We start from the raw sequence: 54,913 nt of genomic DNA, 5'->3' as shown, positions 1-54,913 counted from the left end.
TCGGCGAGGGCTTCGAGTTCGGCCACGTCGGCCACCTCCGGCGGACCCCAGAGACCGCCCCAGAGGCCGGTCGAGGGGCGGCGCTGGAGGAGCACGGCATTGGCGTCGTTGACGAACAGCGGCATCAGGGTGCTGCGCTGCGGCAGAGTCTTGCGTGGCTTGGCGGCGGGAAAGTCGGTTTCCTGGCCCAGCAGGTGGGCACGGCAGCCGGGCTTGACCGGGCACAGCAGACAGCTGGGTTTGCTGCGGGTACAGAGGGTGGCACCCAGGTCCATCATCGCCTGGGTGTAGTGGCCGACCCGCTCGTGGGGCATCAGTCGGTCGGCCACCTCCCACAGACGGCGGGCCACGGCGGGTTCGCCCGGATAGCCGGGAGTGGCGGTATAGCGGGCCAGGACGCGTTTGACGTTGCCATCGAGGATGGGCGCCCGGATGCCCATGCTCAGGCTGGCGATGGCGCCAGCGGTGGAGCGGCCGATGCCGGGCAATTCGGCTAGGGCCTCGACGCTGCGCGGGAACTCGCCGCCATGGCGCTCGACCACGGTCTTGGCGGCCTTGTGCAGGTTGCGCGCGCGGCTGTAGTAGCCGAGGCCGGTCCAGAGGTGCAGCACCTCGTCTTCCGGCGCCGCGGCCAGGGCCTCGACAGTGGGCAGCGCCTGCATGAAGCGGTCGAAGTAGCCCAGCACGGTGGCGACCTGGGTCTGCTGGAGCATGATCTCCGAGACCCAGACGCGATAGGGCGTCACGCCCTGTTGCCAGGGCAGGTCCTTGCGGCCGTGCAGGTCGTACCAGGCCAGCACGGCGGTACCAAAGGCGTCGTCAGTCATCGGCGTTGCAGCAGCCCTCGGATGGCGTTCTGGATGTCGGGGCTGATTTTATCACCGAGCTTCTCTTCGATTTTTTCGTTCAGACGATTGCCAGCGGCACGGGCGATGATCTGGCCCATGGCCTCGCGATCCAGGCGGCAGGCCTTGGCGCCCAGTTCCAGGGGGCCGCGGCACTGCAGCGGCCACTCGATATCCGCATAGCGCTCGCCGACCCGGCAGCCGGGATCGGCGGCGGCATTGGTGTCGCCCTGCACGGTGATGCCCAGGCGGTAGTCGAGGCCGAGGGTGCGCAGGTCGATGTCGCCCGCGCCCTTTACCGCCAGGCCCGGCACGCTGACGCTGAGGTCCTGGTTGCGGGCCACGCCGTTGACGATGTTGAGGCTGCCGCTCAACTGGCGGAACGGGGTGTTCTGGCCGCCATGGGGCAGCTCCAGCGGCTTGCGATTGAGCAGGGCGATGCCCTGGCACAGCTGGCTTTCGACGTTGGCGTCGATCAGTTGGCCATTGCGTAGGGCGAAGCGCGCGGTGCCGCCCAGGTTGTCGATCAGGGTGCGTTGGCTGGCGCCCGAGCTGCGCAGATCGGCGTCCAGGTCCAGCAGGCCTTCCACCGGCGGCTTCTGGCCCTGGGCCTGGAGGATGCGCTCCACCGGTACGCCCTTGATGCGTTCACGAGCGGTCAGTTGCGGCTGGACGCCGCGCACGTCGAGGGCGCCATTGGCTTCGAAGCGACCGCCGAACAGCTCGCCTTCCAGGGCGCTGAGTTGCAGTTGGCCATCGGCGGCCTTGGCCTTGAGGCTGGCGCCTTCGAAGGGCAGGCGATTGAGGGTCAGGTGTTGCAGGCTCAGGTCGACATCGGCGTCCAGGCTGCGCAGGCGCTCCACCGGCAACAGGGTTTCCTGGCTCCAGGCGTGCTGGGTCGGCGCCTCGGGCAGCGGCGAGTTGCCCTGGGTGGCGATGGCATCGACCTGGGCGACCTCTTCCTGGCGCGCGCCATTGGCCTGGCGCGCCGCGGCGGCCTTGGCCGGCAGATAGCGATCCAGGTCCAGGGCGTCGCCGCTGACCTGGATACGCAGGGCGCGGCGGGCGATGTCGGCGACGGCGACGGCGACGCGGCCCTTGAGGGTGCTGTCGTCGAGCTGGAAGTTGAAGTCGTCCAGCGCCAGGGCGTTGCGGCTGGCTTGCACCTGGGCATTCATCTCGAAGCGCTGCAGGGTCTTGGCATCGGCCATGGCCGGCAATTCGACGCCGATACTGTCGAGGAAGGCGCGCAGGTCCAGGCGGGCGATGGAGACGCGCCCGGCCAGCTGCGGATCGGTTTCCAGACCGGTGAGCTTGAGGTCGCCCAGGGCCTTGAGGTCATTGGCAGTGAGCTTGAGGCTGGTCCATTCCGCGGTCTGGGCGCGGCGGTCGACGGCCAACTGGCCGCTGGCGGAATAGTTGACCACCTTGCCGTTGAAGGGCTCGCCACTGGCGTCGCCGGTCAGCTGGAGATTGTCCAGGGCGTATTGCTGGCTGGCCGGATCGAAGCGCAATTCACCGTTGAGCAGTACCGTGGCGTTGACCGGCGGCTGGGTGGTACTGGCGGTGCCGGCCAGCTTGATGGGAATGGGCGTGCCGGCGTAGATGGCACCGGTCTCCAGATCGATGCCCTCGAAGGCATAGCGGGCGCCGCTGCGGGCGTCGCTGTATTCGACGCGGGAATTGCGCACGGTCAGGCTCTCGACGTTGAGCTTGAGCGGCTGGCGCCTCGCGGTCGGCTCGCCAGACGTGGACGCGTCGGCGGGGGTGTCGGCCGGCGCGGCGCCAGCGCCCGCCTTGGGTGCGGGGCGGCCGATTTCGGCCCAGTTGGTACGGCCCTGCTCATCGCGGCTGGCGGTGAGATCCAGGCCGTCGATCTTGATGTCGCTCATCTCCAGATCACGGCGCAGCAGCAGCGGCAGCAGGCGGACCGAGAGGATCAGCCGCTGCACCTGGGCCAGCTGGCGGTCGGGGGTGGCGGCGCTGGCCAGGGTGGCGTCGTGCAATTCGACGCCCAGCCAGGGAAACAGACTCCAGCCGATGTCGCCCTTGAGTTGCAGGTCGACGTTGGCCTTGTCGCGCGCCAGCTGGCGGAGCTCGTCCTTGTAGTCGTTGGGATCGACCAGATGGGTGAGGGCGAAGCCTGCGGCGACCAGCAGGAGCAGCAGGCCGACGAGGACGATACCCAGCACTTTGGCGAAAGCTTTCATGACGAGGAAATTCCTGTTCCGGCGGGCGATGGCGCGACTGGCCAGTATAGGGGCTTGGGCTGGCCGCGATGACATCGAGGTGTCGGCCCTGTGACAGCGGTGGTACTCGCCCGTTTCGTCGGCGGTCTTGCACCGCCCGTACCCTGGTAAATGAGCAGGGGTGGCAGTACGCCAGGGTGCGCTTTAATGTCGCGCACCTCTGGTCGGTTGGCGCCGTTTCTTTGACTCGTTTACGGGGAAGCGTGCAGGGAATGTCTACCGGCCTGGACGCTATACACTAGAAAAGGGCTGAACCCATGAGCACTACTCTCACCGCTGGCGGCGCCGCTTCGGCACGTCCGGCTTTCCTGTCCAAGGAGCGCATCGTCGCCCGGCCCGGTTTCAACCGCTGGCTGGTCCCGCCGGCCGCTCTGGCCATCCACCTGTGCATCGGCATGGCCTATGGCTTCTCGGTCTTCTGGCTGCCGCTGTCCAAGGCGATCGGCATCACCGCCGCCGTGGCCTGCCCGGTCGAGATGGGCTTCTTCGAACAGATCTTCAGTGCCACCTGTGACTGGAAGATCTCTCAGCTCGGCTGGATCTACACCCTGTTCTTCATCTTCCTCGGCTGCTCGGCCGCCCTGTTCGGTGGCTGGCTGGAGCACGCCGGTCCGCGCAAGGCCGGCGTCGTCTCGGCGCTGTGCTGGTGCGGTGGTCTGCTGATCTCCGCCCTGGGCATCTATACCCACCAGATCTGGATGCTGTGGCTGGGTTCGGGCGTGATCGGTGGTATCGGTCTGGGCCTGGGCTACATCTCGCCGGTGTCGACCCTGATCAAGTGGTTCCCGGACAAGCGCGGCATGGCGACCGGCATGGCCATCATGGGCTTTGGTGGCGGCGCCATGGTGGGTGCACCCCTGGCCGATGCCCTGATGCGGCACTTCGCGTCGGCCACCGAAATCGGTGTCTGGCAGACCTTCCTGGTCATGGCGGTGATCTACTTCGTGTTCATGATGAGCGGCGCCCTGGGCTACCGCGTGCCGCCGACCGGCTGGAAGCCCGCCGGTTGGACGCCGTCCACCAAGAAGGCCGGCAGCAACATGATCACCAATCGCCACGTCCACGTGAGCAAGATCTGGGGCATCCCGCAATTCTGGCTGGTCTGGGCCGTGCTCTGCCTGAACGTGACCGCCGGCATCGGCATCATCGGCATGGCTTCGCCGCTCCTGCAGGAAGTCTTCGGTGGTCGTCTGCTGGGCAACGGCCTGGCCTACGGTGAACTCAGCGCCGATCAGCTCAAGCAGATCGCCGCCATCGCCGCCGGCTTCACCGGTCTGCTGAGCCTGTTCAACATCGGCGGGCGTTTCTTCTGGGCATCCTTCTCCGATTACATCGGTCGCAAGATGACCTACTTCGTCTTCTTCACCCTGGGCTTCGTGCTCTATGCCATCGTGCCCTGGACCGGTCACCTGGGCAGCGTGGCGCTGTTCGTCTTCGCCTTCTGCCTGATCCTGTCCATGTACGGCGGTGGTTTCGCCACCGTGCCGGCCTACCTCGCCGACTTGTTCGGTACCCAGATGGTCGGCGCCATTCACGGTCGCCTGCTCACCGCCTGGGCCGCCGCCGGCGTCTTCGGTCCGGTGCTGGTCAACTACCTGCGCGAGTACCAGCTGAGCATGGGCATCCCCCGTGCCCAGGTGTACGACATCACCCTGTACATCCTGGCCGGTCTGCTGGTGCTGGGCTTCCTCTGCAACCTGATGGTGCGCCCGGTGGCCGACAAGCACTTCATGACCGAGGCCGAACTCGCCGTCGAGCGCGCCAATGGCCACGACAGCAATGCTGGCAGCGCCCAGGTGCTGGAGTGGAGCGCCGATCCCAAGACCAAGCCGCTGGCCATCGCCGCCTGGCTGGCCGTGGGCATCCCGCTGGCCTGGGGTATCTGGATCACCCTGCAAAAGACCGCCGCGCTGTTCAGCTGAGTCACAGCCGAATCGAGCGGTAACGGGGCGTCCCCACGCGGGCGCCCCTGGCGGTGGGACGCCTCGTCCCGCCGCGCTTTCGATCCAGTCCTCGCGCCCCTATAATATCGGCCCTTTCGCCCACCGATTTTCGCGGAGCAGGCTATGGCCGAACGCAAGGCAACCGTCGAGCGCAACACCCTGGAAACCCAGGTCAAGGTATCCCTGGATCTGGACGGCACGGGCGCGGCGCGCTTCGACACCGGGGTCCCCTTCCTCGAGCACATGCTCGACCAGATCGCCCGCCATGGGCTGATCGACCTCGATATCCACTGCCGCGGCGACCTGCACATCGACGACCACCACACGGTGGAAGACATCGGCATCACCCTCGGCCAGGCCTTCGCCAAGGCCGTCGGCGACAAGAAGGGCATCCAGCGCTATGGCCATGCCTATGTGCCCCTGGACGAGGCCCTGTCACGCGTTGTCATCGACTTCTCCGGCCGGCCCGGCCTGCACTGGAACGTGCCCTTCACCCGCGCCACCGTGGGCCGCATGGACGTCGATCTGTTCCTCGAATTCTTCCAGGGCTTCACCAATCACGCTCAGGTGACCCTGCACGTCGACAACCTGCGCGGGGTCAACAGCCACCACCAGATCGAGACGGTGTTCAAGGCCTTTGGCCGCGCCCTGCGCATGGCCCTCGCCGAAGATCCGCGCATGGCCGGTGTCATGCCCTCCACCAAGGGGTGCCTGTGATGCAGACAGTAGCCGTCATCGACTATGGCATGGGCAACCTGCACTCCGTGGCCAAGGCCCTGGAGCACGCCGGTAGCCACCAGGTGCTGGTGACCGGCGATCCCGCGGTGATCCGCGAGGCGGACCGCATCGTCCTGCCCGGCGTCGGCGCCATCCGCGACTGCATGGCCGAGATTCGCCGCCAGGGCATCGATGAGCTGGTCCGCGAAGTCAGCCAGGATCGTCCCTTCCTCGGCGTCTGCGTCGGCATGCAGGCGCTGATGCAGCGCAGCGAAGAGAACGGCGGGGTGGACTGCATCGGCCTGTTCCCCGGCGCCGTGCGGCGTTTCCCGGGCGGCATGCAGGAAGAGGGCGAGACCCTCAAGGTGCCGCACATGGGCTGGAACGAGGTCAGCCACGTGCTCGACCATCCGCTCTGGCACGGCATCCCCGATCGCGCCCGCTTCTATTTCGTGCACAGCTTCTATGTCGAGGCCGGCAATCCGCGCCAGGTGGTCGGGCGCGGCCATTACGGCCTGGACTTCGCCGCGGCGCTGGCCGACGGCTCGCGCTTCGCCACCCAGTTCCACCCCGAGAAGAGCGCCGACTGCGGTCTGCAACTCTATGCCAACTTCCTCGCCTGGGACGGCCGCTGGTAATGGCGCGCAAGCCGCCCGCGCCGCTGGTGACGCTCGAACCCGAGCAGAGCCAGCGCCTGGTCACGGCCTTGCAGACCCTGCTGGACGATCGCTTCGAGGTCCGCCTGGGGCGGTTCGAAGTCGAGGAGCTGCTGGATTTCTTCGCCCGCGAGTGCGGGCCGCTGTACTACAACAAGGCGGTTGCCGACGTGCAGGTCCTACTCAAGGAGCGCGTCGACAGCCTGGAAAGCGACATCTGGGCGTTGGAAAAGCCCTAGATCGCCCTCACCCCCGAGCCAAGGTATTGCCATGCTGATCATCCCCGCCATCGACCTCAAGGACGGCGCCTGCGTCCGCCTGCGCCAGGGGCGCATGGAAGACTCCACCGTGTTCTCCGACGATCCCGTGGCCATGGCCGCCCAGTGGGTCGACGGCGGCTGCCGTCGGCTGCACCTGGTGGATCTCAACGGCGCTTTCGAAGGCCAGCCGGTCAATGGCGAAGTGGTCACCGCCATCGCCAAGCGCTATCCCGGCCTGCCGATCCAGATCGGCGGCGGCATCCGCTCGCTGGAGACCATCGAGCACTATGTGCGTGCCGGCGTCAGCTACGTGATCATCGGCACCAAGGCGGTCAAGCAGCCGGAGTTCGTCGGTGAAGCCTGCCGCGCCTTCCCGGGCAAGGTCATCGTCGGCCTGGACGCCAAGGACGGCTTCGTCGCCACCGACGGCTGGGCCGAGGTCAGCGAACTGCAGGTCACCGACCTGGCCCGCCGCTTCGAGGCCGACGGTGTCAGCGCCATCGTCTACACCGACATCGCCCGCGACGGCATGATGCAGGGCTGCAACGTCCCGGCCACCCGCGCCCTGGCCGAAGCCACCAGCATCCCGGTGATCGCCTCCGGCGGCATCCACAACCTGGGTGACATCCAGAAGCTGCTCGACGCCCGCAGCCCGGGCATCATCGGCGCCATCACCGGCCGGGCGATCTACGAGGGCACCCTCGACGTCGCCGAGGCCCAGGCGCTGTGCGACAACTTCAAGGTCTGAGGGCCGTGGCAATGATCGAATGCTCTTCGCTCGATGAGGTTCGCGCCGCGATCGACGAACTCGATCAGCAGATCGTCCAGTTACTGGCAGCGCGCGGCGCCTGTGTACGGCAGGCGGCACGCTTCAAGAAGGACGATGCTGCGGTGCGTGCGCCACAGCGAGTCGAGCAGGTCATCGCCAAGGTCAAGGCGCTGGCCGTCGAGGCTGAAGCGTCACCGGTAGTAGTCGAGCGGGTCTATCGGGCGATGATCGCCGCATTCATCGACGCTGAGTTGGCGGAACACGCCACCCTGCAGCAACGTACCTGACTTCGTCTTCTGGAGAGAAACATGGCGCTGGCCAAACGCATCATCCCCTGCCTGGACGTGGACAACGGCCGCGTGGTCAAGGGCGTCAAGTTCGAGAACATCCGCGATGCCGGTGATCCGGTGGAGATCGCCCGCCGCTACAACGAGCAGGGCGCCGACGAGATCACCTTTCTCGACATCACCGCCAGCCACCAGGGCCGCGATACCACCCTGCACACCGTGGAGCGCATGGCCAGCCAGGTGTTCATCCCGCTGACCGTGGGCGGCGGCGTGCGCACCGTGCAGGACATCCGCAACCTGCTCAACGCCGGTGCCGACAAGGTCTCGATCAACACCGCGGCGGTCTTCACCCCCGAGTTCGTCGGCGAAGCCGCGGCGCGCTTCGGTTCCCAGTGCATCGTGGTGGCCATCGACGCCAAGCGCGTCAGCGGCCCCGACGAAACCCCGCGCTGGGAGATCTTCACCCATGGCGGGCGCAAGCCCACCGGTCTCGACGCCGTGGCCTGGGCGCAGAAGATGGAAGGCCTGGGCGCCGGCGAGATCCTGCTCACCAGCATGGACCAGGACGGCATGAAGAACGGCTTCGACCTGGGCGTGACCCGCGCCGTCAGCGAGGCGGTGGGCATCCCGGTGATCGCCTCCGGTGGCGTCGGCAATCTGCAGCACCTGGCCGACGGCATCCTCGAAGGCAAGGCTTCTGCGGTGCTGGCCGCGAGCATCTTCCATTTCGGCGAATGCACCATTCCCGAGGCTAAACGGTACCTGGCCGAAAAAGGGATTGTGATACGCTCCACAAAATCTTAAGCACCGGCGGTGCCGGCAGGGAGAGGGGCGTGCGTAAGGGAGTCTGGGCCTGCTTGGCCGGTTTGCTGCTGGTATCCACCGCGGTCAGGGCGGAGCTTCCGGCGGGTTATCAGCTGACACTGCTGACGGAAAACTTCCCGCCCTACAACTTCTCCGTCGATGGCAAGAATTTCGCTCGCGAAGGCGACCTCAAGGGCATCGCCGTCGACATGGTCCGCGAGATGTGCACGCGGGCCGGCATCTCCTACAACCTCACCCTGAGATTTCCCTGGGAGCGGATCTACGGCATGGCCCTGGATCAGCCCGACCATGGCGTCTTCGTCACCGCCCGGCTGCCGGAGCGCGAGGCCCTGTTCAAGTGGGTCGGTCCCATCGGCCCGGACGATTGGGTCCTGCTCGGTCGCGCCGACAGCCACCTGCAACTGCGCAGCCTGGACGATGTCCGCAAGCAGCAGCTCAGGATCGGCGCCTACAAGGGCGACGCCATCGCCGAGAGTCTCGTTCAGCAGGGCTTCCAGCCGGATCTTGCGCTGCGTGATCAGGAAAACGTGCAGCGCCTGGTCAAAGGACAGATCGATGTCTGGGCCACCGGTGATCCCGCCGGCCGCTATCTGGCCCGCCAGGAAGACGTGACCGGACTCAAGATGCTGCTGCGCTTCAACAGCGGCGAGCTGTTCCTGGCGCTGAACAAGCAGACCCCCGACGAGGTGGTACAGAAGCTGCAGAAGGCCCTCGACGAGATGCGCCAGAGCGGCGCGGTTCAGACCATCTTCAATCGTTATCTGTGATCCCGGCGGGCCGAGCGATCGGCGCGGACGGTCGCCTGAGGAGAGAGCTATGCGCAAGTCCTGGTTGGCCATCGCCGCCGTACTGTTGAGTTGCACCCTCAGCTTGGGGACAGCCCGGGCGGAATTGCCAGCGGGCTATCGCGTGGTACTGCTGACCGAGAACTTCCCGCCCTTCAACATGGCGGTGGACGACAAGAACTTCGCGCGTGACGATGCCATCGACGGCATCAGCGCCGATCTGGTGCGCGAGATGTTCAAGCGCGCCGGGATCGACTACAACCTCTCGCTGCGCTTTCCCTGGGATCGCATCTACAACCTGACCCTGGAAAGCCCCAACTACGCGCTGTTCTCCGTGTCGCGCACCGAGTCCAGGCTGCCGCTGTTCAAGTGGGTCGGGCCGCTGGGCAAGACCCGCAAGGTGTTCATGGCGCTGGCCGGCAGCACCCTCAAGGTGCCAGACCTGGCCACGGCAGCCCGGCTGCGCGTCGGTGCCTACAAGAATTCCGCCGTGAGCCTGATGATTCAGGAAAAGGGCATCGTCCCCATCGATGCCCTGCGTGATCAGGAGAACATCGCCAAGTTGCAGAAGGGCGAGATCGACGTCTGGGCCACCACCGACGTGGTCGCCCGTTACCTGGCCAAGCAGCAGGGCGTCAGCAACCTGCAGACCCTGCTCAGCTTCCAGGAATCCGACCTCTACCTGGCCCTGAACAAGGACACCCCCGACGAGGTGGTGACCCGCCTGCAGCAGGCCCTGGATGCCATGCGCCGCGAAGGTCTGGTCGACAGCATCACCAACAACTATCTCTAGTGCGGCGCTGCGTGGCGGGCGCCTGGCGAGTTGCGCTGGAGGTAAGCATTCGCTAGCGCACTGTCTGCACGCGAGCTGCCAGGGGTTCCGCATTGGCCCGGCAGCTGGACGGGGCCGCGAAGCCTTGACGACCGCGGTGAGGCCAGCCGCAGTGAGCGCTGAACGTTGTAAAGGGATACTCAACGAAACCTCGGAAATGCGGCCTTGTGTCGCCAGGGAGTTGCAATGCAAAAGCTGTGGTTGCGTCTTGCAGGGGTACTGCTGGGTTGCACGCTGGGCTTGACCCAGGCCCGTGCCGAGCTGCCGGATTACTATCAGATCGTGCTCCTGACCGAAAATTATCCTCCCTTCAACATGTCGGTCGATGACAAGAACTTCGCCCGCGATGACGCCATCGACGGTATCGCCACCGATGTCGTCCGCGAGATGTTCAGGCGTGCGGGCATCAAGTACAGCCTTTCGCTGCGCTTCCCCTGGGACCGCATCTATCGGCTGACCCAGGAGACGCCCAACTACGGACTTTTCTCCGTCGCCTACACCGAGGCGCGCAAGGATCAGTTCAAATGGGTGGGGCCCTTTGGCCGTTCGAGCTGGACCCTGCAGGCGTTGCCTGGCAGCAAGCTGGACGTCAAGACGCTCAAGGACGCCGCCCGCTATCGCATCGGTACCTATCGCAACGATGTGATCAGCAAGACGCTGACCGCCCAGGGCATTCCGGTCATCGATGCCCTGCGTGATCAGGAGAACGTCGACAAACTGGTGAAAGGCCAGATCGATATCTGGGCCACCGCCGATCCAGTCGGTCGCTATCTCGCCAAGCAGCAGGGGGTGACCGGCTTGCAGACGCTGCTTCGCTTCAACGAGGTGGATCAGTATCTGGCGCTGAACAAGGACACGCCTGACGAAGTGGTGACACGCCTCAAGGCGGCCCTGGAGCAGATGCGCAAGGAAGGGGTAATCGACAGCATCACCAACAACTACCTCTGATGCCTGGAGGCCACCGGCCGGTCGCTAGCGATAGCGACCGTCGCGGCCGTGCCCGGCCATGGCCTGATTGGCCCGCAGGGCGATCATCTGTGGCAGGTCGATCACCTCCACGCCCTGGGCCTTGAGCAGCGGCAACTGCTGGGCCAGCACCGCCAGAGTCGCCGGGTGCGGATGGCCGATCAGCACGGCGCTGCCCTGGCGCTTGGCCAGACGCACGCCTTCGGCCAGTTGCGCGGCCACGGCTGCCGGAGTCGCCTCGTTGTCCAGGAAGACATCGCGCGAGACGCTGGCCAGGCCGATCTTCTGGGCCTCCGCGGCGGCCACGGTGGCAGCGCTGGTGCGGCTGTCGAGAAACAGCAGGTGGCGCTCCTGCAGGACCTGCATCAACTCGGCCATGGCCGGTCGGTCGGCGGTCATGCGACTGCCTTCGTGGTTGTTCACCCCATCCGCCTCGGGAACCCGTGCCAGCGCTCGATCGAGGCGTTGCAGGCGCTCGGCGGAAGACATTTCCGGATGCCAGGCATAGGGGCCGCCGGCCGGGTCCATGGGCAGGTGCAGCAACACGGTGCGCCCGGCGCGATGGGCCTGGGCGGCCAGCTCCGCGGCGTAGCGGGTCTCGGGGATGATGGCCAGGACCACCGGCGCGGGTAGCGCCAGGACCTGGCGATCCCGCGCCGGATTCTGGCCGAGATCGTCGATGACGATGGTCAGCTGCGCGGTGGCGGCCTGGGCCAGACCGCTGGCCAGGGCGAGCACCCCGGCCAGTAGCCAACGTCCCATCCTCACGGGGTATGGGTGACGTTGAGCCCCTTGAGCAGCGACAGCGCCTGGGAGAGCTGGAAGTCGTCATCCTGCGGCCGCGGACTCTGGTTGGGCGCCTTGCTGCCGGTGGGCCGATCGGCGCCGCCGTTGCCATTGCCCAGGTGACCGGCCAGATCCGCTTCGCGGAAGTATTCGTCGCCACCGCTCTGCGGGGTGACCTTGGCCGGCGCCACGGCGATGTCCGGGGTGATGCCCTGGGCCTGGATGGAGCGACCGTTCGGCGTGTAGTAGAGCGCCGTGGTGAGCTTGAGCGCCCGGTCGTTGTTGAGCGGCAGCACCGTCTGTACCGAGCCCTTGCCGAAGCTGTCGGTACCCATGAGGATGCCGCGCTTGGAATCCTGCAGGGCGCCAGCGACGATTTCCGCGGCCGAGGCACTGCCGCCGTTGATCAGCACCACCAGCGGTACCTTCTCGCTGGGATCGGCGGCATCGGCCGAGAAGCGCAGTTCGGAATTGGGCAGGCGACCCTTGGTGTAGACGATCAGGCCATGGGTCATGAAGGCATCGGCCACCTCGACCGCCGACTGCAGCACCCCACCCGGGTTGTTGCGCAGGTCGAGGATCAGGCCCTTGAGCTTGCCCTTGTTTTCCTGGCGCAGCTTGGCGAGCGCCTTGACCGTCTCTTCGCCGGTGTTGACCTGGAACTGCGAGATGCGCAGCAGGCCATAGCCGGATTCGAGCACCTGGCTCTTGACGCTGTTGACCTTGATCACCGCCCGCGCCAGCTTGACGTCGAACGGCTGGCCACCACCGCGGACGATGGTCAGCACGATGGGGCTGCCCGGCTTGCCGCGCATCTTGTCGACCGCTTCGTTGATGGCCTGGCCCTTGGTTGGCTGGCCGTCGATCTTGACGATCAGGTCGCCTGGTTGCAGGCGCGCCTTGGCCGCCGGGGTGTCGTCGATGGGCGAGACCACCTTGATGAAGCCGTTTTCCTGGCCGACTTCCAGGCCCAGGCCGCCGAATTCACCGCTGGTGGTTTCCTGCAGCTCGGCAAAGTCCTTGGGTTCCAGGTAGGCCGAATGCGGATCCAGGTTGCTGAGCATGCCCTTGATGGCGTTTTCCAGCAGGACCTTGTCCGACACCGGCTCCACATAGGCCGCCTTGATGCGGTCGAACACCTCGGCAAAGGTGCGCAGCTCGTCCAAGGGCAGCGGAGCGCTGGCCGGGGCCGCGGGCGCGGCGACCGATGCGACCGGCGTCACCGCAGCCGGGGTGCTCTGCGGCGATTGCGCCTGGACGACTCCAACGCCGCTGAACAGCAGGGCGAGGACCAGGACGGTGGGACGAAAGCGATGCGGCATGTGCAGCTCCTAAACCGAGGTGTGTCGCACTATCCCTGAGCACGGCACCAGATGACCGGGTCCGTCGGACGGCCCTGTTGGCGGATGGCGAAGTACAAGGCGGAGGCTTCCTGACCGCCGCTGGCGCCGACGGTCGCGATGGCATCCCCGGCCTTGACCACGTCACCTGCAGACTTGAGCAGGCTCTGATTATGTCCGTACAGGCTGAGATAGCCATTCCCATGATCGATGATAACCAGTTGGCCGGCGCCTCTTAGCCAATCGGCGAAGACCACCCGGCCGTCGTGTACCGCCTTGACCCGGGTGCCGGCACCGGCGGCGATCAGGACACCGTCCCATTTCGCGCGGGGATCGTCGCCGCGGGCACTGCCGAAACGGGCCACCAGGCGACCATCGACCGGCCAGGGCAGCTTGCCGCGCGCATTGGCGAAGGCACCGCCATAGGCAGGTGCTGCACTAGACACCGCCAGCTCCGGGGCGTTCGAGGGGCGCGGGGCTTTCGGCTCGCTTTGCGCCTGGCGCCGTGCCGCTTCCCGCGCCTGGGCGGCGCGAGCTTCGGCCAGTTGCCGTTGGCGGGCCTCCTCGGCTTCGCGGGCCTGGCGCGCGAGGGTTTCCTCGATGGTCTTGAGCACCTTGTTCAGGGCTGCCTGATCCTGCTCGCGGCTTTCGATCTCGCGACTCTTGTCGCGGTAGTCCGCATTGATCTTGGCCAGGGCTGCCTGGCGCTCCTTGCGCACCTCGGCGAGCTCCGCCTGCCGCTTTTCCAGGTCTTCGCGGCGGGCGACCAGCTCGCCCTGTTCCTGCTGGATGCCCTGTTCCACCTCGCGCAATTCGCGCAGGGTGTCGTTGAAGCTGGCGAGCTGATCCAGGCGGGTGCGATTCAGGTAGTTGTAGTAGGTGAGGGTGCGACTGACCTTTTCCGGATGCTCCTGATTGAGCAGCAGCTTGAGGTATTCCTGGCGCCCGCTCTGGTAGGCGGCGCGCACTTGCACGGCGATCAGCTTCTGTTGCTCAGCGCGAGACTGGTCGAGCTTCTTCTTGCGCCCGTCCAGCTCTTGCAGCTTTTTTTCGCCGTTCTCCAGCTGCTTCTGCAGCGAGTCGACCTGCTTTTCCAACTCGCCCATCTGGGTCTCGGTGCCCTGCAGCTGCTTCTGCACGCCGGACTTCTCGGCCTGCACCTGCTTGAGTACCTTCTGCATCTCCTGGATTTCCCGGCGGGTCTGCTCGATCTGCCGCTGGGTGTCGGCGCGGTCGTCGGCCAGGGCGGGAGCGAGAACGCTGGCAAGCAGGAAAAGGGCAAGAACAGGGCGCATGCGAGGTCGTACGTTTCAAGGGCGAAGCGCCTAGTATGCCCGTCACATCCGGCAAAAAAAACGGCAAGGCACGCCGTTCAGCGTTCACGGCCCGACCAGGCGGCCAGGCTGCGAACGAGGGGGCATTTCTGTTTCAGTAACCCACGGTGAAACGGGTGCGGTGGTGGACAGGCCGTTCGGCCTCGTCCAGCAGCGCCACGGCGAAGTCCTCGTAGGAGATATGGCTGTCACCGGCCGCATCGAACAGCAGGGCATCGTCGCCCAGGCGGAAGCCACCGGTACGCTCGCCGGGCGCGAAGACCATCTGCGGACTGACGAAAACCCAATCGAGGTCGCTGACCCCGCGCAGGGCATCCAGGGTGGCGATGCCGGCTCCGGCTTCAGTGCGGTATTCCGCGGGAAAGCCAGGGGCGTCGAACAGTCGCGCGCCGTCCGGCAGGTGCAGGCTGGCGGCGCCGCCGACGATCAGCAGGCGCGGGATGCCGGTGGCCCGGGCGAAGTCGATCAGGGTGCCTGGTGCGATGTCGGCGAATTTCAGGCTGCTGATCAACACCTCGTGACCGGCCAGGGCCTTGGCGGCCCGCGGATCGGTGACATCGCCGGCGACCACGGTCAGGCCGGCGCGGGGCGCCAGGCGCGCGGGATCCCGTACCAGGCTGGTGACCTGGTGACCGCGGGAGAGGGCTTCGTCGAGCAGACGGCTGCCGACGTTGCCGGTGGCGCCGAGCAGGGCGATGGAGGTCATGGCTTGGATTCCTCGGAAATGAAGGGAAGCCAAGCCTAGGCAGAGCGGCGAAAGCCGCCAAGGAGGCAGTTTGAGATGAGCTGGTTACCTGCGGATAACCCCGGGTCGCCGAGGGTATGGCGCCATCGGGGGGCTGTGTATACTGGCCAGCATTTTTAGCCCTCCCTGGATAGCTCTTTCATTATGGAATTTCTCGGTCGGGTGGTCGAATTCGCCACCCATCATCCGCTTCTCGTCGCCGCCTTCCTCGCCATCGTCGCCCTGATGCTGTTCAACGAGACCCGTAGGGGCGGTCGCAGCCTGTCCACCGGCGAACTCACCAATCTGGTCAATCGCGAAGAGGGTGTGGTGCTCGACATCCGCCCGAGCAAGGACTTCGCCGCCGGGCATATCGTCGGCGCGCTGAACATCGCTCAGGAGAAAGTCGCCAGCAGCCTGTCTCTACTGGAGAAGCACAAGGCCAAGACCCTGATCGTGGTGGACAGTGCCGGCCAGCAAGCCGGTGCCGTGTGCGGCGAGCTGCAGAAGGCCGGCTTCACCGCCGCTCGACTGAATGGCGGTATCGCCACCTGGCGTGCAGAAAATCTGCCCCTGGTGAAGTGACCCCCTAGCGTGGCCGTTCCATCGGCCACTGGAGACCGCGCATGTCTGACGTCGTCATCTATACCAGCGCCTGGTGTCCCTATTGCCATCGTGCCAAGCACCTGCTCGATCGCAAGAACGTGGCCTATCGGGAAATTTCCGTCGACGGCCAGCCGGCGCTGCGCAGCGAAATGGCCCGCAAGGCCGGTCGCACCAGCGTGCCGCAGATCTGGGTCGGCAGCACCCACGTCGGCGGTTGCGACGACCTCTATGCCCTAGACCGAAGCGGGCGTCTCGATCCGCTGCTGTCCGCCTGACCAACACTCATCACTCAAGGCCCTACCATGACCGACCAAGCCAATGGCGCCCAGGAAGACGGCGCTCAGTTCTCTCTCCAGCGCATCTACATCCGTGACCTGTCCTTCGAAGCGCCCAAGAGCCCCGAGATCTTCCGTCAGGACTGGCAGCCCAACGTCAACCTGGACCTGGCCACTCGCCAGAAGACGCTGGGCGACGACTTCCACGAAGTGGTGCTGACCCTGACCGTGACCGTCAAGAACAACGAAGAGACCGCCTTCATCGCCGAAGTGCAGCAGGGTGGCATCTTCCTGATCAAGGGTCTGGACGCCGCGTCCATGGCCCATGCCCTGGGCGCCTTCTGCCCCAACATCCTGTTCCCCTACGCCCGTGAGGCGCTGGACAATATGGTGGTGCGTGGCTCCTTCCCCGCGCTGATGCTGCAGCCGGTGAACTTCGACGCCCTCTACGCCCAGGAACTGGCGCGCATGCAGACCGCTGGCGAAGCCTGATCGGCTCCGCCGCGATGACGAACGCCCCTTGCGAGGGGCGTTCTGCTGTCTGGCCCCAGGTCTCTTGAGCAATGCCTAGGCCTTGTCTGCCTCTCGCTCGCGCGCCTTTGTGCTCGCTCTGAGCTTGCGGCTGGCGCGCCAGAGATCGAAGCTGAACACCGCAAGACCGGTCCAGATGCAGAGAAAGGCGAACAGCCGCTCACGGGGGAAGGGCTCGTCATAGAGCCAGACCGCCTGGATCAGCACCAGGGTCGGCGCCAGGTACTGCAAAAAGCCCAGGGTCGAATAGGGCAGCTTGCGCGCCGCGGCGTTGAAGCACAGCAGCGGGATCAGGGTGACCGGTCCGGCCAGCACGATCAGCAGGCCCAGGGATGACTGCCAGGTCTCGGCCTGCAAGCTCACCCCAGGGGTCAGCAGCGGCAGCGCGACCAGGGCGATCGGCACCAGCATCCAGCTCTCCACCACCATGCCCGGCAGCGCGGCCACCGGCGTCTGCCGCCGCACCAGACCATAGAAGGCGAAGCTCAGCGCCAGAGCCAGGGAGACCCAGGGCAGCTGCCCCAGGGTCCACAGCTGCTGGGCCACGCCGAGCACCGCCAGGCCCACGGCGATCCATTGCAGCGGGCGCAGGCGTTCACCGAGGAGCACCAGGGCGAGCAGGATGTTGACCAGCGGATTGATGTAGTAGCCCAGGCTGGCCTCGACCACATGGGCGTTGTTGACTGCCCAGATGTAGACCAGCCAGTTGCAGGCCACCAGCGCGCCGGATACGGCCAGCCAAAGTAGCCGTTTGGGATGAGCGCGCAGTTCCGCCCACCAGCCGCGATGGCGCCAGACCAGCAGCAGCAGGGCGCTGAACAGGGCGGACCAGAGGACGCGCTGGAACAGGATCTCGGTCGCCGGCAGGGCCGCCAGCAGTTTGAAGAACAGTGGAAACAAGCCCCACAGCCCATAGGCGGTGAGGCCCAGGGCATAACCCTGGCGCAAGGCAGACATGAGGGATCCTTAGGCAGGCAACGTTCTTGTCCGGGCAGGATAGCTCAAGGGACGGCGGGATGTGGGCTGAGGTGGTGCGCTTGTGGTGTGACCGTCGCGACGGTCGATCGCGGCCATGGCGGTCCGCCAATGCGGCCGCTCGTACGAAAAGTCCTGTGCCTGTAGGAGCGGCCCATGGCCACGATCAGTGTTGTAGCGTGGAAAACGGCGCAGCCTTCTCCACTGGAGAAGTCTTCACGAGGCGTACCCTCACCCCGGCCCTCTCCCAGGGGGAAAGGGGTATTCGGGCGCCTAGGCTAGAACAGTCGCAACGGCGCCTCGTCCAGGGCGGCGCGCTGTTCGCGCAGGGTGAGGATCTGATCGCCCCAGTAGCGTTCGCTGCCGAACCAGGGAAAGCTCTTGGGAAAGGCCGGATCGTCCCAGCGACGCGCCAGCCAGGCGCTGTAGTGCATCAGGCGCAGGGTCCGCAGCCCCTCGATCAGGGCCAGCTCGCGCGGCTGGAAATCGTGGAATTCCTCGTAGCCGTCCATCAGCTCGGACAGCTGCGTCAGCCGCTCCTGGCGATCACCGGCCAGCAGCATCCAGAGATCCTGCATGGCCGGACCGTGGCGGCAGTCGTCGAGGTCGACGATGTGGTAGGCATCGTCGCGGCAGAGCAGGTTGCCCGGGTGGCAGTCACCGTGCAGGCGGATGACGTCGTAGCTGACGCTCTCGAAGAGTTCGTCGAGGCGCAAGAGCAGGTCGCGCGCCACGGATTCATAGGCGGGCAGCAGGCTCTTGGGAATGAAGTTGCCGGTGAGCAGGGTGTCCAGCGAGGCATGACCGTAGCCCTGGACGTCCAGCGACTCACGGTGCTGGAAGGGCCGGCTGGCACCCACCGCATGCAGGCGACCGAGCAACTGGCCGAGGCGATGCAACTGATTGAGATCGCCTGGCTCCGGCGCGCGACCGCCACGGCGGGGAAAGAGTGCGAAGCGAAAGCCGGCATGGGTGAACAGCGTCTGGCCGTCGCGCTGCAAGGGTGCGACCATGGGCACCTCGCGCTCCTCCAGTTCGGCGGAAAAGGCGTGTTCTTCCAGAATGGCCGCGTCGGTCCAGCGATCCGGGCGATAGAACTTGGCGATCAGCGGGGTCTCGGCTTCGATGCCGATCTGATAGACGCGGTTCTCGTAGCTGTTGAGCGCCAGCACCCGGGCATCGCTGAGATAGCCCAGGCTTTCGATGGCGTCGATGACGAGGTCGGGACTCAAATTTTCGAACGGATGAGACATGGCGCGCTCCTCGGTCACGGGGGACGATGGCGATTGCCACCCTGCATCCGGGAGATGCTAGCGCATGCCCGAGCCCCATGGCGAAGGCTCGAGCGCTATCCGCTCGCCGGTCAGGCGCCGATCACCCCGCCGTCTTCCCGAGTGATGACCATCACCGAAGAGCGGGGCTGACCATCCGGTCGTTGCTCCGGGAACTGGGAGCCGCCTTCCTCGCCCGGGTGCTGGATGCCGACGAACATCGTCTGGTAGTCCGGCGAGAAGGCCAGGCCGGTGACCTCGCAGCCGACCGGACCGACCAGGAAGCGGCGCATCTCGCCGCTGCGCGGATCGGCGCAGAGCATCTGGTTGTTGCCCATGCCCTCGTAGTCGCCCTTGTTGCTGTACTTGCCGTCGGTGAGCACCCACAACCGGCCGGCGGCGTCGAAGCCCAGGCCATCGGGGCTGTTGAACATGTTCTCGGCATTGATCTGCTGGGAGCCGGCTTCCGGCGTGCCCGGGTGCACCTTGGGATTGCCGGCGATGACGAAGAGGTCCCAGTCGAAACTCAAGGCCGCGGCATCGTCACCGCTCTCACGCCAGCGCACGATCTGGCCGTAGAGGTTGTTGGCGCGGGGATTGGGGCCGCCCACCGGCATGCCGTCCTCGCCGCGCTTGGTGTTGTTGGTCAGGGTGCAATAGACCTGGCCGTCCTTGGGGCTGACGGCGATCCACTCGGGTCGGTCCATGCGCGTGGCGCCGACCTGGGTGCCGGCCTGACGGGCGTGGATGAGCACCTCGGCCTGGCTGGCGAAGCCGTTGGCGGCGGTCAGGCCGTTCTCGCCATGCACCAGCGGCAGCCACTGGCCGCGGCCCTTGGGGCGGTTCGGGTCGCGGTCGCCCTCGTCGAAGCGGGCGACATAGAGGGTGCCGTGGTCGAGCAGGTCGCGATTGGCCTTGGGGTCGTCCTGCAGGCGGTCGCGGCTGACGAACTTGTAGATGAACTCGCCACGTTCGTCGTCGCCCATGTAGACCACCACGCGGCCATCACGGGTGCGGGCGAGGGCGGCGTTCTCGTGCTTGAAGCGGCCCAGGGCGGTGCGCTTGACCGGCTTGGCCTGGGGATCGAAGGGATCGATCTCGGTGATCCAGCCGTGGCGGTTGAGTTCGTTGGGATTCTGCGCCAGGTCGAAACGATCGTCGTGCAGGTGCCAGTCGTTCTCCACGCTGGCGTGCTTGACGCTGTAGCGCTTCTGGGCCGCATCGAACTTCAGGTTGGCGTCGCGGCTGCCAAAGACATCGGTGAAGTTCTCTTCGCAGGTCAGATAGGTGTGCCAGGGGGTGGCGCCGCTGGAGCAATTCTGGAAGGTGCCCAGCACCTCGCGACCAGCCGGATCAGCGGCGGTCTTGAGCAGGTCGTGGCCGGCGGCCGGACCGCTGACGGCGATGGGCGTATTGCCATGCACCCGGCGGTTGTAAGGCGAGCCCTGGACGAAGTGCCATTGGCCGTCCACGCGCTTCACCTCGATCACCGAGACGCCCTCGGCGGCCTGGGCCTTGCGGGTGTCTTCCAGGGACTTTGGCGGGGTGCCGTGGCTGAGCAGATAGCGGTAGTTGGTGTATTCGTTGTTGATCGCCATCAGCGCCCGGTCCGGATCGTCCGGGAAGGGATAGAAGGCCATGCCATCGTTGTTGTCACCGAATTGCACGGCCTGGTCGGCGGCGCTGGGGCTGCCATCGGGGCGGAAGGCCGGGCCATCGGTGTGCAGCGGCTGGCCCCAGCTGATAAGCACGCTGGCGCGATAGCCGGGCGGCACCACTAGGGTGTCGGCGGTGGAAGCCGGGATGTTGGCGAAGCCGATCAAGGAATTGCCCGTGGCCTCGCTGACGGCATCGGCCAGGGCGCTCCGCCCGAGCAGGCCACCACCGAGGAACAGGGCGGCTCCCGCCAGGGCGCCAGCGCCAATGAAGCGTCGACGGCTGAGATGGATAAGGCGTTCGAGATCGGTCTGGTCGTTGTGCATGTTGATGGCTCCCTCACGGTGTGCAGGCGAGGCTAGTCAGGCTAAATGACGTTTTGGTGACAGCCGCTAGTCGCCGGGTGGTGGTGTCCGCGCCAGGCAATAGACGTCGACCCGCCCGGCGCCAGCGCGCTTGAGCAGGCGCGCCAGGCTGTCGGCGGTGGCGCCGGTAGTGAGGACGTCGTCCACCAAAGCCAGATGGCGACCCTCCAGCTGGGCGTCCTGCACCAGGGCGAAGGCCTGTTTGAGATTGCGCCGCCGCTCGCTGGCGCTCAGGCCTTGCTGGCTGTGCTGTTCCTGCACCCGCTGCAACAGTCCGCCGTCCACCGGCAGTTGCAGGGCCTGGCCGAGCCAGTTGGCCAGCAGGGCGGCCTGGTTGAAGCCGCGCTGGTGCAGGCGCAGGGGTGAGAGCGGGACCGGCAGCAACAATTCCGGGCGTGGCTGGCCTTCGTCGAACAGGTGCTGCAGATGCCGCGCCAGCAGCGTCCCGGCCACGCGACCGAGACTGCCCTGGTCGCGATGCTTGAATCTGTTGATCAGGGTGTCGACTGGAAAGGCATAGCGCCAGGGCGCCAGTACCTGGTCGAAGGCCGGCGGCCTGGCCAGGCAGCTGCCGCAGAGCAGGCCGTCCACTGGCAGGGGCAGGGCGCAGCATTGGCAATGGGGCCCGAGCCAGGGCAATTCGCTGTCGCAGCCTTCGCACAGCGGCAGTCCGGCCGGAAGCCAGGCGCCGCAGAGGGCGCAACTGGTCCCGGGCCGCAGGCGTTGCCAGTGGCGCTTCATTACCTGGGAGAGCGGTGGGGGCATGACGGCATCCGTGCCGAGCGAGAGCCCTACTGTGCCAGGCGGCGCGCCTGGCGACCAGTCAGCCGCGGATCAGCCAGCTCATCACCATGAGGCCGAGAATCAGCCAGATGACGCCACCTACCACCGAGCGCGCCATGAAGGCCCGTACCGCGGCGTAGAGCAGCAACAGGCCGATGGCCAGGACCACGAAGCTGATATAGGAGTCGTCCATGCCGATGGAGCGGGCCATGCCATGGAGGAAGTCGTGCACGGCATCGGCGAGGCCGCCGAGGACCGAACCGAACAGATCGATGATGAAACGGATGACCTGGCCGAGCGCGGCGCCGAGCCAGTCGAAGAAGCCTTCAGTACGCATGGATGTTCCCGGATCCTTGGCAATGTCCCTTGGAACCCGCGAAGCCCGCCGGGTTCGCTGGTGATCCGCGCTACACTGCGCGTTTTCCGCAGTGTCTCTCAAGTTCCTAGTGATGACAGCTACCGACGCGCTACCCCTGATCCTGCTTCCCGGCCTGCTCTGTGACAGGCGTCTCTGGGCCATACAGGCCGCCGACCTGGCCGATACCTGCCCGGTGCTTATCCCCGATCTCACCCGCGATCTGGGTATCGCCGCCCTGGCGCGCCGGGTGCTGGCCGAGGCGCCGCCGCGCTTCGCCCTGGGCGCCCTGTCCATGGGCGGCTATGTGGCCTTCGAGATTCTGCGCCAGGCGCCGGAGCGGGTGGTGCGGCTGGCGCTGTTCGACACCATGGCCAGCCCTGATGCCCCCGAGCGCGCCGACCAGCGCCGCGCCATGCTCGACCTGGCCGAGCGCGGGCGCTTTCTCGGCATCAGTCCGCAACTGCTGCCGCGCCTGATCCACGCCTCGCGCCTGGGCACGCCGGTCGCTGACACCGTGCTGGCCATGGGCAAGGCGGTGGGCAAGGAAGCCTTCCTGCGTCAGCAGCAGTCCATCATCGACCGCCCCGACTCGCGGCCCACCTTGGCGCAGATCCGCATACCGACCCTGATCGTGGTCGGCGCCCAGGACCAGCTCACCCCGCCGGCTGAAGCCGAACTCATGCACGCCGGTATCCAGGACTCGCGGCTGGTGGTACTGGACAGCTGCGGCCACCTGCCGCCGCTGGAACTGCCGGAGCGGACCACGGCGCTGCTGCGGGAATGGCTGGCCTGACCCCTCGTCGCGGGCGCTGAACCCGGGCGGCAGGCGGGCCTCCATTGGCAAAGCCTTGAGGGAGTTCCGTATGTCGCGTCGTCCACCGCTGTCCGTCCTTTCCCTGGTGCTGGGCCTCGCCCCCACTGCCGTGGCCCTGGCCGCGCCGGTGGGGACCGGTCAGCCCGAGCACCTGTACTTCGCCGATGACGGCGTCATCCCCAACAGCCGCCTGCCCGTACTCCTCTATCGCCAGGTTCCTCTGGAAGGAACCGACCGCGCGGCGGCGCTGGAGCGACTGTTCGCCGACAACGCCTGGCCGCCGCAGTGGCGCTATGGCGTCTACGACTACCAGCACTATCACCCCAATGCCCATGAGGCCCTGGGTGTGGCGCGCGGCCAGGCGCGGCTGCGTCTTGGCGGCGAGCAGGGGCAGGATGTGGCGGTGACCGCGGGTGATGTGGTGGTACTGCCGGCAGGTACCGGGCACCGCAATCTGGAGTCCAGTGCGGACTTCCTGGTGGTGGGCGCCTATCCGCCCGATCAACAGGACTTCATCACCCAACGCGCCGATCCGGCCGCCCATGCGCGTTCGGTCGAATTGATCGCCCAGGTGCCCTTGCCTACGAGCGACCCGGTGAGCGGGCGCGAGGGCGCGCTGCCCACGCTGTGGCGCTAACAGAGTCGCGTCAGGGTGGCTTCGTCTGGCTGGCCGGCGAAAAAGGTCTTCAGCGCCTGGCGAAAGGACTCGGGGTCTTCGGCCACGGCGGCGAAGAGGGTCAGGCTGGAGTGAAACTTGAGATCGTCCGGCTGCCCGAACAGCGCCGTGGCGGACAGCTCAGGATGTTCCAGTGCCGCCGCGGTGATCTCGCGCAGTCGCGATCCCAGCAGCGGATGTGCAAGGTAGGCACTGGCCTCGTCGCGGGAGGCGATGGCGTAGTGCTGGGCGGTCTCGCTACGCCCCAGTCCCTGGATCTGCGGAAAGATGAACCACATCCAGTGGCTGCGCTTGCGCCCGGCGCGGATCTCCGCCAGGGCGGTGGCATAGGTGTCGGCCTGGGCGTCGAGGAAACGTTGCAGATCGTGAGTGGCGGGCATGGGGGAAACTCCGGGCCTTTTGCCTATCGGCAGGTCAGCCCGGAGGAAGTGCCGGCCAAGGGACGAGCGGTCTAGCTGCGGATCGTCTGGTAGCGAGCCTCAGCGCCGTCGCCGGCCTCGTCCAGATCGATCCGCGAGGTCTCCGGCAGGCTCAGGCCACCGACCAGACCGAGCAGAGCGACCAGGATCAGGTAGAGCGCCGGTGAGAGATTGCTGCCGGTGGCGCCGATCAGCCAGGTCGCCATTAGTGGCGCGGTGCCGCCGAAGATGGTGTAGGCCAGGTTGTAGGTGATGGCGCCCGCGGTGTAGCGGGTGCGGGTCGGAAAGATCTCGCTGAGCAGCGGCGCGGTCACCACGTTGCACAGTACCGCGCCGGCGCCCAGCAACAGGGAGCCCAGCAGGGCACTGCCGAATTGGCCGCTGCTGGCCAGCAGCAAGGCCGGATAGACGCCTACCGCCAATACCAGGCTGGCCAGCACCGTGGTCATGCGCCGCCCGATGCGATCGGTGACGCGCCCCAGCACCGGACAGGCGGCCGCGGCGGCGAACAGGGTGATCAGGCTGATGGCCAGGGCTGCGGCCCGGTCGAAGCCGCCTGCCAGTTGCAGGTAGGTGGAGAAGTAGGTGGTGAACATATAGAAGGACAGCGCCGTCAGCGAGATGAAGGCACCGAGGCGCAGGATCGAGCGACCCTGCAGCCTGAGCGTCTCGCCCAGCGGCGAATGGCTGACCTCATGGTCGGCTTCCAGCGCCTGGAAGGCCGGCGTCTCGTCCAGCTTCAGGCGCAGGTAGAGGCCGATCAGACCCAGCGGCGCGGCGGCCAGGAAAGGGATGCGCCAGCCCCAGTCGGCCATGACCGCGGCGCCCAGCAGCCGCTCCAGTCCCCAGGCGGTCAGGGCGGCGCTGGCGAAGGCGAGAAAGGTCGAGACCGGCACGAAGCTGCCATAGCGTCCGCGACGATCGCGCGGCGAATGCTCCATCACGTAGGCGCAGGCGCCGGCGTATTCGCCCCCGGCGGAAAAGCCCTGGGCGCAACGGATCAGCGTCAGCAGGATCGGTGCCCAGATGCCGATGGTGGCGTAGCTGGGCAGGATGCCGATCAGGGCGGTGGCGCCGGCCATGATCAGGATGGTTAGCGCCAGGGTACGCTTGCGGCCGATGCGGTCGCCCAGCAGGCCGAAGACGATGCCGCCCAATGGGCGAAAGGCGAAGGCCACGGCAAAGACGGCAAAGGTCTTGAGCAGGCCGGCAGTGGCATCCCCACTGGGAAAGAAGTGCGCCGCGAGCAGAGTGGCGAGAAAGCCGTAGAGGGCGAAATCGAACCATTCGACGAAGTTGCCGATGGACGCGGCGGAGATGACCTTGCGCAGGGTGGCGGGTGAAACGGGGGTCGCTGTCTGGCTCATGGCGGGCCTCAGGAAAGGGAGGAGACGGAGGCAGAAATGAAGCGCCTGGTTTTATTGTCATGAAGTCGGGGCGTACCGCAGGATCGACCCTAGTCCTTTTCCCGTGATCGAGCAGTCCCGCCAGCGACTTGTCCACCGTTGGAACCGACTTCAGGAGCCCAGCCATGCCCATGACCACCACCTATGCGGAGCGGGAACCCGCCCGCGCCGACGTCGATGCCCTGCCCGGGGTGACCCTGCTGGAATTCGGCGCACCCTGGTGCGGCCACTGTCGCGCCGCCCAGCCGCTGCTTGCCACGGCCCTGGCAGAGCATCCCACCGTGCGCCATCTCAAGATCGAGGATGGCTCCGGGCGCCGCCTGGGGCGCTCTTTCCGCGTCAAGCTCTGGCCGACCTTGATCGTCTTCAAGGAAGGCCAGGAGCTGGCGCGGCTGGTACGCCCGAACGGGGCGGCAGAACTGCGCGAAGCCCTGGCCCTGGCGGACTGACCGGTCGTTCCGCTCGTCCTCGCCGCGCTTGACAAGGCCGGGGCTGGAACATTAGTTTCAAACGACTGTTTAAACGCCCTGGCGGCGGGTCCGTAGCGACGCTGCCGCCACCCTCGACAACAAGCATTCGCAAAGAGGTAACAGTCATGCCCGATTACAAAGCCCCCCTGCGGGACATCCGCTTCGTTCGCGACGAACTCCTGGGCTATGACGCGCACTACCAGAGCCTGCCCGGTTGCGGCGATGCCACTCCGGACATGGTTTCCGCCATCCTCGAAGAGGGCGCCAAGTTCTGCGAACAGGTCCTGGCGCCGCTCAATCGCATCGGCGACCAGCAGGGCTGCACCTGGAGCGAAGAGGGGGTGAAGACCCCCGATGGCTTCAAGGAAGCCTATGCCCAGTTCGTCGAGGGCGGCTGGCCGAGCCTGGCGCACAACCCGGCCCACGGTGGCCAGGGCCTGCCCGAGTCCCTCGGCATCTCCCTGTCGGAAATGGTCGGCCAGGCCAACTGGTCCTGGGGCATGTACCCCGGCCTGTCCCACGGCGCCATGAACACCCTGGAGCAGCACGGCACCGACGAGCAGAAGCACACCTACCTGGAAAAGCTGGTGACCGGCGAATGGACCGGCACCATGTGCCTGACCGAACCCCACTGCGGTTCCGACCTGGGCATGCTGCGCACCAAGGCCGAGCCGCGCGCGGACGGCAGCTACGCCATCACCGGCACCAAGATCTTCATCTCCGCCGGTGAACACGACATGGCCGAGAACATCGTCCACATCGTGCTGGCCCGCCTGCCCGACGCCCCCGCCGGCACCAAGGGCATCTCGCTGTTCATCGTGCCCAAGCGCCTGCCCGACGCCAGCGGCGCGGCCGGCGAGCGCAATGCCGTGCACTGCGGTTCCCTCGAACACAAGATGGGCATCCACGGCAACGCCACCTGCGTGATGAACTTCGACGGCGCCACCGGTTTCCTGATCGGCCCGCCGAACCGTGGCCTGAACTGCATGTTCACCTTCATGAACTTCGCTCGCGTTGGTACCGCTCTGCAGGGTCTGGCCCATGCCGAGGTAGCCTTCCAGGGTGGTCTGAAGTACGCCCGCGAGCGTCTGCAGATGAGATCCCTGACCGGTCCCAAGGCGCCCGAGAAGCCCGCCGATCCGATCATCGTGCACCCCGACGTGCGCCGCATGCTGCTGACCATCAAGGCCTTCGCCGAAGGCAGCCGGGCGATGATCTACTACACCGCCAAGCTGGTGGACATCCTCAAGTACAGCCAGGACGAAGAGCAGAAGCAGCAGGCCGAGACCCAGATGGCCTTCCTCACCCCCATCGCCAAGGCCTTCATGACCGAGGTCGGCTTCGAGGCGGCGAGCCATGGCGTGCAGATCTATGGCGGCCACGGCTATATCGCCGAGTGGGGCATGGAGCAGAACCTGCGCGATGCGCGCATCGCCATGCTCTACGAGGGCACCACCGGCATCCAAGCCATCGACCTGCTGGGTCGCAAGGTGCTGATGACCCAGGGTGAGTCGCTCAAGGCCTTCACCAAGGTGGTGCACAAGTTCTGCCAGGCTCAGGCCGAGAATGCCGACCTCAAGGCCTTCGTCGAGCCGCTGGCCAAGCTGAACAAGGAGTGGGGCGAGATCACCCTCAAGGTCGGCATGGCCGCCATGAAGGATCGCGAGGAGGTGGGTGCCGCCGCCGTCGACTACCTGATGTACTCCGGCTATGTCTGCCTGGCCTACTTCTGGGCCGACATGGCCCGGGTCGCCGCCGAGAAGCTGGCCGCCGGTACCGACGAGGCCGCCTTCTACCAGGCCAAGCTGGCCACCGCGCGCTTCTACTACGAGCGCCTGCTGCCCCGTACCCGGGCCCATGCCGAGGCGCTGCTGGCCGGTGCCGGCAGCCTGATGGCCCTGGCCGAGGAAGACTTCGCGCTCGGTTACTAAGAGCACGAAGCTCCTCTGAAAACCCCGCTTCGGCGGGGTTTTCGCTTTTTCACGCATGCGAAAAAAGCCAGCCGGCGCGGACCTCCGATCGGCTGACCGTCAGGTCAGATCATGAACCTATGTCTCCCTTCCGGTTCGGTCTTACACTCGGGTCATACCGACAAGAATACTTTCCGAGGAGACTCGACATGGCCGACTACACCCCGCCGCTTCGCGATATCCGTTTCGTGCTGGATGCCGTCCTCAAGGTCAAGGACCGCTGGAGTCAGTGGCCCGCCCTGGCCGAGGTGGTGGATGGCGAGACCGCCGATGCCATCCTCGAAGAAGCCGGCAAGCTGTGCGCGCAGGAACTGGCGCCGCTCAATCGTAATTCCGATGAAGAAGGCTGCCACTGGAAAGACGGCGAGGTGACCACCCCCCAGGGTTTCCGCCAGGCCTACCAGGCCTTTGCCGAAGGTGGCTGGGTCGGGGTCGGTGGCGATCCCGAATACGGCGGCATGGGCATGCCCAAGGTGCTCACCGCCCAGGTCGAGGAAATGATGCACGCCAGCTGCCTGGCCTTCGGTCTCTATCCGATGCTCAGCGCCGGTGCCTGCCTGGCCCTGCACGCCCATGGCAGCGCAGAACTGAAGCAGGCCTATCTGCCCAACCTCTACAGCGGCCAGTGGGCCGGCTCCATGTGCCTGACCGAGCCCCATGCCGGTACCGACCTGGGTTTGATCCGCACCCGCGCCGAGCCCCAGGCCGACGGCAGTTACCGGGTCACCGGCACCAAGATCTTCATCACCGCCGGCGAGCACGACCTCACCGAGAACATCATCCACCTGGTGCTGGCCAAGCTGCCCGATGCTCCGGCCGGCTCGCGGGGCATCTCGCTGTTCCTGGTGCCCAAGATCCTGGTGGACGAGGCGGGTGCCCTGGGCGCGCGCAACGCCGTGGCCTGTGGCTCCTTGGAACACAAGATGGGCATCAAGGGTGCTGCCACCTGCGTGATGAACTTCGACGGCGCGGTGGGTTATCTGGTGGGCGAGGTCAACAAGGGCCTGGCCGCCATGTTCACCATGATGAACTACGAGCGCCTGGGCGTTGGCATCCAGGGCCTGGGGTCGAGCGAGCGCTCCTACCAGAATGCCCTGGCCTATGCCCGCGAGCGCCTGCAGAGCCGCTCGCCTGCCGGTATCCAGCAGGCCGCCAAGAACGCCGATCCCATCATCGTTCACCCTGACGTGCGCCGCATGCTGCTGACCATGAAGGCCCTGAACGAAGGCGGCCGGCTGTTCTCCAGCTATGTCGCCCTGCAACTCGACACCGCCAAGTACAGCCCCGAGCCCGTCGAGCGCGAACGCGCCGAAGCCCTGGTGGCGCTGTTGACCCCGGTCGCCAAGGGCTTCCTCACCGATCTCGGCCTGGAACTCTGTGTCGCGGGTCAGCAGGTGTTCGGCGGCCATGGCTACATCCGTGAATGGGGCCAGGAGCAACTGGTGCGTGACGTGCGCATCACCCAGATCTACGAAGGCACCAATGGCATCCAGGCCCTCGACCTGGTCGGCCGCAAGCTGGCCGGCAGTCGTGGCGCCCTCTACCGGCCCTTCAGCGAAGAGGTCCACGGCTATCTCGCCAGCCTGCCGGCGGACAACGAATTCGCCGCGCCCCTGCGCCAGGCCCTGGATCAACTGGATGGCGCGACCGAGTGGCTGCTGCAGGCGGGTACCACCGACCCTCATGAGCTCGGCGCCGCCTCGGTGGATTACCTGCATCTGTTCGGCTATGTCGCCTATGCCTATCTCTGGGCACGGGCCGCGGCGGCTGCTGCGGATCAGGAAGCCAGCTTCGCCGAAGCCAAGCTGGCCACTGCACGCTTCTATTTCGCCCGCCTGCTGCCGCGCACCCTGAGCTTGGCCGCCGCCGTGCGCAGTGGCGCCCAGCCGCTCTACGCCCTGGCTGAGGAGGCCTTCTAAGCGATTGACCGGCAAGGTGAAAAGCCATGCGGTGTAAGCTTTGGCTTACATGACGTCGCCGCGATAAGCCATCGCCTAGTCCATGGGAGCTGCGTAATCTACACCCATCGGATCGCGGTACAGGATGTACCCAGCGCTCCAGATGATTTCAAGGAAATGTGGCCAGGATGGCCCCCCGGCAAGGATGTCGGGCAGAGACTTACAGGGATAGATGGCCAAGGATTGGCGGCCCGACAAGGATGTCGGGTTAAGTCTGCGAAACCCCGCTTCGGCGGGGTTTTTTATTGCCTGCCGGAACCTGATTCGGGCGTACCAGTCTTAGAGGCATCTTCTTGCCCACCCACTACTGGAGCCTGAAATGGACCTCATCCGCCTTATCTTTGCCATCATCCTCCCTCCCGTGGGCGTCTTCCTGCAGGTTGGCTTCGGCGGTGCCTTCTGGCTGAACATCCTGTTGACGCTGCTGGGTTACATTCCGGGTATCATCCATGCCGTCTGGGTGATTGCCCGTCGCTGACCAGAGGCGCGGACGCGCGTTGCGTGTCTCGATCGATCAGTTGAGCTGCGAGCCCGCTGCAACGGAGGCTACGACGCCAGCGCCGCTGGTGTCCACGTCCGGCCAGCGCGTGTTCTGCAGGCTTTTCGAAAGAACCCTGCCAAGGCGTGGCAGGGTTCCGATCGGTCTTCGGTCGTGTCTCGGCGGATGACGGCAATCCCGCTGACAGAGGCCTAGCCGCCGCCGACCGTTTCGTCCTGTACAAGGCTTTCAGACCCCATGAATCGCGAGTCGCCCCTCGATCAGAAGCACTTCAGCCAGATCCTCAAGCGCAATCTTTCCCTGCCCCTGAGTATCGGTGTCTTCAGCGCGATCTTCTTCATCGCCATCATCTATTACCTACTGAAAGTTACCCAGTGGGTCGAGCACACCGACCGCGTCATCAGCGAGGCCAACGCCAACTTCCGCCTGGTGGTCGATCTGGAAACCGGGATGCGCGGCTATCTGCTGAGCGGCAATACCAGCTTTCTGCAGCCTTATGAGCGCGCCCTGCCCAATGTCGAGCCGCAACTCGATGAGCTGAAGAATCTGGTCAGCGACAGTGCCGTGCAGATTCGCCGACTGGAGCGGATCGAGGCGGTGCACCGCGAGTGGCGCCAATACGCCAGCCAGGTGATCGAGGCGCGCCGCATTGGGGGGGATTTCCAGACACCGCTGAGCGATGGTCAGGGCAAGAATCGCATCGACAGCATCCGGCGCGACTACACCGACTTCATCGCCTACGAAGAGCAGATGCGCGCCGAGCGCACCGAGACGGCCAGCCGCATGACGGTGATCTTCGTCGCCGCCTTCCTCATCGTCAGCCTGCTGTTGTCGGGCATCATGGCCTTCTTTGGTCGCCGGGAACTCATGCGGCTCTCCGCGACCTATACCCGGCTGCTCGATCAGCAGGCCGAGCACACCGACAACCTGGAGCGGCAGAGCTGGTTCCGCTCCGGCCAGAATCAGCTGTCGGAAGCGGTCATCGGCCAGGCGTCGCTGGCGCCGCTGGGCCAGAGCATCCTGCAATTCCTAGCGCGCTATCTGGGCGCCGCGGCCGGCGCGCTCTATGTGCGTCTCGACGATGGCAGCCTGGAGCGCGTCGCCGACTATGCCCTGGACGACGAGGGGCGCCGCCGTCGCCAGCGCCTGGCACCGGGCGAGGGCCTGGCCGGTCAGGCCGTCCTGGACGGTCGCCCCATGGCGCTCGACCAGCTGCCCGTCGACTACCTCAAGGTCAACTCGGCGCTGGGTGAACGCCAGGCCAGCGCGGCGCTCATCGTACCCATCGAGAACGATGGCCGGGTGAATGGCGTGGTGGAACTGGGTTTCCTGCGTGCTCTGCGTCCGCAGGACGAAGAACTACTGACCCTGATCGCCGATTCCATTGGTTCCTCGGTGGAAGCCGCGCGCTATCGCCAGCGCCTGCAGCAGGTACTGGCGGAAACCCAGCAGCTCAACGAAGAACTGCAGGTGCAGCAGGAAGAGCTGCGCACCGCCAACGAAGAGCTGGAAGAGCAGTCCCAGGCGCTCAAGGAATCCCAGGTCCATCTGGAGCAGCAGCAGGCCGAGCTGGAGCAGACCAACGAGCAGCTCTCCGAACAGGCCCAGGAGCTCCTGCAGCAGCGCGACGTGCTGGACGACCGCAACAATCGCCTCAACGAAGCCCAGCAGTTGCTGGAAGATCGGGCACGCGAGCTGGAGCGGGCCAGCCAGTACAAGTCCGAGTTCCTGGCGAACATGTCCCATGAATTGCGTACGCCGCTGAACAGTTCGCTGATCCTGTCCAAGCTGCTGGCGGACAACCCCGCCGGCAACCTGAGCACCGAGCAGGTGCGCTACGCCGAGTCCATCTATTCGGCGGGCAACGACCTGCTCACCCTGATCAACGACATTCTCGACATCTCCAAGGTCGAGGCCGGCATGCTGGAGATCCGCCCGGAGCAGATGTCCGTGCGCCGCCTGGTGGAAGCCCTGAAGACCGCCTTCGAGCCGGTGGCCCAGAACAAGGGCGTCGCCTTCGTGGTGGAGCTGGACGAGCGGATGCCGCCAGCCTTCTTCAGCGATCGCCAGCGGGTCGAGCAGATCCTCAAGAACCTGCTGTCCAACGCCTTCAAGTTCACCGAACACGGCCAGGTCAGCCTGCGCCTGTCCCTGCAAGACGGTCAGCCCAGCTTCGCGGTGAGCGATACCGGCATCGGCATCGCCGCCGAGCAGCAGGAGCTGATCTTCGAGGCCTTCCGCCAGGCGGATGGCGCCATCACCCGTCGCTACGGCGGCACCGGTCTGGGACTGTCGATCTCCCGCGACCTGGCGCTACTGCTGGGAGGCACTCTGAGCGTCACCAGCCAGCCGGGCGAGGGCAGCACCTTCACCCTGCGCCTGCCGCTGGAGTACCAGGAAGCCGCCGCGCCCAGCCTGCCGGTGACACTGATCATGGCTCCGGCCCAAGCCGCCACGCCGGCCGCCACAACGCCCGCGCCGCTGGCGACCCTGGCCGCCACCCCGCGTCCGGCCGCGCCGCCGCCGGTCACCGAGGCCGCGGCACCCGTGGGCGCCGCCTTCGCCGACGACCGCGACAGCTGGCCCTATCCGGATCGCCGGGTGCTGGTGATCGAAGACGAGGTGCCCTTCGCGCAGATCCTCTTCGATCTCGCCCACGAACTGAAGTACAGCTGCCTGGTCGCCCACCGCGCCGAGGAAGGCTTCGCCGCGGCGCTGGAGTACCGTCCCGACGCCATCCTGCTCGACATGGGCCTGCCGGATCATTCCGGTCTCACGGTGCTGGAGCGGCTCAAGGAAAATCCCCTGACCCGCCACATCCCGGTACACGTGGTCTCGGCCTCGGATCGCATCGAGACCGCCATGCACATGGGCGCGGTCGGCTACGCCATCAAGCCCACCACCCGCGACGAACTACGCGAGGCCTTCACCCGCCTGGAAGCCAAGTTCGCCGCCGGCATCAAGCGGGTGCTGCTGGTGGAGGACGACGCCCTCCAGCGTGACAGCATCGCCAAGCTGATCGGCGACGTGGACGTGGAGATCACCGCGGTGGAGATGGGCAGCCAGGCCCTGGAGCTGCTGCGCGACGAGGTCTACGACTGCATAGTCATCGACCTCAAGCTGCCCGACATGGAGGGCGGAGAATTGCTCGAACGCATGGCCAGCGAGGACATCTGCTCCTTCCCTCCGGTCATCGTCTACACCGGTCGTAGCCTGACCCGCGATGAAGAAGCGGCGCTGCTCAAGTATTCGCGCTCCATCATCATCAAGGGCGCGCGCTCGCCGGAGCGGCTGCTGGATGAGGTGACCCTGTTCCTGCACAAGATCGAGGCCGACATGCCGCTCGATCGCCAGCGCATGCTGGAAAGCGCTCGCAGCCGCGAGAAGGCCTTCGACGGCCGTACCCTGCTGCTGGTGGACGACGACGTGCGCAACATCTTCGCCCTCACCAGCGCCCTGGAGCAGAAGGGCGCCAAGGTGGAGATCGCCCGCAACGGCCTGGAGGCGCTGGAGAAACTCGACAACAGCGACACCATCGACCTGGTGCTGATGGACATCATGATGCCGATGATGGACGGCTACGAAGCCATGCGCGAGATCCGCAAGCGGCCGCACATGAAGAAGCTGCCGATCATCGCCATCACCGCCAAGGCCATGAAGGACGACCAGGAGCGCTGCCTCGCCGCCGGCGCCAGCGACTACCTGGCCAAGCCCATCGACCTGGACCGGCTGTTCTCGCTGATCCGCGTCTGGATGCCGTCGCTGGAGCGCCTCTAGGTCATGAGCGAACGGCTGCAGGACATCGAGCTGAGGTTGCTGCTGGAAGGCATCTTCCTGAGATACAGCCACGACTTTCGCAACTACTCCAAGGCCTCGCTCAAGCGGCGGGTGCTGCAGGCGCTGACGCGCTTCGACTGCCCGAGCATCTCAACGCTGCAGGAGCGGGTCCTGCGCGATCCGGCGCTGTTCGCCGAATTGCTGCAGTTCATCACCATCCCGGTGAGCGAGATGTTTCGCGATCCGGGCTACTTCCTCGCCCTGCGTCAGCAGGTGGTGCCGGTGCTGCGCACCTATCCTTCGCTCAAGGTATGGATCGCCGGCTGCAGCACCGGCGAGGAAGTCTTCTCCATGGCCATCCTGTTCCAGGAAGAGGGGCTGCTCGACCGCACGCTCTTCTATGCCACCGACATCAATCCGCGCTCCATGGAAAAGGCTCGCCAGGGCATCTTTCCGCTGGAGCGGATGCGCGCCTACACCGCCAGCTACCAGAAGGCCGGCGGTACCCGCGCCTTTTCCGACTATTACACCGCGGCCTACGACGGCGCCCTGTTCGACAAGTCGCTGATCGCCAACGTGACCTTCGCCGACCACAGCCTGGCCACCGACAGCGTCTTTTCCGAGACCCAGCTGGTGTCCTGCCGCAACGTGCTCATCTACTTCAACAAGAATCTGCAGAATCGGGCGCTCGGCCTGTTTCACGAGTCCCTGAGTCATCGCGGCTTTCTCGGCCTGGGCAGCAAGGAGTCGCTGGACTTCTCCGCCTATGCCGGTCACTTCGAGCCGGTGGTGAAGCAGGAACGGCTGTTCCGCAGGCTCTAGCATGTTCCCGCCCCGCAAGCCCTTGCGCCTCATCGTCATCGGAGCCTCGGCCGGCGGGCTGCAGGTGCTGCTACGCCTGCTCTCGCCTCTGCCGGCCAGTTTTCGCCTGCCGCTGGCGGTGGTGCTGCACCTGCCGGACGATCGCAATTCGCGCCTGGCCGAGTTGTTCCAGGCGCGGCTGGCCCTGCGGGTACGCGAAGCCGAGGACAAGGACGCTATACTGCCCGGCACCCTGTATTTCGCGCCGCCGGGTTATCACCTGCTGGTGGAGGACGACTTCACACTGTCGCTGTCACGCGACGAGCCGGTGCAGTTTTCCCGGCCGTCCATCGATGTCTTGTTCGAAAGCGCGGCCGATGCCCTGGGCGAGCAGGTTTGCGGCGTCCTGCTCACCGGTGCCAACCACGACGGCGCCAGCGGCCTGCATGCCCTGGCTCAGAACGGCGCGGTGACCGTCGTCCAGTCGCCGCAATCGGCCGAGGTGCCGACCATGCCCGAGGCGGCGTTGAAGAGATTCCACCCGGATTTCGTGCTGGATGTGCCGGGCATCCATCTATTGCTCACCGAGCTGGAACGCGACCATGGCTGATGTACCCGTCGAACAGGCGAAGATCCTGCTCGTAGACGACCTGCCGGAGAATCTCCTGGCGCTGGAAGCCCTGCTGCGCAGCGAGGCGCTGGAGATCTTCCAGGCCACCTCCGCCGAAGCCGCGTTGGAGCTCCTGCTGATGCACGAATTCGCCCTGGCGATCCTCGATGTGCAGATGCCGGGCATGAACGGCTTCGAACTGGCGGAAATGATGCGCGGCCTGGAAAAGACTCGGCACATTCCCATCGTCTTCGTCAGCGCCGCCGGCCGCGATCTCAACTATGCCTTCAAGGGCTACGAGAGCGGTGCGGTGGACTTCCTGCACAAGCCCCTCGACGTCCATGCGGTCAAGAGCAAGACCCGGGTCTTCGTCGATCTCTACTGGCATCGCAAGCGTCTGGCCGAGCAGCTGTTGGCCCTGGAACAGAGTCGCCAGGAGCAGGAGATCCTGCTGGCCGAGTTGCGCCAGACCCAGGTGGAGCTGCAGCAGGCGGTGCGCACCCGGGACGACTTCATGTCCATGGTCTCCCATGAACTCAAGACCCCGCTCAACACCCTGATGCTCGAAGCCCAGCTGCGTCGCATGTACCTGGACAAGGGCAAGCTGGAAGCCTTCACCCCCGACAAGCTGGCCGGCATGGCCGAGCGCGACGAGCGGCAGATCCAGCGTCTGGTGCACCTGATCGACGACATGCTCGACATCTCGCGCATCCGCACCGGCAAGCTGTCCATCCGTCCCACGCAGTGCGATCTCGCCGCCCTGGTCAACACCGTGGTGGACAGCTTCGCCTCGCAATTCGCCGCCGCCGGCTGTCCGGTGGAGCTGCACGCCGAAGGCCCGGCGCCCGGCTTCTGGGACGAATTCCGCATCGAGCAGGTGATCACCAACCTGCTGACCAACGCCATGAGATACGGCGCCGGCCGCCCGGTGGAAATCTCCCTGCGCAGCGATGGGGCCGAGGTGGAGCTCAGCGTCAAGGACCATGGCATCGGCATCCCGGTGGAGCACCAGGCGCTGATCTTCCGCCAGTTCGAGCGCGCCAGCGGTACCGAGAACATCGCCGGCCTGGGCCTGGGGCTCTATATCGCCGACCAGATCGTCAAGGCGCACCGCGGCAGCTTGCACGTGGAAAGCATCGCCGGACAGGGCGCGACGTTCAGGCTAAGGCTGCCCTGCCTGTCCGCTTAGGTAGCATTGACAGGACTCCAGACGCTCGCGAGAATCGTGAAAAGAGGTGGGATGTCGTACCTCTTGCCAGATAACTCCATAAGAAGGCGCCCAGTCATGTCCGAAGTTTCCTCGTCTCGTTTCCATCGACTCCTGCTCACCGGCGCCGCGGGCGGCCTGGGCAAGGAGCTGCGCCAGCGGCTCAAGCCCCATGCCGAGATCCTGCGCCTGTCCGATATCGCGCCGATGGATGCGGCCCAGGGGCCAGCGGAAGAGGTGGTTATCTGCGACCTGGCGGACAAGGCCGGCGTCCATGCCCTGGTGGAAGGCGTCGATGCCATTCTGCACTTTGGCGGCATCTCCACCGAGCACGCCTTCGAGCCCATCCTCGAAGCCAACATCCGCGGCACCTTCAACCTCTATGAGGCCGCACGGCGCCACGGGGTGAAGCGCATCGTCTTCGCCAGCTCCAACCATGTCATCGGCTTCTACCGCCAGGACCAGCGCATCGACGCCAGCGTGCCCCAACGTCCAGACAGCTACTACGGCCTGTCCAAAGCCTTTGGCGAAAACCTGGCGACGTTCTATTTCGATCGCTATGGCATCGAGACGGTGAGCATCCGCATCGGTTCCTCCTTCCCCGAGGCGCAGAACCGCCGCATGCTCGCCACCTGGCTGAGCTACGAAGACCTGACCGACCTCATCCTGCGCAGCCTGACCACCCCGGACGTCGGTCACACCATCGTCTATGGCGCCTCCGACAACCGCGACAGCTGGTGGGATAATCGCCTGGCCGCGCACCTGGGCTTCCAGCCCAAGGACAACTCCGAGCAATTCCGCGCCAAGGTCGAAGCCCAGCCCATGCCGGCGGCGGACGATCCGTCGATGGTCTACCAGGGTGGTGCCTTCGTCGCCACCGGCCCCTTCGACGACTGAGGGTGCCCGTCATGACCGCTGAACTACTGGTCGATGCCCGCAACGCCACCGGCGAGTGCCCGGTGTGGCACGTCGCCGAACAGGCGCTCTACTGGGTCGATATTCCTGCCAAACGTCTGCACCGCTGGACCCCGGCGGGTACCCTGGACAGCTGGAGCGCACCGGAGATGCTCGCCTGCATTGCCGCCCGCGAGGGCGGTGGCTGGCTCGCCGGTCTGGAAAGCGGCCTCTTCGCGCTGCAGACCGAAGCCTCCGGCCAATTACGCGGCGAGCGCCTGGTCGCCCTCGACCATGCCCAGCCGGCCATGAGATGCAACGACGGTCGCTGCGATCGCCAGGGCCGTTTCCTGGTGGGCACCATGGTGCAGGACATGGCCCAGGGCGCGACCGCTGGGCGCCTCTACAGCCATACCGCAGGAGAGGGTGCCCGATTGCTGCTGGACGACCTCATCGTCCCCAACGGCCTGGCCCTGAGTCCCGATGGCCGCACCCTCTACCTGTCCGACTCCCATCCCAGCCGTCAGCTGATCTGGGCCTTCGATTACGATCCCGATACGGGCACCCCCAGCAATCGGCGACTATTCGTCGACATGAACGCCCATCCCGGCCGGCCCGACGGCGCCGCAGTGGATGTGGACGGCTGCTACTGGATCTGCGGCAACGATGCCGGCCTGATCCATCGCTTCACCCCGGACGGTCGCCTGGATCGCTCCCTGGCCGTGCCGGTCAAGAAGCCCGCCATGTGCGCTTTCGGTGGACGCAGCCTGGACACTCTGTTCGTCACCTCCATCCGCCCCGGCGGGGATCTCGCTGATCAGCCTCTGGCCGGCGGGCTGTTCGCCCTGGATCCCGGGGTGCAGGGTTTGCCCGAGCCTACCTTCGCGGGCTGAGCGGCAGTCGAACTCAGCTGCAGCAGGACTCCTGGCGGGAGGAGTCCTCGCTCGCCCGCTGACCGGCGCCTGATAGTCCCAGGACACCGGTTGTCATGCTTTTGTCATGAGTGGCGGCAGGGGTTGAGTCCGGGCGGCTTATAATCAAGGCCTACCCGCCGCAAATCGCCGCCATGACCCCTTCACCCGCGCTCCGCCCCACCGCCCGTTACTACGGCCTGGAATGGCTGAGATTTCTCATGGCGCTGTACATGGTCGTCTACCACCTGGGCGGGCTCTACAGCGATCTGCCGGACGCCTTCCGCCGCCTGGCCGGCATGGGCTTCTTCGCCACCAGTACCTTCTTCCTGCTCTCCGGCTTTCTGCTGGCCCACGTCAGCCTGGATCGCCAGGGCGCGCTCAAGGGCAGCTCCCGCGGCTTCGTGTTGCGCCGATTGTGCAACCTCTATCCCATCCACCTGCTCACCCTGCTGGTGGCCCTGGGGCTGTCCTACTGGCTGTCCCAGGATTCCTGGTTGGAACACGGGGTGCCGGTTTACTACAACCAGCATCCTTATCTGCAGCTGGAGGAGGGCGGCGCGCTGGACGAGATGCTGCCGCTGTCCTGGCTGGCCGCCACCACCCACGTGCTGCTGCAGCTGCTCCTGCTGCAATCTTGGGAGCCGCGCTTTCTCTGGCTCAACGGCGCCGCCTGGTCGATCTCGGCGCTGCTGTTCTTCTACCTGCTGTTCCCGCTGCTGGGCCCGCGCCTGATGCGCCTGCGCCGCTGGGCCCTGGCTGCCGCCGTGCTCTGGGGGCTCTATCTGCTCGGCCCGCTGGTGGCCACCTGGGCCCAGGCCTTCGATACCGTCACCGTGGGCGTCATCCATCGCAATCCGCTGATCCGCCTGCCGGAATTCCTGCTCGGCATCCTGCTCTATCGCGCCGTGCAGGAGCCCTGGGTGGCCGAGACGACCCAGCGCCTGCGCGTACCTCTGCTGCTGTTCGGCCTGACCGGCCTGTGGCTGGGTGCGCTGCTGCTGGAAGACGATGGCCGCCGCTGGTTCTACCTGGTCCATAACGGCCTGCTCACGCCCTTCCAGGCCGCCGTGCTGCTGGCCTGCGCCACCTTCGGCGAGCCCGGCCGCGCCGGTGTGCGCCGCCTGGCCCAGCGCCTCGGCGAGGCCTCACTGTGCATCTTCGCCGTCCACACCCCGCTGATCGGCGTGCTCGAACCCTGGACCCGCACCCTGCTGGGCTGGATGCACCTGGCCGGCGACAGCCTCGAAGACCTGGCCGAAGACGTCGGCGAGGTGCTGGCCCTGCCCATCCCCATACCCATACCCGGCTGGATGCTGCCGCTGCACCTGGTGCTCATCGTCCTGCTCGGCCTGGCCATGCAGCGCTGGGTAGCCGGCCCGCTGCGCCGCTGGCTGCAGGCGCGGCTGCCCAACTCTTAAGAAGGCCTTAAGCCGACTGGGCTAGCCTCGCCGCAGGAATCCGCAGCGGAGCTGAGCCTTGTCCAGCGAATACGAAGTCCACGGCCCTCACGACCACGAGGTGGAGCACGCCGCCCACGGCGCCCATCGCCGCGACAGCCTCACCGGCCGCATCGCCGTCACCACCGCCATCCTGGCGACGCTAGGCGCCCTCTGCGCCTATCAGGGCGGCAACGCCGAGAGCCTGGCGCTCTACTACAAGAACGAAGAAGCCATCGCCAAGACCGAAGCCGCCAACCAGTGGGGCTACTACCAGGCCAAGGGCGAAAAACAGAACCTCGCCGACTTGGGCGCCGCGCTCGCGACCAACCCCGAGACCGCACAACGCTTCACCCAGGACAGCCAGCGCTACGCCCAGCAAAAGGCCGAGATCCGCACCAAGGCCGAAGCCCTGGAAGCCAAGGTCGACGCCAACGAAGCCCTGAGCGAAACCCAGCTCCACCGCCACCACCGCTGGGCCCAGGCCACCATGCTCATGCAGGTCGCCATCTCCCTGGCCGCTATCACCCTGCTGACGCGGAGGCGATGGTTACAGGCGGCGGTGTATGGCGTGGCGGGGGGAGGGGTGGTGGTTGGGGTGTTGGCGTTGCTGCACGTCTAGCCATTCAGGCGTTACCAGATAGCGACTACCAGGCGCTCTCAAAAGGCACGACTTGCTACGACGACAGAATTGGCTTTACTAGAAGCATAAGGTTCCGTATACGTTACAAATCACCGAATTTGTTACGTATGCAGAACATGGATAGCGAGCTGATCAGTCAACGTCTTGGTAGCCAACTCCGCCAGCGGCGCCTGAATCGAGGCCTTACGCAAGCGAGCCTCGCCGAACTGGCAGGCCTTACCCGGCAAAAGATCATCGCCGTGGAGCGGGGAGACTCCCGTGTCGGTATGGCAGCCTACGCACGAGCGCTCGCAGCCTTGGATTGCGAGCTGGCAATAATCCCTGCCGCCTTGCCGACCTTGGACGAGATTCAGGGGGTATTCGACTGATGAAGACCCGGCTGCAAGTCGCAACCCCTGCAGGCGGGAGCGGAGCGCTCATGGCTCAGGATGGCGACTACCTGTTCCGCTACCAGGACGATGCTTCGACAAGGGCTGCCATCAGTCTGCTGATGCCGGTGCGCCTGGATGACTATCGCCGCCGTGAGCTGCATCCGATCTTCCAGATGAATTTGCCGGAAGGCTATGTACTGGAGCAGCTACGCAACAGGTTGGCCAAGCTGGTACCTCTGGATCCCATGGCTCTGCTGGCCCTGACAGGCAGTAGTTCGCCCATCGGTCGCGTGACGGTGACATCGCCTGAGATCGATACACTACTGGAACGCCAGCGCTTTCCAGGCGAACGGCTCAGCGAGATTCTTGCCTGGGATGGCACGGAAGACCTGTTCGTCGAATTGGTGGATCGCTACATCCTGCGCGCCGGTATCTCCGGCGTACAGCCCAAGGTGTTGGTGCCCGAGCGGGAGGATGCCCGCTTCACCTCGAGAACCGCCGAGTTGATCATCAAGAGCGGTCGCGACGAGTTTCCGGGCCTGGCGATCAACGAATACCTCTGCATGTCCGTGGCCCGCCAATCAGGCATTCCGGTGCCGGAATTTCACCTTTCCAGCAACGCCAAGCTCTTCGTCATGCGCCGGTTCGACCGCGACGAACATCTCGAACCTATCGGCTTCGAAGACATGGCCGCGCTGATGGGCTTGGCAGCGGAGCAGAAGTACAGCAAGAGCTATTCGGCGATCGCCAAGGCCATCCGCCTGTTCTGTGCGCCCGAACATGTCCGTTCTTCGCTGGCGCAACTCTTCGCCACGGTGAGCCTGAGCTGCATCCTCGGTAATGGCGATGCGCATCTGAAGAACTTCGGCTTGCTCTATGACGACCCTGCTCAGCGTGATGCACGGCTGGCGCCCGCCTACGACATCGTAAACACCACCGCCTACCTTCCCGAGGATGTCCTGGCGCTGGAGTTGATGGGTAACAAGTCACTGTTCGCCTCGCGCCAGGGTTTGCTGGATTTTGCGCAAGTCTGCGATGTGGAGCGTCCGGTCGAGGTGATTCGCACCCAGCTGGAAGCGCTGGAGCGGGTACTGCAGCGTTCGACTGAGCTTTGCAGCCAGGCGCCACAGATCGCCGCTGCCATCCGGCACAGCGCCGCGCCCTTTATTCAGACGTTCGGCTAAAACACTAGGACTCGGAAAAGGCAGGGCAAAAGGCCAAAGCCCAGGCATAAAAAAGCCGCGCAACGCGCGGCTCCTGAAAGCTGGTGGGCCCACACGGACTCGAACCGTGGACCAAAGGATTATGAGTCCTCTGCTCTAACCAACTGAGCTATAGGCCCTATAGCGCGGTGGAGTATACCGGGGTGGGGGAGGATCGCCAAACCCTTGTCGGGCATAAAAAAACCGGAGCCTGGGCTCCGGTTTCTGATGCAGCGTGGGCGCCTTACTCGTCGAGGAAGGAGCGCAGGTGTTCGCTGCGGGAAGGGTGGCGCAGCTTGCGCAGGGCCTTGGCTTCGATCTGGCGGATACGCTCGCGGGTGACGTCGAACTGCTTGCCCACTTCCTCGAGGGTGTGGTCGGTGTTCATGTCGATGCCGAAGCGCATACGCAGCACCTTGGCTTCACGGGCGGTGAGGCCGGAGAGCACGTCGCGGGTGGCTTCCTTGAGGCTTTCGCTGGTGGCCACTTCGATCGGGGACTGCATGGTGCTGTCCTCGATGAAATCGCCCAGGTGCGAATCCTCGTCGTCGCCGATGGGCGTCTCCATGGAGATCGGTTCCTTGGCGATCTTGAGCACCTTGCGGATCTTGTCCTCGGGCATCTCCATGCGCTCGCCCAGCTCTTCCGGGGTCGGCTCGCGACCCATCTCCTGCAGCATCTGGCGGGAGATCCGGTTCAGCTTGTTGATCGTCTCGATCATGTGCACCGGAATCCGGATGGTGCGCGCCTGGTCGGCGATGGAGCGGGTGATGGCCTGGCGAATCCACCAGGTGGCATAGGTGGAGAACTTGTAGCCACGGCGGTATTCGAACTTGTCCACTGCCTTCATCAGGCCGATGTTGCCTTCCTGGATCAGATCGAGGAATTGCAGACCGCGGTTGGTGTACTTCTTGGCGATGGAGATCACCAGGCGCAGGTTCGCCTCGACCATTTCCTTCTTGGCGCGGCGGGCCTTGGCCTCGCCGATGGACATGGCGCGGTTGATGTCCTTGATCTGCGAGACTTTCAGCTCGTAGTCACGCTCAAGTTCGGCCAACTGGGCCTGCTTGGCCTGGATGTCGGCCTGGAAGCGCTCGAGACCCTCGGCGTACTTGGGCTTGCCCTTGAGCAGGCCGGCGGTCCATTCGGTGTTGGTCTCGTTGCCCGGGAAGTGGCGCAGGAAGTCGGCACGCGGCATGCGCGCATCGCGCACGGCCAGCTGCATGATGGCGCGCTCGAGGCCACGCACACGCTCCAGGGACTCGCGCACGCGGGTCACCAGGGCTTCGTACTGCTTGGGCACCAGCTTGATCGGCGAGAACAGCAGAGCCAGGGCAACGAATTCTTCCACGGCGTGATCGTTATCGCGACCGTGCTTCTTCAGTGTCTTCTTGGTCTTTTCCAGCTGCTCGGCGACTGCGCCGAAACGCAGGCGAGCCTCTTCCGGATCCGGACCGCCGTCGCCTTCTTCCTCGTCGGCGTCGTCGCTTTCTTCCTCGTCGTCCTTCTCGTCGTCCACGGCCTTGGCATCGGTGGCCTTGTTCGGGACGGGCAGCTCATTGCTCTCGTTCGGCAGGGTGCCGTCGTCGGGATCGATGTAGCCGGCGAGGACGTCGGACAGGCGACCGCCTTCGGTGGTGACGCGGGTGTATTCGCTGAGGATGTAGTCGACGGTGCCCGGGAACTGGGCGATGGCGCCCATGACTTCACGGATGCCTTCCTCGATGCGCTTGGCGATCTCGATCTCGCCTTCGCGGGTCAGCAGTTCCACGGTACCCATTTCACGCATGTACATGCGCACCGGGTCGGTGGTGCGGCCGACATCGCTCTCCACCGCGGCCAGGGCGGCGGCGGCTTCTTCGGCGGCGGCTTCGTCGGTATCCGTTTCGGCCAGCAGCAGGGCATCGGCGTCCGGCGCGGTCTCGAATACGTTGATCCCCATGTCATTGATCATGCGGATGATGTCTTCCACCTGTTCCGGATCTGAAATATCCTCCGGTAGGTGGTCATTGACCTCCGCGTAAGTCAGGTAACCCTGCTCACGACCGCGGGCGATCAATTCTTTCAGACGGGATTGCTGTTGCGCTTTTCCGGACATAGGTACCCTTCCACTGAAGGCTTAGGCGGGCAAAAATAGCTGAACATTATAGCCGGTTAGACGGTGGTCGTGCCAGTTAGGTCACGGACCCCGCCGGACGGCTGAGGAGTTCGCGTAGGCGGTCCTTGTCTTCGGAGCTCAGTTCGCTCTGTCGCGCCTTGCGTAGGAGTTGCTCCAGCGAGCGATCACGCTGGCTGGCGGCTAACCTCGTTATGGTGTCGAAAAACTGTTGTTCAAGGTTGTCGCCGGCAATCAGCCATTCTTTTTCCGCCAGGGCGCGCAACAGGCGTCCCTGTTCGGTGCCGTGCCAGCGGGCGATGAGCGCCAGGGTGCTTTGCCCCGGCTTCTTCTGCAGCGCCTCGACCAGGGCGACCAGCAACTGGGCGTACTGATCGCTTTCCTCGGCCAGGTCGCGGGCGTCCTGCACTGCCTGGGCCAGGGTGGGGTGGTGCAGCAGGCTGCGTAGCGCGGCCAGCACCGGCGTTTCCACCTTGACCGGTGGCTGGCGCGGGATGCGTTCGCCGCCGCCCTTGCCGTTGAAATCCTTTTTCCAGCCCTTGCCGTCACGCCCGCCCTTGCCTTCACGGCGGGGCGTCCATTGCTGCTGCGCCGGGGCTTCCTCGGCGTAGGCGTAGTCGCCATAGTCCATGGGTGGGGCATCCTGCGGCGGCGCGGCGGGCGCCAGCTGGCTCAGGGCGTCGTTGCCGAGGCCGGTGAGTTCGCTCAGGCGCTGCCGCATCAGCAGTCGCAGGTTATTGCCGGGAATCTTCTCGATCAGCGGCGCCGCCAGGGTGGCCAGGTGCGCCTTGCCTTCCAGGGTGGCCGGATCCGCTTCGATCATCAGTTGCTGGAAGAAGTACTCGGCCAGCGGCTGGGCCTGCTGGACGAAGCGCGCCTGGAAGGCATCCGCACCCTCGGCACGCACCAGGGTATCCGGGTCTTCGCCTTCGGGCAGGAACAGGAAGCGCACCCGGAAGCCGTCCTTGAGCACCGGCAGCGCCGATTCCAGGGCGCGCCAGGCGGCGCTCCGGCCGGCCTGATCGCCGTCGAAGCAGAACAGGATGCTCGGCACGATGCGGAACAGCCGCTTGATGTGCTCTTCGCTGGTGGCGGTGCCCAGGGTGGCCACGGCATTGCGGATGCCTTGCTGGGCCAGGGCAATGACGTCCATGTAGCCTTCCACGACCAGGATCTCGTCCAGATCGCGGTTGTGCTTGCGCGCCTCGAACAGGCCGTAGAGCTCCTGGCCCTTGTGGAACACCGGGGTTTCCGGCGAGTTGAGGTACTTGGGCTTGTCGTCGCCCAGCACCCGACCGCCAAAGGCGATGACCCGGCCACGGCTGTCGCGGATGGGGAAGATCACCCGGTCGCGAAAACGATCGTAGCGTTTGCCGCTCTCGGCGTTCTCCACCAGCAGGCCGGCGTCGAGCATGGCCTTCTGCTGCAGGTCGTCGCCGCCCAGGTGCTTGCCCAGGTTGTCCCAGCCCGGCGGGGCGAAGCCAAGGCCGAAGTCCCGGGCGATCTCGCCGGTGAGGCCGCGCTTCTTCAGGTAGTCCACCGCGGCCTGGCGCTTGGGATGGTTGCGCAGCGCCAGGCGATAGTATTCGGCGGCCGCGGCCAGCAGCGGGTAGAGCGGGGAGTCGGTGGGTTGCCGCGGCTTGCGCCGACCGCCGCTCTCTTCGCGCGGCACGTCCACGCCGGCCTTCTTGGCCAGCTCCTCGACCGCCTCGGGAAATTCGAGGTTGTCGTGGTCCATGATGAAGCCCAGGGCGTTGCCACCGGCACCGCAGCCGAAGCAGTAGTAGAACTGCTTGTCGGGGCTGACGCTGAAGGAGGGGGTCTTCTCGTTATGGAAGGGGCAGCAGGCCATCCAGTTCTTGCCGGCCTTCTTGAGCTTCACCCGCGCGCCTACCACCTCGACGATGTCGGTGCGATTGAGCAGGTCGTCGATGAAGCCTTGCGGGATGAGTCCGGCCATGGTCAGCGTCTGGATAGAAGGGCGAAGAGCGGAGGATGGAGCAGGCCAGATGGCCAGGAGGGCAGTCTAGTGCGGTGCCTCAGAAGTTATCTACACAATTTTGGCGGTGCTTTTTCGTCCTGGACGGCGTTGCTACTCCTCGCCATAGCCCTGCTATGACTCGTCGTAGCGCCTTGCCCAAGCCAAAAAATCACTCGCCAAATCTTGCGCGAACTTCTGAGGCACCGCACTACGCCAGAGGACGCCAGGGTGAAACGGGAAGGCCAGAAACAGACAACCCGACCAGAGGTCGGGTTGTTTGATGACGCCAGAGGAACGCTGTAACTCAGTACAGGCGCTCGCGACGGCGCTGCTCGCGCTGTACTTTCTTGGCGTGGCGCTTGACCGCGGCGGCAGCTTTACGCTTGCGCTCGGCGGTGGGCTTTTCGTAGAACTCGCGGCTACGAACTTCGGCCAGTACACCGGCCTTCTCGCAGGAACGCTTGAAACGACGCAGCGCTACGTCGAAGGGTTCGTTTTCTTTGACTTTGACGTTGGGCATCCAGGTCGTACCTTCAAATTTACCGAGGTTTAATCCAACGCTAGCGGCAAAAGGGCACGGGAAGCGTCGGTTTTTAAGGGTTGCGGATAGTAACGCTTCAACTGCCCCGCTGCCAAGCCCCGGCGGACGAAAAGCGCTGGCCGGTGCTGGAAGCGGCGCTTATCATGCGCAGCCTGACATCTTATACCCTCGAAGGCTTATCTCCATGCGTGTTCTGGGACTGGAAACGTCCTGCGATGAAACCGGCGTCGCCCTCTACGACAGCGAGCGCGGCCTGCTGGCCGATGCGCTGTTCAGCCAGATCGATCTGCACCGCGTCTACGGTGGCGTGGTGCCGGAGCTGGCCTCGCGCGATCACGTCAAGCGCATGCTGCCGCTGATACGCGAAGTGCTGGAGGAGGCGGGCAGCCGTCCTGCGGACGTGGACGCCATCGCCTATACCGCCGGCCCCGGCCTGGTCGGTGCCCTGCTGGTGGGCGCCGCCTGTGCCCAGGCGCTGGCGTTGGCCTGGGGCGTACCCGCCCTGGGTGTCCATCATATGGAAGGGCATCTGCTGGCGCCCATGCTCGAAGAGCAGCCGCCGCAGTTTCCCTTCGTCGCCCTGCTGGTCTCTGGTGGCCACACCCAGCTGGTACAGGTCGATGGCATCGGCCGCTATACGGTGCTGGGCGAATCCCTGGACGATGCCGCCGGCGAGGCCTTCGACAAGACCGCCAAGTTGCTGGGCCTGAGCTATCCGGGGGGGCCGGAGATCGCCCGCCTGGCCGAGCGTGGGGTGACGGGACGCTTCGTCTTTCCGCGGCCCATGACCGATCGGCCAGGGCTGGAATTCAGCTTCAGCGGTCTCAAGACCTTTACCCTCACCACCTGGCAGCGCTGCAAGGCCGCCGGTGACGACAGTGAGCAGACCCGTTGCGACATCGCCCTGGCCTTCCAGACGGCGGTGGTCGAGACCCTGGCGATCAAGTGCAAGCGCGCGCTGAAGCAGGCCGGGCTCAAGTCGCTGGTGATCGCCGGTGGTGTCAGCGCCAACCGCGCCTTGCGCGAGAACCTGGAGCAGATGCTTGGCGAACTAGGCGGCCACGTCTTCTATGCCCGGCCGCGCTTCTGCACTGACAACGGCGCCATGATCGCCTATGCCGGTTGCCAGCGGCTACTGGCCGGCCAGCAGGAAGGTCCGGCCATTGCCGTGAAGGCGCGTTGGCCCATGGAGCAATTGGCGGCGCTCTGAGACGGGCGGAGGGCGTCGCCGGGTAATCCCCGTGCGGCGCCAGGATCAAAAATGACGCTCGGTCCCCTGGCGCAGCGCGCGCAGATTGTGTCTGTGGCGAATCAGGATGAGCAGGGCGAGCAGTAGCATCGGTGCCAGCAGGTCCGGGCGCTGCCAGGCGAACAGCGGCAGGATGCCGAGCACGGCGACCAGGGACGCCAGGGAGGCGATCCTCAGGCGGGCGAACACCGCGGCCCAGAGCACCAGGCCCAGCAGGGCTGCAGGCGGATAGAGCCCCAGCAGCAGACCGGCCGCGGTGGCGACACCCTTGCCACCGCGGAAATGGAAATACAGCGGATAGAGATGGCCGACCACGGCGGCCAGCCCGATCCAGGCCTGCTGCAGGGGCGCAAGGCCCAGTTGGTGGGCGATGAGCACGGGAATCAGACTCTTGCTCAGGTCGCCGGCGAGGGTCAACAGCGCCAGCTTGCGTCCGGCCAGGCGCAGCATGTTGCTGGCGCCGGGATTGCCGGAGCCGTCGTGACGCGGATCGCGGGTGCCGAACAGGCGACTGAGCAGCACGGCGAAGGACAGCGAGCCCAGCAGGTAGGCCAGCAGGAGCAGCAGCCAGAACATGGTAGGGTTCCGCGCCAGGAGAAGGCTCGATTCTACCGACAGCCCGCCGCCCGACGATAGGCCGGCGGTGACGATCACACAGAGCACGCTAAAGGTGCGAGGCAAAGGCAGTGGACAAGGTTTTCATCGAGGGGCTCGAGGTCGACACCGTGATAGGGGTGTACGACTGGGAGCGTGACATCCGCCAGTGCCTGCGCATCGATCTCACCATGGGCTGGGATATCCGCGCGGCTGCCGCGAACGACGAACTCGAACACACCCTGAACTATGCGGCGGTGGCCGAGCGCATCACCGCCTTTGCCCACGAGACCGCCTTCGAACTGGTCGAGACCTTCGCCGAGCGTCTGGCCGCCTTGCTGCAGGCGGAATTCAAGCTGCCCTGGCTGCGCCTGCGCATCACCAAGCCCGGCGCGGTGCCGACCGCCCGTGGCGTGGGCGTGGAGATCGAGCGGGGGCAGGCGTGACCCGGGTCTATCTGGGGTTGGGCAGCAACATCCAGCGCGAGCAGCATCTGGGCATGGCTCTGGACGAACTCGCGACGCTGCTGACCGACCTGCAGTGCTCACCGGTGTTCGAAAGCGAGGCGGTGGGTATCCGCAGCGCGCCTTTCTTCAACCTGGTGGTGGCGGGTGACACCGAGCTCGATCCCGCGACCCTGAGTCAGAGACTCAAGGTCATCGAAACCCGCAGCGGTCGTTATGCGCCGGATCGCCAGGGCCTGCCGCTGGATATCGACATCCTGCTGCATGGCGACCTGAGCGGCGAGTTCGATGGCCTGACCCTGCCGCGCGCCGAGATCCTGCGCAACGCCTTCGTGCTCTGGCCGCTGGCCTTGCTGGCCGGCGAGCGGCGGCACCCGGACAACGGTCGGAGTTTTGATGAACTGTGGCAGGAGATGCGCTACCAGACCACCCAGGTGCTGCGGCCGGTATCCTTTAGCTGGAAGGGTATGGAGTTGACGCCGGCAGCGTTGCTTGGCGCCAAGCTGGCGTAATGCGGTGGTCGTTGGGCTTCGCTGCGCTCAGCGCCAACCTACGGAAAACCGGCTTGCGCTTGGTCTTTCTCTCCCTGCCGTAGGTTGGGTTGAGACGGCGCCATCGTCGAAGCCCAGCGGTTCTCTGGGTAGGGATGTTGGGCTTCGCTGCGCTCAGCGCCAACCTACGGGGACCCGGCTTGCGCTTGGCCTTCCTCTTCCTGCCGTAGGTTGGGTTGAGACGGCACCATCGTCGAAGCCCAACGGAGCTACGGGGTAGGGGGGTTGGGCTTCGCTGTGCTCAGCGCCAACCTACGAGAGCTGGGCCAGGGCGTCGAGGCGGGCCTGCTTGAGGGCCTCGCCCAGGGCGGCGCCCTTGAAGCCCTGGGCGACCAAGGGCTGGACCTCGACCCCGCGCAACACCTCGGCTGCCTGGCGCAGCAGGGTCAACGGTGGTTCGCCGTCGTCGGTCCTTACCGCCGCCGCACAGGTGCAGGCCTGGAGGAACTCCTCGAAGCGCGCCGGACGCCGCAAGACGTCGAAACCCTGCAGCAGCTCGAACCAGGCTTCCGGTGTCAGCTGTCGCGCCTGCAGGGCCGTGGGCCAATGGCGCGCCAGCAACAAGGCCAGTTCGGCGGGTTCGCGCGGGACCTTGAGGCGGGCGTTGATGGCAGCATGTCGCTCTTCCGGTACGTCCAGCAGCAGGCAGGCCCAGCGCACGTTCAGCGACGCCTGGACCTCGGCGCTCTGGCGCAGGGTGGCATAGACCCGGGCGCCGGGTTCGGGTTGCTCACCGGCGAACCCGGCAGCCACCTCCGGCAGGAGCGCCGCCAGGGCGCCGCAGTCGTGCAGCACCCGAATGAAGACATCGGGCCGCTCTTCAAGCAGCGCACGGGAGATTTCCTTCCAAAGTCGTTCGGCGGTCAGGGCGTCCAGCTCGCCACTGGCGACCATCTCCTGCATCAGCAGCAGCGTCTCGGGCGCCACCTGGAAACCCAGGCTGCAATAGCGGGCGGCGAAGCGGGCGACGCGCAGCACGCGCAACGGATCTTCGGCGAAGGCGGGCGAGACGTGGCGCAACAGGCGCGCCTGGAGATCGGCGCGGCCGCCGTAGGGGTCGATGACCTGGCCGTCGTCGTCTTCGGCCATGGCGTTGACGGTCAGGTCGCGACGGATCAGATCCTGTTCCAAGGTGACGTCGGGCGCGGCGTGGAAGGTGAAGCCACCGTAGCCGCGCCCGCTCTTGCGTTCGGTACGGGCCAGGGCGTATTCCTCACCGGTCTGGGGATGCAGAAACACCGGGAAATCGGCGCCCACCGGGCGATAGCCCTGGGCGGCGAGGGCTTCGGCGGTGGCGCCCACCACGACCCAGTCGACTTCGGTGACCGGTCGGCCGAGCAGGCGATCCCGTACGGCACCGCCCACCTTGTAGATTTGCATAGAAAAAGACCTCCTTGCGGAGGTCTAGGATAGCCCGAAAGAGCGACTCGGCTCAGATCGGCGACGCCAGATCCAGGCGGCGGTCGTGATCGCGGCTCTCATGGCGGGGCGGAACCTGGAAGCTGTGGGTGACGTCTTCGCCCCTCACGCTTTCCAGCCGAATGTCGAAGCCCCAGAGCCGGTGCAGGTGCTTGAGCACCTCGTCCGTGGAGTTGCCCAGCGGCTTGCGGTCATGCTGGAAGTGGCGAAGGGTAAGGGAGCGATCGCCACGCCGGTCCACGTTCCAGATCTGCACATTGGGCTCGCGATTGCCCAGGTTGTATTGGGCGGCGAGTTGCTCACGGATCAGGCGATAACCGCCGTCGTCGTGGATGGCCGCCACCTCCAGTTCGTCGCGCTGGTCGTCATCGAGGATGCTGAACAGCTTGAGGTCGCGGATCACCTTGGGCGAGAGGTACTGCAGGATGAAGCTTTCGTCCTTGAAGCTCTTCATGGCGAAGGTGACGGTGGCCAGCCAGTCGCTGCCGGCGATGTCAGGGAACCAGCGGCGGTCTTCCTCCGTGGGGTCCTCGCAGATGCGGCGGATGTCGCGGAACATGGCGAAGCCCAGGGTGTAGGGGTTGATGCCGCTGTAGTAGGGACTGTCGAAGCCCGGCTGGTAGATCACCCCGGCGTGGGATTGCAGGAATTCGAACATGAAGCCTTCGGTGACCAGGCCCTCGTCGTAGAGATCGTTGAGCAAGGTGTAGTGCCAGAAGGTGGCCCAGCCTTCGTTCATCACCTGGGTCTGGCGCTGAGGATAGAAGTACTGGGCGATCTTGCGCACGATGCGGATCACCTCGCGCTGCCAGGGCTCCAGCAGCGGCGCGTGCTTTTCCACGAAATAAAGGATGTTTTCCTGGGGTTCGCTGGGGAAGCGCGCCCCTTCATCATGCGACTCCTTGCCGGCCATCTTGGGAATGGTCCGCCAGAGATCGTTGACCTGGCGCTGCAATTGCTCTTCGCGCTCCTTCTGCCGCTGGCGTTCCTCGGCGGCGGAAATGGGGTAGGGCCGCTTGTAGCGATCCACCCCGTAGTTCATCAGCGCATGGCAGGAATCCAGCAGTTCTTCCACGGCATCGATGCCATGGCGTTCCTCGCACTGGGTGATGTACTGCTTGGCGAACACCAGGTAGTCGATGATGGAGCTGGCATCGGTCCAGGTGCGGAACAGGTAGTTGCCCTTGAAGAAGCTGTTGTGGCCATAGCAGGCGTGGGCGATCACCAGCGCCTGCATGGTCATGGTGTTCTCTTCCATGAGGTAGGCGATGCAGGGATCGGAGTTGATCACGATCTCGTAGGCCAGGCCCATCTGGCCGCGGCTGTAGTGCTTCTCGGTGTGCAGGAAGTGCTTGCCATAGGACCAGTGGTTGTAGCCGATGGGCATGCCGACGGAGGCATAGGCATCCATCATCTGCTCGGCGGTGATCACCTCGATCTGGTTGGGATAGGTATCCAGCGCATAGCGCTTGGCGATCCGGGCGATCTCCCGGTCGTAGGTCTGGATCAGCTCGAAGGTCCATTCCGAGCCGGTGGAGATGGGCTCACGTTTCATGACACGAGTCTCCGCTGGAACAGTTCGCGGAACACGGGATAGATATCCCCCGCCGAGACGATCTGCTGCTGCGAGAAGGAATCCGGGAAGGCGCCGCGGACGTTCTCGTATTCGTACCACAGCGCCTGGTGCTCGCGCGGGGTGATCTCCACATAGGTGTAGTACTGCATGAACGGCAGGATCTGCTTGGTCAGGATCTCCCGGCAGATCGGCGAGTCATCGTTCCAGTTGTCGCCGTCGGAGGCCTGGGCGGCATAGAGATTCCACTCGTTGACCGGATAGCGCTCGGCCATGACCTCCTGCATCAGCTTGAGAGCACTGGAAACGATGGTGCCGCCGGTTTCCCGGGAGTAGAAGAATTCCTCCTCATCCACTTCCTTGGCGCTGGTGTGGTGGCGGATGAACACCACCTCGATGCGCTCGTAGTTCCGCTTGAGAAACAGGTAGAGCAGGATGTAGAAGCGCTTGGCGATGTCCTTGGTGGCCTGGGTCATAGAGCCGGAGACGTCCATCAGGCAGAACATCACCGCCTTGGAGCTGGGGCTGGGCTGCTTTGACAGCAGGTTGTACTTGAGGTCGAAGGTGTCGAGGAAGGGCACCTTATCGATGCGCGCGCGCAGTCGTTCGATCTCGGCCTCCAGCGCCTGGATGTCGCCCAGGTTGTCGGGCTCCTCCACCCGCAGCCGCGCCAGTTCGGCCTTGGCTTCGCGCAGCTTGTTGCGGCTGCCGCCGGAGAGGGCGATGCGCCGCGCGTGGGAGGCACGCAGGGTGCGGATGATGTTGATGCGGGCCGGATTGCCCTCGTTGCTGATGCCGGCGCGTACCGTCTTGAAGGTGTCGGTGCCGGTCAGTTGCTTCTTGACCAGGTTGGGCAGCTCCAAGTCCTCGAACATGAAGTCGAGGAATTCGTCCTGGGTGATCTGGAAGGCGAATTCGTCCATGCCTTCGCCGCTGTTGCTGGCCTTGCCCTGGCCCTGACCGCCGCCACTCCCCTGGGGGCGCGGGATGCGTTCGCCGCTGACGAATTCCTTGTTGCCCGGGTGGACGATGGTCTGCCGCCCGCCCTTACCTTGGTACAGCGCGGGCTCGTCGATGTCACGGGCAGGAATGCTGATCTGCTCGCCGTGCTCCATGTCGGTGATGGAGCGCCGACTCACGGCTTCCTCGACCGCCTTCTTGATGTGCTCACGATAGCGCCGCAGGAAACGCGTGCGGTTCACCGTGCTCTTGTTCTTGCCGTTTAGACGCCGGTCGATGACATAACTCATACAGGCCCTCCGGGCTATTGCAGGACGCCACGACGACGCGGCAGGCGCGTCGTCGCGGGTTCAGCCTCAGGCTGCCTTACTGCGACTTGCGTACCCGTGAATACCACTCGGACAGCAGTCGCACCTGCTTCTCGGTGTACCCGCGCTCCACCATGCGGGTCACGAAATCGCTGTGCTTCTGCTGATCTTCCTTGCTGGCTTTGGCATTGAAGCTGATGACCGGCAGGAGCTCCTCGGTGTTGGAGAACATCTTCTTCTCGATCACCGCGCGCAGCTTCTCGTAGGACAGCCAGCTCGGATTCTTGCCGTTATTGTTGGCACGGGCGCGCAACACGAAGTTGACGATCTCGTTGCGGAAATCCTTCGGATTGCTGATGCCGGCCGGCTTCTCGATCTTCTCCAGTTCCTCGTTGAGAGAGGCGCGATTGAGGATCTCGCCGGTTTCCGGATCGCGGTACTCCTGATCCTGGATCCAGAAGTCGGCGTAGAGCACATAGCGGTCGAAGATGTTCTGGCCGTATTCGCTGTAGGACTCGAGGTAGGCGGTCTGGATCTCCTTGCCGATGAACTCCACATAGCGTGGCGCCAGGTATTCCTTGATGAATCTCATGTAGCGCTCGCGGGTCTCGGCCGGGAACTGCTCGGCTTCGATCTGCTGCTCCAGCACATAGAGCAGGTGCACCGGGTTGGCCGCGATCTCGTTGGCGTCGAAGTTGAACACCCGCGAGAGGATCTTGAAGGCGAAGCGGGTGGACAGGCCGTTCATGCCCTCGTCGACGCCAGCGCTGTCGCGGTACTCCTGGATCGACTTGGCCTTGGGATCGGTGTCCTTGAGGTTTTCGCCGTCGTAGACACGCATCTTCGAGTAGATGTTGGAGTTTTCCGGTTCCTTGAGGCGAGAGAGCACCGAGAACTGGGCCAGCATCTTCAGGGTGTCCGGCGGCGCAATGGGCGTTGGCCAGGGAGCTGT

General features: G+C 65.4%; 52 protein-coding genes, 1 tRNA gene and 1 pseudogene (1 of these 54 cut by a window edge). 32 read left to right on the top strand and 22 right to left on the bottom strand.

The annotated features are described in order from the left end of the window. A protein-coding gene (gene mutY, locus C722_RS0105620; RefSeq protein ID WP_017639566.1) for an A/G-specific adenine glycosylase crosses the window boundary here: on the bottom strand, positions 1-827 show its 5' portion. 238 nt of this gene lie to the left of the window's left edge; 827 of the gene's 1,065 nt are visible here — the first part of the coding sequence; its start codon is at positions 825-827; the stop codon falls past the left edge of the window. Then, on the bottom strand, positions 824-3,055 hold the full coding sequence (locus tag C722_RS0105615; RefSeq protein WP_017639565.1) for an AsmA family protein: 2,232 nt from the start codon (positions 3,053-3,055) through the stop codon (positions 824-826). The genes mutY and C722_RS0105615 overlap by 4 nt, the downstream gene beginning before the upstream one ends. Positions 3,056-3,351: 296 nt before the next feature. Here C722_RS0105615 and C722_RS0105610 point away from each other — a divergent pair, with 296 nt between their 5' ends. The 10 genes from C722_RS0105610 to C722_RS0105565 all read left to right on the top strand — a co-directional run bounded on the left by C722_RS0105610 (position 3,352) and on the right by C722_RS0105565 (position 11,116). After that, positions 3,352-5,016 carry an OFA family MFS transporter gene (locus C722_RS0105610; RefSeq protein WP_017639564.1) on the top strand — a complete coding sequence of 555 codons (1,665 nt, stop codon included), beginning with the start codon at positions 3,352-3,354 and terminating at the stop codon, positions 5,014-5,016. A 144-nt stretch (positions 5,017-5,160) separates the two neighbouring features. Continuing rightward, positions 5,161-5,754: an imidazoleglycerol-phosphate dehydratase HisB gene (gene hisB / locus C722_RS0105605; RefSeq protein ID WP_007159790.1), complete on the top strand. Its 594-nt coding sequence runs from the start codon at positions 5,161-5,163 to the stop codon at positions 5,752-5,754. Beyond that, complete coding sequence (gene hisH, locus C722_RS0105600; protein WP_007159789.1) at positions 5,754-6,392, top strand: imidazole glycerol phosphate synthase subunit HisH; 639 nt, start codon at positions 5,754-5,756, stop codon at positions 6,390-6,392. Before hisB ends, hisH begins: the two co-directional genes overlap by 1 nt. Next, entirely contained in the window at positions 6,392-6,649 is a 258-nt protein-coding gene (locus tag C722_RS0105595; RefSeq protein ID WP_017639563.1) for a DUF2164 domain-containing protein, read from the top strand. Before hisH ends, C722_RS0105595 begins: the two co-directional genes overlap by 1 nt. Before the next feature lie 31 nt (positions 6,650-6,680). After that, positions 6,681-7,418, top strand: coding sequence for a 1-(5-phosphoribosyl)-5-[(5-phosphoribosylamino)methylideneamino]imidazole-4-carboxamide isomerase (gene hisA / locus C722_RS0105590; protein ID WP_017639562.1), 738 nt, complete (start codon positions 6,681-6,683; stop codon positions 7,416-7,418). A gap of 11 nt (positions 7,419-7,429) precedes the next feature. Next, on the top strand, positions 7,430-7,726 hold the full coding sequence (locus C722_RS0105585) for a chorismate mutase (protein WP_017639561.1): 297 nt from the start codon (positions 7,430-7,432) through the stop codon (positions 7,724-7,726). Between the two features lie 21 nt (positions 7,727-7,747). Next, positions 7,748-8,530 (top strand): imidazole glycerol phosphate synthase subunit HisF, encoded by a 783-nt coding sequence (gene hisF, locus C722_RS0105580; protein WP_017639560.1) that lies wholly within the window; start codon positions 7,748-7,750, stop codon positions 8,528-8,530. 29 nt (positions 8,531-8,559) lie between these two features. Beyond that, positions 8,560-9,318: an ABC transporter substrate-binding protein gene (locus C722_RS0105575; RefSeq protein ID WP_026083672.1), complete on the top strand. Its 759-nt coding sequence runs from the start codon at positions 8,560-8,562 to the stop codon at positions 9,316-9,318. A gap of 49 nt (positions 9,319-9,367) precedes the next feature. Next, positions 9,368-10,129 carry an ABC transporter substrate-binding protein gene (locus tag C722_RS0105570; protein WP_017639558.1) on the top strand — a complete coding sequence of 254 codons (762 nt, stop codon included), beginning with the start codon at positions 9,368-9,370 and terminating at the stop codon, positions 10,127-10,129. 225 nt (positions 10,130-10,354) lie between these two features. Beyond that, positions 10,355-11,116 carry an ABC transporter substrate-binding protein gene (locus tag C722_RS0105565; protein WP_017639557.1) on the top strand — a complete coding sequence of 254 codons (762 nt, stop codon included), beginning with the start codon at positions 10,355-10,357 and terminating at the stop codon, positions 11,114-11,116. 24 nt (positions 11,117-11,140) lie between these two features. Here the strand turns inward: C722_RS0105565 and C722_RS0105560 are convergent, their stop codons facing one another. From C722_RS0105560 to C722_RS0105545, 4 genes are all read right to left on the bottom strand, one after another. After that, positions 11,141-11,896: a divergent polysaccharide deacetylase family protein gene (locus tag C722_RS0105560; protein WP_037063234.1), complete on the bottom strand. Its 756-nt coding sequence runs from the start codon at positions 11,894-11,896 to the stop codon at positions 11,141-11,143. A 2-nt stretch (positions 11,897-11,898) separates the two neighbouring features. Continuing rightward, positions 11,899-13,242 (bottom strand): S41 family peptidase, encoded by a 1,344-nt coding sequence (locus tag C722_RS0105555; RefSeq protein ID WP_017639555.1) that lies wholly within the window; start codon positions 13,240-13,242, stop codon positions 11,899-11,901. Between the two features lie 29 nt (positions 13,243-13,271). Beyond that, positions 13,272-14,555: a murein hydrolase activator EnvC gene (locus C722_RS0105550; protein WP_017639554.1), complete on the bottom strand. Its 1,284-nt coding sequence runs from the start codon at positions 14,553-14,555 to the stop codon at positions 13,272-13,274. A 133-nt stretch (positions 14,556-14,688) separates the two neighbouring features. Further along, the gene (locus C722_RS0105545) at positions 14,689-15,300 is read right to left on the bottom strand and encodes an NAD(P)-dependent oxidoreductase (protein WP_017639553.1); all 612 of its coding nucleotides are present in this window, start codon (positions 15,298-15,300) and stop codon (positions 14,689-14,691) included. Between the two features lie 183 nt (positions 15,301-15,483). Between C722_RS0105545 and C722_RS0105540 the strand changes: the two genes are divergently transcribed. Genes C722_RS0105540 through secB form a run of 3 tightly spaced genes read left to right on the top strand, consistent with a single transcriptional unit; the run spans position 15,484 to position 16,691 of the window. Further along, positions 15,484-15,903 carry a rhodanese-like domain-containing protein gene (locus C722_RS0105540; protein WP_017639552.1) on the top strand — a complete coding sequence of 140 codons (420 nt, stop codon included), beginning with the start codon at positions 15,484-15,486 and terminating at the stop codon, positions 15,901-15,903. Positions 15,904-15,944: 41 nt separating this feature from the next. Beyond that, the gene (gene grxC / locus C722_RS0105535) at positions 15,945-16,199 is read left to right on the top strand and encodes a glutaredoxin 3 (protein ID WP_017639551.1); all 255 of its coding nucleotides are present in this window, start codon (positions 15,945-15,947) and stop codon (positions 16,197-16,199) included. 27 nt (positions 16,200-16,226) lie between these two features. Continuing rightward, entirely contained in the window at positions 16,227-16,691 is a 465-nt protein-coding gene (gene secB, locus C722_RS0105530; RefSeq protein ID WP_007159775.1) for a protein-export chaperone SecB, read from the top strand. Positions 16,692-16,766: 75 nt separating this feature from the next. Here secB and rarD read toward each other — a convergent pair whose 3' ends face one another. From rarD to C722_RS0105505, 5 genes are all read right to left on the bottom strand, one after another. Then, a complete protein-coding gene (gene rarD, locus C722_RS0105525; protein ID WP_017639550.1) occupies positions 16,767-17,687 on the bottom strand; it encodes an EamA family transporter RarD in 921 nt (306 codons plus the stop codon). Positions 17,688-17,983: 296 nt separating this feature from the next. Then, positions 17,984-18,958 carry a serine/threonine protein kinase gene (locus tag C722_RS0105520; RefSeq protein WP_017639549.1) on the bottom strand — a complete coding sequence of 325 codons (975 nt, stop codon included), beginning with the start codon at positions 18,956-18,958 and terminating at the stop codon, positions 17,984-17,986. Positions 18,959-19,068: 110 nt separating this feature from the next. After that, entirely contained in the window at positions 19,069-20,958 is a 1,890-nt protein-coding gene (locus C722_RS0105515) for a PhoX family phosphatase (protein ID WP_017639548.1), read from the bottom strand. Positions 20,959-21,024: 66 nt separating this feature from the next. Further along, positions 21,025-21,738 (bottom strand): ComF family protein, encoded by a 714-nt coding sequence (locus C722_RS0105510; RefSeq protein WP_017639547.1) that lies wholly within the window; start codon positions 21,736-21,738, stop codon positions 21,025-21,027. Positions 21,739-21,820: 82 nt separating this feature from the next. Next, positions 21,821-22,117, bottom strand: a complete 297-nt coding sequence (locus C722_RS0105505) for a hypothetical protein (RefSeq protein ID WP_007159771.1) — start codon at positions 22,115-22,117, stop codon at positions 21,821-21,823. 112 nt (positions 22,118-22,229) lie between these two features. Here C722_RS0105505 and C722_RS0105500 point away from each other — a divergent pair, with 112 nt between their 5' ends. Together C722_RS0105500 and C722_RS0105495 are read left to right on the top strand one after the other, a co-directional pair. Further along, on the top strand, positions 22,230-22,931 hold the full coding sequence (locus C722_RS0105500; protein WP_017639546.1) for an alpha/beta fold hydrolase: 702 nt from the start codon (positions 22,230-22,232) through the stop codon (positions 22,929-22,931). A gap of 70 nt (positions 22,932-23,001) precedes the next feature. Continuing rightward, positions 23,002-23,589, top strand: a complete 588-nt coding sequence (locus C722_RS0105495; RefSeq protein ID WP_017639545.1) for a cupin domain-containing protein — start codon at positions 23,002-23,004, stop codon at positions 23,587-23,589. Here C722_RS0105495 and C722_RS0105490 read toward each other — a convergent pair. Both C722_RS0105490 and C722_RS0105485 read right to left on the bottom strand, forming a co-directional pair. Further along, entirely contained in the window at positions 23,586-24,008 is a 423-nt protein-coding gene (locus C722_RS0105490) for a DUF1810 domain-containing protein (protein WP_017639544.1), read from the bottom strand. The genes C722_RS0105495 and C722_RS0105490 overlap by 4 nt on opposite strands. Positions 24,009-24,079: 71 nt before the next feature. Beyond that, positions 24,080-25,414 carry an MFS transporter gene (locus C722_RS0105485; protein ID WP_017639543.1) on the bottom strand — a complete coding sequence of 445 codons (1,335 nt, stop codon included), beginning with the start codon at positions 25,412-25,414 and terminating at the stop codon, positions 24,080-24,082. Between the two features lie 164 nt (positions 25,415-25,578). On the opposite strand from C722_RS0105485, the gene C722_RS0105480 reads away from it, so the two are divergent. The 14 genes from C722_RS0105480 to C722_RS0105410 all read left to right on the top strand — a co-directional run bounded on the left by C722_RS0105480 (position 25,579) and on the right by C722_RS0105410 (position 42,187). Continuing rightward, positions 25,579-25,902: a thioredoxin family protein gene (locus C722_RS0105480; protein ID WP_017639542.1), complete on the top strand. Its 324-nt coding sequence runs from the start codon at positions 25,579-25,581 to the stop codon at positions 25,900-25,902. Between the two features lie 146 nt (positions 25,903-26,048). Continuing rightward, a complete protein-coding gene (locus C722_RS0105475; protein WP_017639541.1) occupies positions 26,049-27,854 on the top strand; it encodes a phenylacyl-CoA dehydrogenase in 1,806 nt (601 codons plus the stop codon). 188 nt (positions 27,855-28,042) lie between these two features. Continuing rightward, entirely contained in the window at positions 28,043-29,812 is a 1,770-nt protein-coding gene (locus C722_RS0105470; RefSeq protein WP_017639540.1) for an acyl-CoA dehydrogenase C-terminal domain-containing protein, read from the top strand. Between the two features lie 358 nt (positions 29,813-30,170). Further along, positions 30,171-30,329, top strand: coding sequence for a YqaE/Pmp3 family membrane protein (locus C722_RS25665; protein ID WP_007159763.1), 159 nt, complete (start codon positions 30,171-30,173; stop codon positions 30,327-30,329). 258 nt (positions 30,330-30,587) lie between these two features. After that, entirely contained in the window at positions 30,588-34,127 is a 3,540-nt protein-coding gene (locus C722_RS0105460) for a response regulator (protein ID WP_017639539.1), read from the top strand. A 3-nt stretch (positions 34,128-34,130) separates the two neighbouring features. Then, on the top strand, positions 34,131-34,949 hold the full coding sequence (locus C722_RS0105455; RefSeq protein WP_017639538.1) for a protein-glutamate O-methyltransferase CheR: 819 nt from the start codon (positions 34,131-34,133) through the stop codon (positions 34,947-34,949). 1 nt (position 34,950) lies between these two features. Beyond that, positions 34,951-35,538: a chemotaxis protein CheB gene (locus C722_RS0105450; RefSeq protein WP_017639537.1), complete on the top strand. Its 588-nt coding sequence runs from the start codon at positions 34,951-34,953 to the stop codon at positions 35,536-35,538. Further along, complete coding sequence (locus C722_RS0105445; protein ID WP_017639536.1) at positions 35,531-36,727, top strand: hybrid sensor histidine kinase/response regulator; 1,197 nt, start codon at positions 35,531-35,533, stop codon at positions 36,725-36,727. The genes C722_RS0105450 and C722_RS0105445 overlap by 8 nt, the downstream gene beginning before the upstream one ends. 96 nt (positions 36,728-36,823) lie before the next feature. Next, positions 36,824-37,642, top strand: coding sequence for an NAD(P)-dependent oxidoreductase (locus C722_RS0105435; RefSeq protein ID WP_017639534.1), 819 nt, complete (start codon positions 36,824-36,826; stop codon positions 37,640-37,642). An 11-nt stretch (positions 37,643-37,653) separates the two neighbouring features. After that, on the top strand, positions 37,654-38,532 hold the full coding sequence (locus C722_RS0105430) for an SMP-30/gluconolactonase/LRE family protein (RefSeq protein ID WP_017639533.1): 879 nt from the start codon (positions 37,654-37,656) through the stop codon (positions 38,530-38,532). A 173-nt stretch (positions 38,533-38,705) separates the two neighbouring features. Next, positions 38,706-39,971: an acyltransferase gene (locus C722_RS0105425; protein WP_177323650.1), complete on the top strand. Its 1,266-nt coding sequence runs from the start codon at positions 38,706-38,708 to the stop codon at positions 39,969-39,971. A gap of 58 nt (positions 39,972-40,029) precedes the next feature. Beyond that, the gene (locus C722_RS0105420) at positions 40,030-40,611 is read left to right on the top strand and encodes a DUF4337 domain-containing protein (protein ID WP_017639531.1); all 582 of its coding nucleotides are present in this window, start codon (positions 40,030-40,032) and stop codon (positions 40,609-40,611) included. 137 nt (positions 40,612-40,748) lie between these two features. Further along, complete coding sequence (locus tag C722_RS0105415; protein WP_026083668.1) at positions 40,749-41,000, top strand: helix-turn-helix transcriptional regulator; 252 nt, start codon at positions 40,749-40,751, stop codon at positions 40,998-41,000. Then, complete coding sequence (locus C722_RS0105410) at positions 41,000-42,187, top strand: type II toxin-antitoxin system HipA family toxin (RefSeq protein ID WP_026083667.1); 1,188 nt, start codon at positions 41,000-41,002, stop codon at positions 42,185-42,187. Before C722_RS0105415 ends, C722_RS0105410 begins: the two co-directional genes overlap by 1 nt. Positions 42,188-42,268: 81 nt before the next feature. On the opposite strand, the gene C722_RS0105405 is transcribed toward C722_RS0105410, so the two are convergent. From C722_RS0105405 to rpsU, 4 genes are all read right to left on the bottom strand, one after another. After that, positions 42,269-42,345, bottom strand: a tRNA-Ile gene (locus tag C722_RS0105405). A 104-nt stretch (positions 42,346-42,449) separates the two neighbouring features. Then, the gene (gene rpoD, locus C722_RS0105400) at positions 42,450-44,303 is read right to left on the bottom strand and encodes an RNA polymerase sigma factor RpoD (protein WP_017639528.1); all 1,854 of its coding nucleotides are present in this window, start codon (positions 44,301-44,303) and stop codon (positions 42,450-42,452) included. Between the two features lie 76 nt (positions 44,304-44,379). After that, complete coding sequence (gene dnaG / locus C722_RS0105395; protein ID WP_017639527.1) at positions 44,380-46,281, bottom strand: DNA primase; 1,902 nt, start codon at positions 46,279-46,281, stop codon at positions 44,380-44,382. Positions 46,282-46,606: 325 nt separating this feature from the next. Continuing rightward, complete coding sequence (gene rpsU, locus C722_RS0105390; protein ID WP_007159750.1) at positions 46,607-46,822, bottom strand: 30S ribosomal protein S21; 216 nt, start codon at positions 46,820-46,822, stop codon at positions 46,607-46,609. Between the two features lie 205 nt (positions 46,823-47,027). Here rpsU and tsaD point away from each other — a divergent pair, with 205 nt between their 5' ends. Next, on the top strand, positions 47,028-48,053 hold the full coding sequence (gene tsaD, locus C722_RS0105385; protein ID WP_017639526.1) for a tRNA (adenosine(37)-N6)-threonylcarbamoyltransferase complex transferase subunit TsaD: 1,026 nt from the start codon (positions 47,028-47,030) through the stop codon (positions 48,051-48,053). Between the two features lie 45 nt (positions 48,054-48,098). Here tsaD and plsY read toward each other — a convergent pair whose 3' ends face one another. Next, complete coding sequence (plsY, locus tag C722_RS0105380) at positions 48,099-48,668, bottom strand: glycerol-3-phosphate 1-O-acyltransferase PlsY (protein ID WP_017639525.1); 570 nt, start codon at positions 48,666-48,668, stop codon at positions 48,099-48,101. Between the two features lie 110 nt (positions 48,669-48,778). Here plsY and folB point away from each other — a divergent pair, with 110 nt between their 5' ends. Both folB and folK read left to right on the top strand, forming a co-directional pair. Continuing rightward, a complete protein-coding gene (gene folB / locus C722_RS0105375) occupies positions 48,779-49,132 on the top strand; it encodes a dihydroneopterin aldolase (RefSeq protein WP_007159747.1) in 354 nt (117 codons plus the stop codon). Then, positions 49,129-49,662: a 2-amino-4-hydroxy-6-hydroxymethyldihydropteridine diphosphokinase gene (gene folK / locus C722_RS0105370; protein ID WP_017639524.1), complete on the top strand. Its 534-nt coding sequence runs from the start codon at positions 49,129-49,131 to the stop codon at positions 49,660-49,662. Before folB ends, folK begins: the two co-directional genes overlap by 4 nt. Before the next feature lie 291 nt (positions 49,663-49,953). Here the strand turns inward: folK and C722_RS0105365 are convergent, their stop codons facing one another. The 4 genes and pseudogenes from C722_RS0105365 to C722_RS24635 all read right to left on the bottom strand — a co-directional run. Continuing rightward, positions 49,954-51,081: a multifunctional CCA addition/repair protein gene (locus C722_RS0105365; RefSeq protein ID WP_017639523.1), complete on the bottom strand. Its 1,128-nt coding sequence runs from the start codon at positions 51,079-51,081 to the stop codon at positions 49,954-49,956. Positions 51,082-51,133: 52 nt separating this feature from the next. Continuing rightward, positions 51,134-52,675 carry a SpoVR family protein gene (locus C722_RS0105360; RefSeq protein ID WP_017639522.1) on the bottom strand — a complete coding sequence of 514 codons (1,542 nt, stop codon included), beginning with the start codon at positions 52,673-52,675 and terminating at the stop codon, positions 51,134-51,136. Next, positions 52,672-53,943: a YeaH/YhbH family protein gene (locus C722_RS0105355; RefSeq protein ID WP_017639521.1), complete on the bottom strand. Its 1,272-nt coding sequence runs from the start codon at positions 53,941-53,943 to the stop codon at positions 52,672-52,674. Before C722_RS0105355 ends, C722_RS0105360 begins: the two co-directional genes overlap by 4 nt. Positions 53,944-54,019: 76 nt before the next feature. Continuing rightward, a pseudogene (locus C722_RS24635) lies at positions 54,020-54,913 on the bottom strand (PrkA family serine protein kinase); the annotation flags it as partial.

Source organism: Pseudomonas sp. 313, assembly GCF_000316965.1.
In the GTDB taxonomy this organism is placed as follows: Bacteria; Pseudomonadota; Gammaproteobacteria; order Pseudomonadales; family Pseudomonadaceae; genus Chryseomonas; species Chryseomonas benzopyrenica.
Note: the sequence above shows the minus strand (reverse complement) of the source record. Positions and strands in the feature narration are given on the sequence as shown.

Excerpts from the sequence above, each read along its gene's own strand:
- hisH (WP_007159789.1), top strand. The coding sequence starts at position 5,754 with ATGCAGACAGTAGCCGTCATCGACTATGGCATGGGCAACCTGCACTCC.
- C722_RS0105585 (WP_017639561.1), top strand. The coding sequence starts at position 7,430 with ATGATCGAATGCTCTTCGCTCGATGAGGTTCGCGCCGCGATCGACGAA.
- C722_RS0105415 (WP_026083668.1), top strand. The coding sequence starts at position 40,749 with ATGGATAGCGAGCTGATCAGTCAACGTCTTGGTAGCCAACTCCGCCAG.
- C722_RS0105430 (WP_017639533.1), top strand. The coding sequence starts at position 37,654 with ATGACCGCTGAACTACTGGTCGATGCCCGCAACGCCACCGGCGAGTGC.
- C722_RS0105460 (WP_017639539.1), top strand. The coding sequence starts at position 30,588 with ATGAATCGCGAGTCGCCCCTCGATCAGAAGCACTTCAGCCAGATCCTC.
- C722_RS0105435 (WP_017639534.1), top strand. The coding sequence starts at position 36,824 with ATGTCCGAAGTTTCCTCGTCTCGTTTCCATCGACTCCTGCTCACCGGC.
- dnaG (WP_017639527.1), bottom strand. The coding sequence starts at position 46,281 with ATGGCCGGACTCATCCCGCAAGGCTTCATCGACGACCTGCTCAATCGC.
- C722_RS0105515 (WP_017639548.1), bottom strand. The coding sequence starts at position 20,958 with ATGCACAACGACCAGACCGATCTCGAACGCCTTATCCATCTCAGCCGT.
- C722_RS0105410 (WP_026083667.1), top strand. The coding sequence starts at position 41,000 with ATGAAGACCCGGCTGCAAGTCGCAACCCCTGCAGGCGGGAGCGGAGCG.
- C722_RS0105445 (WP_017639536.1), top strand. The coding sequence starts at position 35,531 with ATGGCTGATGTACCCGTCGAACAGGCGAAGATCCTGCTCGTAGACGAC.
- C722_RS0105615 (WP_017639565.1), bottom strand. The coding sequence starts at position 3,055 with ATGAAAGCTTTCGCCAAAGTGCTGGGTATCGTCCTCGTCGGCCTGCTG.
- grxC (WP_017639551.1), top strand. The coding sequence starts at position 15,945 with ATGTCTGACGTCGTCATCTATACCAGCGCCTGGTGTCCCTATTGCCAT.
- secB (WP_007159775.1), top strand. The coding sequence starts at position 16,227 with ATGACCGACCAAGCCAATGGCGCCCAGGAAGACGGCGCTCAGTTCTCT.
- C722_RS0105355 (WP_017639521.1), bottom strand. The coding sequence starts at position 53,943 with ATGAGTTATGTCATCGACCGGCGTCTAAACGGCAAGAACAAGAGCACG.
- C722_RS0105470 (WP_017639540.1), top strand. The coding sequence starts at position 28,043 with ATGGCCGACTACACCCCGCCGCTTCGCGATATCCGTTTCGTGCTGGAT.
- C722_RS0105560 (WP_037063234.1), bottom strand. The coding sequence starts at position 11,896 with ATGGGACGTTGGCTACTGGCCGGGGTGCTCGCCCTGGCCAGCGGTCTG.
- C722_RS0105425 (WP_177323650.1), top strand. The coding sequence starts at position 38,706 with ATGACCCCTTCACCCGCGCTCCGCCCCACCGCCCGTTACTACGGCCTG.
- C722_RS0105510 (WP_017639547.1), bottom strand. The coding sequence starts at position 21,738 with ATGAAGCGCCACTGGCAACGCCTGCGGCCCGGGACCAGTTGCGCCCTC.
- C722_RS0105365 (WP_017639523.1), bottom strand. The coding sequence starts at position 51,081 with ATGCAAATCTACAAGGTGGGCGGTGCCGTACGGGATCGCCTGCTCGGC.
- C722_RS0105495 (WP_017639545.1), top strand. The coding sequence starts at position 23,002 with ATGTCGCGTCGTCCACCGCTGTCCGTCCTTTCCCTGGTGCTGGGCCTC.
- C722_RS0105450 (WP_017639537.1), top strand. The coding sequence starts at position 34,951 with ATGTTCCCGCCCCGCAAGCCCTTGCGCCTCATCGTCATCGGAGCCTCG.
- C722_RS0105505 (WP_007159771.1), bottom strand. The coding sequence starts at position 22,117 with ATGCGTACTGAAGGCTTCTTCGACTGGCTCGGCGCCGCGCTCGGCCAG.
- plsY (WP_017639525.1), bottom strand. The coding sequence starts at position 48,668 with ATGTTCTGGCTGCTGCTCCTGCTGGCCTACCTGCTGGGCTCGCTGTCC.
- C722_RS0105485 (WP_017639543.1), bottom strand. The coding sequence starts at position 25,414 with ATGAGCCAGACAGCGACCCCCGTTTCACCCGCCACCCTGCGCAAGGTC.
- hisB (WP_007159790.1), top strand. The coding sequence starts at position 5,161 with ATGGCCGAACGCAAGGCAACCGTCGAGCGCAACACCCTGGAAACCCAG.
- C722_RS0105480 (WP_017639542.1), top strand. The coding sequence starts at position 25,579 with ATGCCCATGACCACCACCTATGCGGAGCGGGAACCCGCCCGCGCCGAC.
- C722_RS0105520 (WP_017639549.1), bottom strand. The coding sequence starts at position 18,958 with ATGTCTCATCCGTTCGAAAATTTGAGTCCCGACCTCGTCATCGACGCC.
- hisA (WP_017639562.1), top strand. The coding sequence starts at position 6,681 with ATGCTGATCATCCCCGCCATCGACCTCAAGGACGGCGCCTGCGTCCGC.
- C722_RS0105545 (WP_017639553.1), bottom strand. The coding sequence starts at position 15,300 with ATGACCTCCATCGCCCTGCTCGGCGCCACCGGCAACGTCGGCAGCCGT.
- C722_RS0105475 (WP_017639541.1), top strand. The coding sequence starts at position 26,049 with ATGCCCGATTACAAAGCCCCCCTGCGGGACATCCGCTTCGTTCGCGAC.
- C722_RS0105565 (WP_017639557.1), top strand. The coding sequence starts at position 10,355 with ATGCAAAAGCTGTGGTTGCGTCTTGCAGGGGTACTGCTGGGTTGCACG.
- C722_RS0105490 (WP_017639544.1), bottom strand. The coding sequence starts at position 24,008 with ATGCCCGCCACTCACGATCTGCAACGTTTCCTCGACGCCCAGGCCGAC.
- C722_RS0105500 (WP_017639546.1), top strand. The coding sequence starts at position 22,230 with ATGACAGCTACCGACGCGCTACCCCTGATCCTGCTTCCCGGCCTGCTC.
- C722_RS0105595 (WP_017639563.1), top strand. The coding sequence starts at position 6,392 with ATGGCGCGCAAGCCGCCCGCGCCGCTGGTGACGCTCGAACCCGAGCAG.
- C722_RS0105610 (WP_017639564.1), top strand. The coding sequence starts at position 3,352 with ATGAGCACTACTCTCACCGCTGGCGGCGCCGCTTCGGCACGTCCGGCT.
- C722_RS0105360 (WP_017639522.1), bottom strand. The coding sequence starts at position 52,675 with ATGAAACGTGAGCCCATCTCCACCGGCTCGGAATGGACCTTCGAGCTG.
- rpoD (WP_017639528.1), bottom strand. The coding sequence starts at position 44,303 with ATGTCCGGAAAAGCGCAACAGCAATCCCGTCTGAAAGAATTGATCGCC.
- C722_RS25665 (WP_007159763.1), top strand. The coding sequence starts at position 30,171 with ATGGACCTCATCCGCCTTATCTTTGCCATCATCCTCCCTCCCGTGGGC.
- C722_RS0105540 (WP_017639552.1), top strand. The coding sequence starts at position 15,484 with ATGGAATTTCTCGGTCGGGTGGTCGAATTCGCCACCCATCATCCGCTT.
- C722_RS0105555 (WP_017639555.1), bottom strand. The coding sequence starts at position 13,242 with ATGCCGCATCGCTTTCGTCCCACCGTCCTGGTCCTCGCCCTGCTGTTC.
- hisF (WP_017639560.1), top strand. The coding sequence starts at position 7,748 with ATGGCGCTGGCCAAACGCATCATCCCCTGCCTGGACGTGGACAACGGC.
- C722_RS0105550 (WP_017639554.1), bottom strand. The coding sequence starts at position 14,555 with ATGCGCCCTGTTCTTGCCCTTTTCCTGCTTGCCAGCGTTCTCGCTCCC.
- tsaD (WP_017639526.1), top strand. The coding sequence starts at position 47,028 with ATGCGTGTTCTGGGACTGGAAACGTCCTGCGATGAAACCGGCGTCGCC.
- rpsU (WP_007159750.1), bottom strand. The coding sequence starts at position 46,822 with ATGCCCAACGTCAAAGTCAAAGAAAACGAACCCTTCGACGTAGCGCTG.
- C722_RS0105455 (WP_017639538.1), top strand. The coding sequence starts at position 34,131 with ATGAGCGAACGGCTGCAGGACATCGAGCTGAGGTTGCTGCTGGAAGGC.
- rarD (WP_017639550.1), bottom strand. The coding sequence starts at position 17,687 with ATGTCTGCCTTGCGCCAGGGTTATGCCCTGGGCCTCACCGCCTATGGG.
- C722_RS0105570 (WP_017639558.1), top strand. The coding sequence starts at position 9,368 with ATGCGCAAGTCCTGGTTGGCCATCGCCGCCGTACTGTTGAGTTGCACC.